Origin of the sequence: Nonomuraea sp. ZG12, from assembly GCF_052068115.1 — a bacterium.
In the GTDB taxonomy this organism is placed as follows: Bacteria; Actinomycetota; Actinomycetes; order Streptosporangiales; family Streptosporangiaceae; genus Nonomuraea.
This window is the reverse complement of the sequence record NZ_JBQHCW010000001.1, coordinates 393,417-449,592: the sequence shown is the minus strand read 5'-3', so window position 1 is coordinate 449,592 and position 56,176 is coordinate 393,417. Positions and strand designations below refer to the sequence as shown.

The window sequence follows — 56,176 nt, the reverse complement described above, 5'->3', positions numbered from 1 at the left end:
CCGGCGGTCGGCTGCTTGGGACGGTCCGGCTTGGGGCTGCGGTGGGCATCGGGGAGCGGGAGGGAGATCTTGGTCTCCGCCTCAGGGTCTTCGCGCTCGCTGGATGCCGGGGAAGGCCGCGTGCCGCCGGCCGCGGACGGCGGGCCGCCTCCCGGGCGGGTGGGCGCGGAAGCCGAGGAAGCAGCCGGTCGGCCGAACCACCCGGTCGGGCCTTCGGCTGACGCGGAGGAAGACGAGCGTCCGCCGGTCGCGGAGGTTGCCTGGGTGGCAGCCGCGGAGGAACCCGGGGTCACGGCGGCGGACGAGCCCGAAGCAGGAGCAGCAGAGGAGCCTGCGGCCGCAGACGAGCCCGAAGCGGGAGCGGCGGAGGAGCCTGAGGTGGGAGCGGCGGACGAGGCCGAAGGAGGGGCGGCGGAGGCGGCCGGAGTGGTGGTGGCTGCCGAGGAGGACGAGGTGGGGGTGGAAGCCTTGGGTTCGGGCTTCGACGCCACGGCCGGCGACTGCGGGTCCCGCGTCGGCTCGGCCCGGTGCGCGGTGGCGACGGCTGGCTCGGGGTCCGGGGCAGGTGGCAACTGCCGGCCGCCGAGCGCGGCGTCAGGCAGGCACGCGGTGCAGGGCGTGAAGCCCTCCTCGCGCGCCTCTTCGTACGTGAGCTCTTCTTGATCCCGCCCGATCAGCTGGCGGCAGCCCTGGACGTGGTAACGCTTGCGTCCTGGGATCACCAGCACGATCGCGTCCGGGGAGATCCCCTTCGCCGTCACCGGGCGGTGCGGGCCCGACGCCGGTGCGGGAGAGGGGCCCCGCGCGGGCCCGGGTGAGTGCAGGGTCGCCGCCGTCCGCTGGAACGGTTGCGGCGGCGCTTGCGCCCCCATCGGGCCGGTCCGGTTGTGCGGCACGCCAGGGGGCACGAGCCCCGCTGGAGGAGGGGTGGCCGGCACAGCGGCCTGCCCACCACCGGGAAACAACTCGTGACGCCGCAGCAGCGCCCCGATCACCAGGAAAAGCGCGGACAGCACACTGACCACGATGGACCACATGATCAGGAACGGCTTGGCCAGTACGAAGCCCGCGATCAGCAGAATGACCGCCGCGAGCACCAAACCAGCACTGATAAGGATCACTAGGGGCTCTTTCGAGTGACGGGTCTATCTGACCCGCTACCTTACCGGCGGTCGTTGTGGGGACCGTCACTGCCGGGGAAAGCGCCCTGCGGAGCCTCGCCGCCGAACGGGTTGGGACCACTGGGCAGAGGCTGCTGGCCACCCTGGGGGACGGCGTGCTGCATGCCGGGGCCTGCGGCGCTGGGCGCACCCGACGACATGACGGGGAACCCGCCGCTGCCCTCGGCGGAGACGTTCAGCTCGGCGAGCTGGTTCTCCAGGTAGAGCTTGAGGCGGCTGCGGTATTCGCGCTCGAAGCTGCGCAGCTCCTCGACCTTGCGCTCGAGCTCGTCACGGGTCTGAACGAGGGAGCCCATGGCCTGACGGTGACGCTCCTGCGCGTCGCGCTCGAGCGTCTCCGCGCGGGCGCGGGCGTCGCCGATGACCTGCTCGGCCTGACGGCGAGCCTTGGTCAGGATCTCGTCGGCCTCGCGGCGGGCGCGGGTCACCGTCTCGTCCGCCTCCCGGCGGGCGTCGGAGATCGCCTGGTCGGCGGTCTGCTGCGCGAGCGCGAGCACGCGAGCGGCGGTGTCCATGTTGTCCTCGGCGGGAGGCATGTTCATCGCCATGGGCACCGGCTGCTGCTGCGGCTCGGGCGCCCGCATGGGCTCCGGCTGCTGCTGGTGCTGCTGCTGGGGCGGCGGGCCCATCATCTCAGGCTTGGGCTGCTCCTGGACGGGCGCGGACGCCATGGGCATGTTCATGCCACCGGGCACCTTGCCGCGCAGGCACTCGGCCAGCTTCGCGCGGAGCTCTTCGTTCTCTTGGATCAGGCGGTCAAGCTCAGCCTCGACTTCGTCGAGGAAGGCATCGACCTCTTCCTCGTCGTAGCCCGGCCTCAGCCGGGTCGTACTGAACTGCTTGTTCCGCACATCAGCGGGCGTCAGCGGCATCTTTGGTCTCCTTGGCGCGCTTTGGAGTCTGTCCGGAGGGACGGTCAACCCGATCACTTCAGCGCGTACACGAGTTGGATCATGACCGGTGCTCTGCGGCCCCCATCACCTACCGCCGAGCGATCCTGCGATGTTGATCAAGAGCAGAACGATGATGAAGAGGACTGTGAAGCTTAGGTCAAAGGCCACCGTACCCAACCGGAGCGGGGGAATGAAACGGCGGAGGAATTTGAGTGGAGGGTCGGTTGCGGTGTATGTGGCTTCGGCGATCACCAGCACGACCCCGGAGGGTCGCCACTGTCGTGCGAACGCCTGGACGGTCTCGAAGATCATCCTGCCGATGAGCAACACCAGGTAGAGGGACAGGACAACGACCAAGATCTGGCTTACGATCCCCACGGTCTGGCCGCGCCTCCACTTCTGATGTGCCCGTCCGGTCTCGGCGAGACCTGGTTGGGTCCGGTAGACATACAGAGACTCTAACTCTGGTTGAAGAACCCGCGTTCCGCGATTCGCGCCTTGTCTTCGGCGGTCACCTCGACATTGGCGGGGGACAACAGGAACACCTTGTTCGTAACACGTTCAATGCTGCCATGTAGGCCGAAGACCAGACCTGCCGCGAAATCCACCAGCCGCTTGGCGTCGCTGTCGACCATCTCGGTGAGATTCATGATCACGGGGGTGCCGTCACGGAAGTGCTCGCCGATGGTCCGGGCCTCGTTGTAGGTCCGCGGGTGCAGGGTGGTGATGCGCGCCAGATCGGTCGTGCGGCGCTCCAGGACGGTCGTGGCGGGCCGGGGCGCGGGCACTCCCGCATCGGTCTCTTCCTCGCGGTCCTGGACCGCTACAGACCGTTCCTCGCCGGTGCGCTGGACGTCGTCGTCGTAGGCGTACTCATCCGTGTAGGTCTCGTACCTCTCGTAGCGGTCGTCCTCCACGAGACCGAGGTAGACCGCCATCTTGCGCATCGCGCCGGCCATCGCTACGTCGTCCTCCTGCTCATGGTCGCACTCGCTCGGACTCGTCAGCCGGGTCCGAGGCGGTAGCCGTACCCCCTTGGAGCTCACCGCTGATCGACCTCTACCAGACCGTGGACCTGAAGACCCACTTGAGGGGACATTACCTGACGAAGAGCTTTCGACGGCCGAGCAACGCCGTACCGACGCGCACATGTGTGGCACCGTGCGCGACGGCCTCGGCCAGATCCTCGCTCATCCCGGCGGAAATCATCGTGGCACGTGGATGGCGCTCCTGTACGCCCAGCGCCACATCACGCAGCCTCGCGAACGCCTTGGCCGGGTCCTCCCCCAGCGGCGCCACCGCCATGACCCCGCCCAGCCACAGTCCGGGGGCGGCGTCGATGGCCGCGGCCAGCGCCGGCACGTCCGCCGGTCCGACGCCGCCCCTGCCGGGATCGTCGTCCAGCGCCACCTGCACCAGGCACCCGATCTCCCTGCCCTGCCTGACCGCCTCCCGGCTGATCACCTCCACCAGCCTGCCCCGGTCGACGGAGTGGATCAGATCCGCGTAGCCCACCACGGAGCGCACCTTGTTGGTCTGCAGCTGACCGACGAAGTGCCAGGTCAGCGGCAGGTCAGCGCATTCGGCCGCCTTCTGGGCGGCCTCCTGGTCGCGGTTCTCGCCCACGTCGCGCACCCCGAGCCCGGCCAGCAGCCGCACGTCGGAGGCCGGGTAGGTCTTGGTCACGGCGATCAGCGTCACCTCACCCCGGTCGCGGCCCGCCGCCAGGCACGCCTCGCCGATCCGCTCCTCGACCCCGGCCAGGCCGGAGGCGATCTCATCCGTTCGCACGCCTGTCCCTCCTGTGCACACCATTGTCCTGTACCCCCGCCGCCGCGAGCCACCGCCCCGCGGACCCGGCGTACGTGGAACGCTCCCGGCCGGGACGCGGCGGGCGAGCCGGCCCGAGGACCCCCGCGACGCCGTACGCGCACCGCGTCGGCCCGGTGACACAGCGGCGCCGCTCCCCATTTCTGTTGGAAGGAGCGGCGGGGGCCGGTCGGGCTACTTGAGGAAGTCGGGGACGTCCAATTCCTCCTCCTGCTCCTCGAAGACCACCGGGCGACGTTTGGCGGGCTCCGACATGCGGGAGGTGATGGGCGTGGGCGGATTGGTGGGCTCGGGTGTGGGCCGGGGGATCGAGACGGGGGCCGAGGGCTCGTCGTGCTCGTCCTCGGCGGCCGGCTCGCGCTCCGCCCTGTCCGGCTGGCGCACCGGCTCCGGACGTGGCTCGGGACGCGGCTCCGGCCGGGCCTCAAGCCTGGCCTCGGGGCGCGGCTCGGGCCTGAACTCGGTGCGTGGCTCCGGCCTGAACTCCGTACGCGGCTCGGGTCTGAAGTCCGTACGCGGCTCCGTACGGGGCTCTGGGCGCGGCTCGGGCCTGAACTCGACGCGAGGCTCAGGACGGGGGTCGGGGCGCGGCTCCGGACGCGAGGCGGGCTCGGACCGGACGCCAGCCGAGGGCGCGCTGGACCGGGGCGGGGCCGCCAGCGGCGGCGCCTGGGCCGCGGTGGGACGGCTCTGCGGGCGGGGCAGCTGCTTGTCGGGGGGCGCGATGTCGTCGAAGCCGGCGGCGATCACGGTGACCCGCACCTCGTCGCCGAGCGCGTCGTCGATGACCGTGCCGAAGATGATGTTGGCGTCGGGCGCCGCCGCCATCGACACGAGCTGGGCGGCCTCGTTGATCTCGAACAGGCCGAGGTCGGAGCCGCCGGCGATCGACAGCAGCACGCCGTGCGCGCCGTCGATGCTGGCCTCCAGCAGCGGGCTGGAGACCGCCATCTCCGCCGCGGCCACCGAACGGTCGTCGCCGCGCGCGTGGCCGATGCCCATCAGCGCCGAACCGGCGCCGGACATGACCGACTTGACGTCGGCGAAGTCCAGGTTGATCAGACCCGGCGTGGTGATCAGATCGGTGATGCCCTGCACACCGGAGAGCAGCACCTGGTCGGCGGCCTTGAACGCGTCGAGCACGCTCACCTGCCGGTCGGAGATCGACAGCAGCCGGTCGTTGGGGATCACGATGAGGGTGTCGACCTCGTCGCGCAGCGTCTCGATGCCGGCTTCGGCCTGCGAGGCCCTGCGGCGGCCCTCGAAGCTGAACGGCCGGGTGACGACTCCTATCGTGAGCGCCCCCAGCGAGCGAGCGATGTTGGCCACCACGGGCGCGCCGCCCGTACCGGTGCCGCCACCCTCGCCCGCCGTGACGAAGACCATGTCGGCCCCCTTGAGGACCTCCTCGATCTCCTCACGATGGTCCTCGGCCGCCTTGCGCCCCACATCGGGGTTGGCGCCCGCTCCGAGTCCGCGCGTGAGCTCGCGGCCCACGTCCAGTTTGACGTCGGCGTCACTCATCAGCAGCGCCTGGGCGTCGGTGTTTATCGCGATGAACTCGACGCCCTTGAGTCCCTCCTCGATCATCCGGTTGACGGCGTTCACTCCGCCGCCGCCGATGCCGACGACCTTGATGACCGCGAGGTAGTTCTGCGGTGCTGCCACGACGAGGGGCCTTTCCGCTCGTTGACTTGCCATTTCGGTGCGGATCGTCTCCGCGTCTTTTCAGTTCGGGTAACTCTCAACCTCAAGTTGAGATTTAGATTTATGTCAACCTGAGGATTGATACGGACAGTAGGAGTTACGCTCCGCGCGGGTCAACTAACCGCGCCGCAAGCACGTCCGGCGTGTCGCGGGCTGTCCGATTCGCTCCGTCGTCACGCCTGGTCGGGGCACTCCTGTGCCGCAAGCCCGATCTACAGGTTCTCACGCCGGGACGCGCGCCTTCGACAGGCGCGAGCCTGTTCCCGGTCTGGAGTTGCCGCGCCGGAGGCCAAAGATCGATCTTTCGCGGCCCACATATCCCCGCCGCCACAGCACTTCCCGCCGACGAGCACCCGACTGAGGCGGCAGGAATGGCGATCATGACGCGGTAAGTAAAATCGATCACTTGAGCGTGATCACGTCCGGCGAGCTCACGTCGTAGACCTCCGCCTTGCGCCGCAGCATGCTCGTCAGGATGCGTGCCTTGTCCTCGGGCCTGTCCACGCCACCCCAGATGATCGTCCGGCCGTCGGACAGCGTCAGCGTCACGTCCTCGGCCGTCGTGGCGCTCACCTGCCGCACCCGCCCGCCGATCTCGCCGGGCAGCGACCCGATCACCCGCAGCGCCGCCATCGTCGCCGGGTCTCCCGCCCCGGGCCGGGCCACCTTGAGCACCGGCACCAGAGGCGGCACCACGTCCACCACCTCGATCACGACCCCGAGCTTGTCCAGCAGCGCCGCCTTGCCGCCCGCGGCCACCTGCGCGACGGGCTCACGCTCGACGATCTCGATCTTCAGTGTCCCCGGCCACACCCGGTCGACCTTCACGCTGGCCACCTGCCGGATGGCCTGGACCCTGGCCTGCACGTCGGTCAGGTTGACGGTCGCCAGCGGATGCAGCTCCGCGACCCCGGCGGTCTCCCTGATCTTCTCAGCGGGCAATGTGACATTTCCCACGATCTCCACAGATCGTACGCCCAGCACCGGCGAGAAGAACACCAGCCAGGCCGCCGTCCCCACCACGCCCGCGGTCAGCAGCACCAGGAAAACCGTCCGAGCTTTCATCATCCTCCAGCATCGCCGTGCCCACAGAACCTACGCCGCCGCCCGCACGAAGACCGCACGCCACGCCAGACAGCCCTTCCCGGACGACCGGAGAACCACCCCGGACGCCACGGGGACCGGGCCGGTCAGTGGGACAGCCGGGCCACGATCTGCGGGCCCAGCTCGGTCACGTCGCCCGCGCCCATGGTGAGCACGATGTCGCCCGCGCGGACCCGGGAGGCCACCAGCTCCGGCACCGCGGCCCGGTCCGGCGCGTAGGCCACCTGCCCGGCGGGCAGCGGCACCCGGCTCGCCACCAACGCGCCCGAGACGCCCGGCTCCGGGTCCTCGCGGGCGCCGTAGACGTCCAGCACGATCGCCTCGTCCGCCAGCCCCAGCGCGGCGCCGAACTCCTCGGCGAAGAACCGGGTGCGTGAGTAGAGGTGCGGCTGGAAGACCGCGACGACCCGCCCGTGGCCGGAGTAGGAGGCGACCACGTCACGCGCGGCCCTGAGGTCGGCCGCCAGCTCGGTCGGGTGGTGGGCGTAGCTGTCGAACACCGCCACGCCGCCCGCCTCGCCCTTGGCCTCGAAGCGCCGCTTGGCCCCGGTGAAGGCCGACAGCCCGTCCCTGATCTCCTCGAACGGCAGCCCCAGCTCATCGGCCACGGCGATGACCGAGGTGGCGTTGAGCGCGTTGTGCGCCCCGGGCACCGACAGCCGCACCTCCCCCGCGCAGGCGCCGGGGCCCTCGACGGTGAAGACGGTGCCGAACCCGTCGGGCCGTACGCCGCTGATCCGGTAGTCGCCTTCGGCGCCGTACGTCAGGACGCGCAGCCCGCGCTCGCGCGCGACGGCGGCCAGCTCGGCCGAGCCCGGGTCGTCGGAGCAGGCGATGAGCAGCGAGCCGACCCGCTCGGCGAAACGGGCGAAGCTGTCGTGCACGGCTCGCGGGTCGCCGTAGTTGTCCAGGTGGTCGGCCTCGACGTTGGTCACCACGGCGATGTCGGGCGCCAGCATCAGGAACGAGCCGTCGCTCTCGTCGGCCTCGGCGACGAACACCCGGCCGGAGCCCTCGTCGGCGCCGAGCCCGGTGGTGACGAGCTGGCCGCCCACGCAGTAGGAGGGGTCGGACCCGCACTTCTGCAGGGCGACGGTCAGCATCGAGGTGACGGTGGTCTTGCCGTGGGTGCCGGCGATGGCGACCGCGGTGCGCCCGGCCATGACGGAGGCGAGCGCGGCGGCCCTCGGGATGACCCGCAGCCGCTGCTTGAGCGCCTCGCCCAGCTCGGGGTTGGAGTCACGGATGGCGGTGGAGACCACCACGGTGTCGACGTCGCGGATGTGGGAGGCGGCGTGGCCGATGTGCACGGTGGCGCCCAGCTCGCGCAGCTCCCCGACGAGGTCGCTGCTGCGGGCGTCACTGCCGGACACGCGCACGCCGCGCTTGAGCAGGATGCGCGCGATGCCCGACATCCCCGCGCCCCCGATGCCGATGAAGTGCACCCGCCCCAGGTCTTCGGCGGCGACGGGATCGACCAGCTTGACGAGGCTCATCGGGCTATCTCCAACACTTTCCTGGCGAGTATGAGGTCGGCGTCCTTCCTCCCCAGTCTGGAGGCGGCCTCCGACATCGCGGCGACTCTTTCCGGGTCATGGAGGATGGGCAGCACGTTGTGGATGATCCAATCAGATGACAGGTGCGCGTCGTCCACCAGGAGGCCGCCGTGGCCCGCGGCCACCCGCTCGGCGTTGACGCGCTGCTCGCCGTTGCCGTGCGGGAGCGGCACGTACGCGGCGGGCAGGCCGACGGCGGTGAGCTCGGCGCAGGTGAGCGCGCCGCTGCGGCACAGCGCGAGGTCGGCGGCGGCGTAGGCGAGATCCATCCGGTCCACGTACGGCAGCAGGACGTACTGCGGGTCGCCGGGCGGCGGCTCGCGCTCGACGGTGTTCTTCGGGCCGATCACGTGCAGCACCTGGACGCCGGCGGAGCGCAGCGCGTGGGCGGCGGCGAGGGCCGCCTCGTTGATCGACCTGGCCCCCTGGGAGCCGCCGAACACCAGCAGCGTGGGCCTGTCGGTCTGCAGCCCGAACCAGGAGCGGGCCTTGTCGCCCATGGACAGCCGGTCGAGCTCGACGATCTCGCGGCGCAGCGGGGTACCGATGTACTCGGCCCTGCCCGCGGCGTCGGGGAAGCCGGTGAAGACGTGCTCGGTGAGCCTGGAGCCCAGCCGGTTGGCCAGGCCGGGGCGCGGGTTGGCCTCGTGCACCACGATCGGCAGGCCGCGCCGCTTGGCCGCGAGGTAGGCGGGCGTGGCGACGTAGCCGCCGAAGCCGACGAGGACGTCGGCCCGCACCCGGTCGAAGATCGCCGCCATGGCGTTGACCGCCCCGGCCAGCCGGCCGGGCACGGTCAGCAGCTGCGGGGTGATCGCCCTGGGCAGCGGCACGGCGGGGACCAGCTCCAGCTCGTAACCCCTGGCGGGGACGAGCCGCGTCTCCAGGCCGCGCTCGGTGCCCACGCAGGTGATGCCGATGCGTGGGTCGAGGCGGCGCAGCGCGTCGGCCAGGGCGAGGGCGGGCTCGATATGCCCGGCCGTCCCGCCACCAGCGAGGACCACCCTCATGTCGGTCACTCCCTAACGTCTGTCTCGGCCTCTGGTCATGCCCCCCAGGCCAAGCCAGCTTAGAGCCCGGACGGCGGGTCCGGGGCCACGCGCGGCCAGAGCCTCGCGCGCGCCTGGCTCGCGCTTGGCGAACGACAGCAACATGCCCAGCGCGGCGAGCGTCGGCAGCAGCGCCGAGCCGCCGTAGGAGACCAGCGGCAGCGGGATCCCGGTGATCGGCAGAATGCTGAGCACCGCGCCCATGTTGACGATGCCCTGACCGGCGATCCAGGCCACGGTCGCGGTCGCCACCAGCCGGATGAACGCGTCGTTGACCCGGGAGGCGACCCGCAGCCCGGCGTACCCGAGCAGGCCGAACAGCGCCACCACCATCAGCGTGCCCATCAGTCCCAGCTCCTCGCCGAGGATGGCGAAGATGAAGTCGCTCTCCCCGTGCGGCAGCCAGTCCCATTTCTGCCTGCTGCTGCCGAGGCCGAGCCCGAACCAGCCGCCGGAGCCCATCGCGATCTGCCCCTGCACCGCCTGGTAGCCGGCTCCCTGCGCGTCGGCCCACGGGTCGAGGAAGACGCTGACGCGGGCCATCCGGTACGGCTCGACCCGGATCATGATGATCGCGGCGAGCACGGCCAGCGACAGGATGCCGCCGAACAGCTTCACCGGCGCCCCCACCACCCACAGCAGCGACAGGAAGATCATGAGCAGCACCAGCGTGGTGCCCAGGTCGCGGCCGAGCATGACCAGGACGGCCAGGATCACGGTGCCAGGCATCAGCGGGATGAGCATGTGCCGCCACTCGATCCGCCCGGCGCGGGCCCGGCGGGCCAGCAGGTCGGCCCCCCACAGGGCCAGCCCCAGCTTGGCCGGCTCCGACGGCTGGAAGGTGAACGGCCCCACGTAGATCCACCGCTGCGCGCCCAGCTCCGACGAGCCGACGAACAGCACCAGGACCAGGGCGATGATCGACAACGCCATGAGCGGGTAGCCGGCCCAGCGGAAGAACTTGTACGGCAGCCGCGTGCACGCCCACATGATCGGCAGGCTGACCGCCGCCGACAGCGACTGCTTGATGAACCAGTAGAACGGGTTGCCGGTCTCCTGCATCGCCTCGATGCTGGAGGCCGACAGCACCATCATCAGCCCGAGCGCCAGCAGCAGCGCGCTGCACCCGAGGATCAGGTAGTAGGTGGTCAGCGGCTTGTCGAGCAGCTCCTTCAGCGCGGCGAGCCGCTCCCGGGCCCAGCTCGACGGCGCTTCGGACGCGGTGGGCCGGGCGCGCGGCTCCTCGGTCGTCGCGCTCACGTCGCCGCCTTTAGGGCGTGGACGGCACGCGCGAAGGCCTCCCCTCGCGCGGGGTAGTTGGCGAACATGTCCAGCGACGCGCCGGCCGGAGAGAGCAGCACGGTGTCTCCGGGGGAGGCGAGCCGGGAGGCTTCGGTGACGACACGGTCCATCACCCCAGTGTCTTGCCCACTGATGTCCACCACGGGGACATTCGGCGCGTGTCGCGCCAAAGCTTCGGCGATCCGGCCGCGGTCCACGCCGAGCAGCACCGCCCCGCGCAGCCGGCCGGCCGCCGCCTTGACGACCTCGTCCACGTCCGCGCCCTTGAGCTGCCCGCCGGCCACCCACACGATCGACGGGTAGGACGACAGAGCCGCCGCGGCGGCGTGCGGGTTGGTGGCCTTGGAGTCGTCGACGTAGTCGACCTCGCCCACCCGGTCCACGTGCGCCATCCGGTGCGGGTCCGGCACGAAGTCCCGCAGACCCTGCCGTACGGCCTCGGCCGGGACATCGAGCGAGCGGGCCAGCGCGGCGGCGGCGAGCGCGTTGGCGACGTTGTGCGGCGCGAGCGGGCGCACGTCGGCCAGCGTGGCGAGCTCCTCGGCCGCCTCGGCGGGATCGGCCACGAAGGCCCGGTCGACGAGCAGGTCCTCCACCACGCCCACCTGACCCGCCCTGGGCGTGGCCAGCGTGAAGCCGACCGCGCGCGGGTACGGCGCCGCCAGGCGGACGGCCTCGGGGTCGTCGGCGTTGTGGATGACGGTCCCGGCGCGCTCGAAGATGCGCCCCTTGGCCGCGGCGTACTCCTCCATCGACCCGTGCCAGTCGAGATGGTCCGGCGCCACGTTCAGGACGGCCGCGGCGTGCGGGGCGAGCGTGCTGGACCAGTGGAGCTGGAAACTCGACAGCTCGACGGCGAGCACGTCGTACGGCTCGCGCACGGCCTCGATGACCGGTACCCCCACGTTGCCGACGGCCAGCGCCTTGCGCCCGGCGGCCAGCAGGATGGCGGTGAGCATGCGTACCACGGTCGTCTTGCCGTTGGTGCCGGTCAGGGCGAGCCAGGGGGCCGCCTGGGCGGGCCGCAGCCGCCAGGCCAGCTCCACCTCGCCCATCACCTCCACGCCCGCCGCGCCGGCGGCGGCGATCAGCGGGTGGTGCGGGGCCCAGCCGGTGCTGACCAGCCGGGTGGCGCCGTCGGGCAGCTCCAGCGGGCCGAAGCGGACCTCGACGCCACGCCCGGACAGGTCGGCAGCCGCGGCGAGCTGCCGCTCGCCCGGCGTGGACTCCACGACCACGACCCGCTCGCCCCGCTCGGCCAGCACCCTGGCCACCGCCCTGCCGGAGACGCCGAGCCCGGCGACGCAGGTGAGGGTCATGGCCTTGGCATCCATTCGACGTAGAACAGGCCGAGCCCGAGGGCCGCGCAGAGCATGGCGACGAGCCAGAAGCGGACCACGATCGTGGTCTCCGCCCAGCCCTTGAGCTCGAAGTGGTGCTGCAGCGGCGCCATCCTGAACACCCGTTTGCCGGTCATCTTGAAGAACCCGACCTGGATGATCACCGAGAGCGTGATGATCACGCACAGGCCGGCGAGGAGGATGAGCAGCAACTGGGTGCGGGTGGCGATGGCCAGACCGGCCAGCACGCCGCCGAGGGCGAGCGACCCGGTGTCGCCCATGAAGATCTTGGCCGGAGGCGCGTTCCACCACAGGAAGCCGATCAGCGCGCCGAGGACGGCGGCGGCCACCACGGCCAGGTCGAGCGGGTCGCGTACCCAGTAGCAGTTGGGGCCGAGCTGGTCGATGCAGTTGTTGCGCAGCTGCCAGTTGCCGATCAGCACGTAGGCGCCGAGCACCACGCCGGTGGCGCCGCTGGCCAGGCCGTCGAGGCCGTCGGTGAGGTTCACCGCGTTGGAGAAGCCGACGATCATGATGAGCACCCAGATGGTGAACCCCACGATGCCGATCGACGGGCCGAAGTCGCGCAGGAAGGACAGCCGGGGCTCGGCGGGCGTGATGTCGTAGATGTTCGGCTGCTGGGTGACCAGCACCGCGAAGATCGCGCCCACGATGAGCTGGCCGAGCGCCTTGGCGCCGCTGCGCAGGCCGAGGCTGCGCTGCTTGTAGATCTTGATGAAGTCGTCGAGGAAGCCGACCGCGCCGAGGCCGGTCATCAGGAACAGCACCAGCAGCCCGGAGACGGTCGGCGCGTCGAGCAGGATCAGGTGGGAGGCGCCGTAGGCCAGCAGGGAGGCCAGCACGATCACGGTGCCGCCCATGGTGGGCGTGCCCCGCTTGCCGTGGTGGCCCGACGGGCCCTCCTCCCGGATCTCCTGGCCGTAGCCGCGTCTGGAGAACAGCCGGATGGCCAGCGGGGTCCCCAGCATCGACAGGATCAACCCCACCGCGCCGGCGATGATGATGTTGGTCACTGCGCGGCCCCCCCGAGCAGCAGCTCGGCCGTCCGCTCCAGGCCCATGGCCCGCGGTCCCTTGATCAGCACGACGTCGCCCGGCCGGAGCCACGGGCCCATCTCGGCGGCCGCCGCCTGGGCGTCGGGCACGTGCACGATGTGCGTGGTGGGCGGGGGATGGCCGGGCTGTGCGGCCCGCTGCGCCGCCTGCTGGGCCGCCGCGTGGGCGCCTTCGAGCATCGGGCCGGCGTCGGGGCCGGCGACGATGAGGCCCGCCAGGCCGCTGCCGCCCGCCAGGCGGCCGACCTCCGCGTTGAGCGCGGGGCTGTCCTCGCCGAGCTCGCGCAGCGCCGCGATGACCGCGAAACGGCGGCGGCCCCGGCCGAGCATGCCCAGCGCCTCGAACGCGGCCCGCATCGAGTCGGGGTTGGCGTTGTAGGCGTCGTTGACGATCGTGACGCCGTCGACCCGGTCGGTGACCTCCATCCGCCACCGGCTGCGCGGCTCGGCCTGCGACAGCTCCGCGGCGATGGTGGCGACCGGCAGGCCGAGTTCGTAGCCCGCGGCGGCCGCGGCCAGCGCGTTGTCCACCGCGTGCGCGCCGTACAGCTTGAGCCGCACGGGCGCGGCGCCCGAGGGGGTGCGCAGCGTGAACGAGGCGCGCCCGCGCTCGTCCATGACGAGCTCCTCGGCGCGGATGACGGCCTCCTCGGCGCGGCCGAAGTAGGTGACGCGGGCGTCGGTGCGCGAGGCCATCGCGCGCACCAGCGGGTCGTCATAGTTGAGTACGGCGACGCCGGTGCGCGGCAGTGCCTCGACGAGCTCGCCCTTGGCCTTGGCGATGGCCTCCTTGCCGCCGAACACGCCGATGTGCGCGGTGCCGACGTTGAGCACCACGCCGATCTCGGGCGGCGCGATGCGGGCCAGGTCGGCGATGTTGCCGATGGTTCGGGCGCTCAGCTCCAGCACCAGGTAGCGGGTGTCGGCGTCGGCCCTGAGCACCGTCAGCGGGTGGCCGATCTCGTTGTTGTAGTTGCCGGCGGGGGCGATGGTCGGCCCGATCCGGGCGGTCAGCCGCGCCAGGAGGTCCTTGGTGGTCGTCTTGCCCGCCGAGCCCGTCACGCCGATCACGGTCGCCCTCGGCAGCGCGGCGGCCTGCGAGGTCGCCAGCTCGGCCAGCGCGGCCGCGGTGTCGGGCACGATGATCGTGGGGGCCTCGACCGGCCTGCTGGCCAGCACCGCGACGGCGCCCGCGCGGACGGCCTGCGCCGCGAAGTCGTGCCCGTCGGACCGCGCGCCCTTGAAGGCGACGAACAGGGATCCCGGTTCGGCGTCCCGTGAGTCGATCACGACGGGACCCCGCACCACCGCGCGGGGGTCTGCCATGCCCGACAGGGCGCCCGAGGTTATCTCGGCGATCCTGGCCAGAGGCAACGGGATCATTCGTGCTTCCTGCTTTCCTTGCGTGCGTCGATCGCGGCGGCGACCACCTCCCTGTCGTCGAAGGGGATCACCTCGCCTGAAACGTACTGGCCCTGCTCGTGGCCCTTGCCTGCCACGACTATCACGTCACCGCGCCCGGCCCGGCCGACCGCCAGGTCGATGGCCGCGGCGCGGTCGGGCTCAATGATCACATGAGCGCGGGCATGCCGGGGAACGCGGAGCGCCCCCTCCATCATGGCGGCCAGGATGTCCAGCGGATCCTCGGAGCGAGGATTGTCACTCGTGAAGACCGCGACGTCCGCCAGCCGGGCCGCGGCCTCGCCCATGAGCGGCCGCTTGCCCCGGTCGCGGTCGCCGCCGCAGCCCAGCACCACGGTGAGCGTGCCCGCGGTGACCTGGCGCAGCGAGCGCAGCACCGACTCGACGGCGGCGGGTTTGTGGGAGTAGTCGACGACGGCCTGGAAGTCGTCGCCGGCGCCGGTCACCCGCTCCATGCGGCCCGGCACCCCGGTGAGGGTGCCGACGCCGTGCACGGCGCTCTGCAGCGGCACGCCGGCCTCGACCAGCGTGACGATCGCGCCGAGCGCGTTGGCGACGTTGAACGGGCCGGGCAGCGAGATCTGCGCGTCCGCCTCCACCCCGCCGGGCCCGACCACCCTGAAGGCGCTGCCGTCTGCGCCCAGCCGCACGTCCAGCGCGCGCCACTCCGCCTCCGGCGAGCCGAGCGCGGAGAAGGTGGTCATCGGCACCTTGGCCAGGCGCAGCAGCTCCCGGCCGTACGGGTCGTCGAGGTTGGTCACGCCCACCCGGCTCAGCTCGGGCTGGAACAACCGCGCCTTCGTCGTGAAGTAGTCGTCGAGGTCGCGATGGAAGTCGAGATGGTCCTGCGACAGGTTGGTGAACAACGCCACGTCGTAGAAGACGCCGTCCACCCGGCCCTGCGCGAGCGCGTGGCTGGAGACCTCCATGGCGGCCGCGGTGACGCCCCGCTCGCGCATGAGGGCGAACAGGCCGTGCAGCTCCGGCGCCTCGGGCGTGGTGAGCCGGGGCTCGAAGCACAGCTCGGCGGCGTGGATCTCGACGCCGCCGACCAGGCCGGTCGTGTGACCGCCCGCCCGCAGCCCGGCCTCCAGCAGGAACGTCGTGGTGGACTTGCCGCTGGTGCCCGTGACACCGGCGATCATGATGTCGGCGGTCGGCCGGCCGTACACCCAGGAGGCGACCTGGCCGAGCACGGCGCGCGGATCGGGCACGATGAGCACCGGCAGCCCGGTGGCGGCGGCCGCCTCCCGGCCCGCCGGGTCGGTCAGCACCGCCACGGCACCGCCCGCCATGGCCTCGGCCGAGAAGTCCGCGCCGTGGGCGCTGGCGCCGCGCACGGCGACGTAGAGGTCTCCGCGCCGCACCTGGCGGGAGTCGATGGCGACCCCGGTCAGCGCGGCATGAGGCGAGCGCTCGGTGCCGGAATCGGCATCGAGCATGCTCGCCAGCCCGGTCAGCGGGCGGGGCGGATTGGTCGTTGGACGCATAGACGACGGGGGACGCACGGCGGCAGCGTACCCTCCCTGGTCACTGTCCCGCGCGCGTCCGCACCGCGGACTCGGGCGAGCCTGTGGGAGGAATCTTCCTGCTCTTGATGGCGAACGTCATCACATCCTTGAACACCGGGGCGGCGAGCTGCCCCCCGAAGTGGCCGTTCTTGGGATTCTGCAGCACCGACAGCACGACCAGCGCGGGCGCGTCGGCGGGCGTGAAGCCCACGAACGAGGCGGTGTAGCCGTCGTAGCGGCCGAGTTCGGCATCGTAGCGGTTCGCGGTGCCGGTCTTGCCGGCCACGCGGTAGCCGGGGATGGCCGCCAGCTCACCGGTGCCCTCCGCGCCGACCGCCTCCTCCAGCATCGCGGTGATCTCCTTGGCCGTCTTGTCGCTGATCACCCGGGTCTGCGCCCCGGGCTTGGCGGGGACGAACCGGCCGGAGCCGTCGGTGCTGCCCGCCACGATCTGCGGCTCGATCTTCACGCCGCCGTTGGCGATGGTCTGGTAGACGCTGGCCATCTGCAGCGCGGTCACCGACACGCCCTGCCCGTAGGCGATCGTGCAGCTCTGGCTGCCCGACCACTTCTTGTAGTCGGGCAGCAGGCCGGCCTCGGCGCCCGGCACGCCGCCTCCGGGCCTGGCGCCGAAGCCGAAGTCCTTGAGCATCTCGTACAGGCCCTGGCTGCCGACCTTGCGCGCGGCCATGACGGTGGCGACGTTGCTGGACTGGGCCACCGCCTGGCGGAAGGTCATGTCCTCCGGCGGGTGCGGGTGAGCGTCACGCAGCACCCGGTCGGCGCACTGGATGTGGTCCTTCACGTGGAACACCGAGTCCGACTCGACCACCCCGGCCTCCAGCGCGGCGGCGGCGGTGATCACCTTGTTGGTGCTGCCGGGCTCGAAGACCTCGGCGGCCGCCCGGTTGACGTAGTGGGACTCGGGGGCCTTGCGCCAGTTGTTCAGGTCGAGCTCGGGAGCGTTGGCCATCGCGAGGACCTGCGCCGTGCGCACGTCCATGACGATGACGGTGCCCCTGCTCGCGCCCGACTCGCGCGTCTGCTCGGCGATCACCCGCTGGGCGGCCCACTGGATGTCGCGGTCGATCGTCAGCCGCACGTCGCGGCCGTCGACCGGCGGGGTGCGCTGGGTGGCGGTCATCGGGATCCGCTGCCCGTCACGGCCCGTCTCCATGCGCAACTCGCCGTCCTGCCCGGCCAGCACCGAGTTACGCACCAGCTCCATGCCGACCAGGCCGTCCTTCTCGTCGCCGACGAACCCGATCAGGCTGCCCGCCAGGTCGCCCGCCGGATAGGCGCGGCGGTAGGTCCTGGTCTCGGTGAGCGAGGGGATGGGCTCCTTGAGCAGCGCGTCCGCCACGGTCGGCACCACGCCCCTGGCCAGGAGCTGGTAGCGGGTGTCGACGCGGGCCAGCTTGGCCACCATCTCCTGCTCGGTCCTGCCGAGATGGCGGGCCAGCAGCGCGGCCACCTTGCCCCGCGCGGCCGCCGGGACCTTCGTCGGGTCGATGGCGATGTCGCGCGCCTCCACGGTGACGGCCAGGGCGTGGCCGTTGACGTCGGTGATCGCGCCGCGCTTGGCCGGCACCTTCTCCGTGTGCTGACGCTGGCCGACGGCCGCGGCCTCGTAGACCTTGGAGTCCAGGCCCTGCATCTGGATCAGCCTGCCGGCGAAGATCGACAGGATGAAGGTCATGCCGATGAGGCCGAGGTTGATCCGCCTGCGCGGGTTGCCCAGCCGCAGGATGAGCGGCGGCCTCGGCGGTGCCGGCGGCCTGCGGGGCCTCCTCGGCGGCGGCCCGTCGCCGCCGCCCGGTGGACGCGCCCGTCCCCCGTCCTGGCGCGCCGAAGGGCTACGGCGAGGCGGCCCGTCGTCGTCACGCCCACGGCCGCGCGGCCCCTCGGCCCTGTCGCGCGCACCTGCGCCGGCACCCGCGCGAGCACTTGTCCCGGCACCACCGCTTGCCCTGGCGCCGCCGCTTGTCCCGGCGGCCCCGCTTGTCCCCGCGCGGGAACCGGGGCGGGCACTCGCCGGACCGTCCGGGCGGATGCCGCCGGAGCCTCGGCCACGGGTGGCGTCGGTGGGGTCGGTGGCGGCGCGCCCGCCGCCGGCGGCCGTCCGCCGGGGGGCGCCGTCCTGCCCGCCGCCCCGCACGCCCGGCCGCTCATCGTCCTGCGGTCCCCGGCCACGGGCCCGCGCCGCGTCTCCGCCGGCACGGCCACGCGGAACGTCCCCGCCATCCTGCCGAAACCGCCCACGGGAACGGTCCTCATCCCTGCCCGCGACCCGGCCGCGGGAACGGTCGTCCTCATCCCTGCCCGCAGCCCGGCCACGCAGGCGGTCGTCGTCGTGCCGTACCCGGCCGCGCGACGCGTCGTGGTCGTCGCGGCCCGTTCGTCCGCGTGCGGGGTCGTGGTCGTCGCGGTCGGGCCGTCCCGGCGCGGCCTCGCGGCCACGGCCGGTTCGGGCACGCGGGGTGTCGTCCGCGTCGGGGCCGACGCCGCCGCGCGGCGTCTTGCCCCCCTTGCGCGGCGCATCGCCCTCATCCGGTCCCGACCTGCCCCGCGAGGGCTCGCCGTCCCGGCGACCCCGGCCAGGCGAAGGCTCGTCGTCCCGGCGGGCTCGGCCCCGGGAAGGCTCGTCGTCGCGGCGACCCCGGCCAGGCGGAGGCTCGTCGTCGCGGCGGGCTCGGGGGCGGGAGGGCTCGCCGCCCTTGCCGGGGCGGCCGCGCGTGGGGTCGGCGTCGTCCTCGGCGCGATCCCGGCGGGAGCGGCCGCGAGAGCCGTCGGCGGGGTCCTGCGGGGGACGGTTGCGAGGGCTGTCGTCTCGTCCGAAGGGCAGGTCGAACGGGTCCGGCTGCTTGCGCGGCTCGTCCGCCGGGCCGTCCGCCGCCGGGCGGCCCGCCCCCTCCGAACGGGCGGAGCCGCCTTGGCGCCCCGCCCGTCCCGGGCCGCCCGGCGTACGACGAGCGGCGCCAGGCCCTCCCTGAGAGCCGGCGCCGCCACGACCGGGACCTTGACCCCTGCCGCTCGAGTTGCTCACTGCCCCTGGACCGCCTGGCCGGTCTCGGTGGAACCGGAGGTGTAGGGGTTGACCTTGTCCAGGGACTGCTTCATGCCGAGGTCCTCGGCCTGCTTGGCGATCACCTCGGGCAGCTTGCGCTCCTCGATCTCACGCTTGAGCTGCTCGTTCTGCAGGCGCGCGGCGGAGATCTCGTCCACCAGCTTGGAGGCGGCGATGGAGTCGCGGGCCAGCACGGTGTTGAGCAGCAGCAGGCTCACCAGGCCACCGCACAGCAGCCCCACGACCAGCAGCACGAACGGGGCACGCTGCCGCCGCGCCGGGCGCCGCATGGCGGCGGGGCGCGGGCGCTCGGCCGCCGCCCGCCCGCCCGCCGGCGGCCTGCCGCGCGACGGGCCGGACTCGGGCCGCGGGCGCCGCCTGTCGGTCTCGGGGCGGGGCTGGGGCACGGGTTTGGCCGGGTGCGGGGCTTCGGGCCTGCGCTGGCCGGTCTTGGGCACGGCGCCGCGGGCGGGCGTCTTCGGCGCCTGCCCGCTCTCCTGCTCAGTCCTGGTCGTCAACACGGATCCTCTCTGCGGCCCTGAGCCGGGCCGAAGCCGCCCGCGGGTTGCGGGCCAGCTCTTCTTCACTCGGGAGCTCCGCTCCCCTCGTCAGGAGGCGGAACCGCGGCTGGTGAGCCGGCAGTGGGACGGGCAGCCCGGGCGGGCTGGTGTCCTTGGTTCGCGCCGTGAGGATCTGCTTGGTCAGCCGATCCTCCAGGGAGTGGTAGGAGAGCACGACGACTCGCCCACCGAGCGCCAGCGCGTCGAGTGCCGCGGGCAGTGCCGCCTCCAGGGCGGACAGCTCGGCGTTCACTTCGATGCGCAGCGCCTGAAACGTTCGTTTGGCGGGGTTTCCCCCGGTGCGCCGGGTCGCGGCTGGAATCGCTTGCCTGACGATGTCAGCGAGCCGCTTCGTCGACGTTATGGGGTCCTTCGCCCGTTCCTTGATGATCAGGCTCGCGACACGCGGGGCGAAGCGCTCCTCGCCGTAGTCGCGCAGGATGCGCACCAGCCGGGCGGCGGAGTAGGTGTTGACCACCACCTCGGCGGTGAGCTCCTGGTCGGTGTCCATCCGCATGTCGAGCGGGGCGTCGTAGGAGTAGGCGAATCCTCGCTCACCCTCGTCGAGCTGGGGCGAGGAGACCCCGAGGTCGAACAGCACCCCGTCGATCGTCTCGCGGCCCGCGCGGGCGAGCACGTCGTCCAGCTCGTCGGAGGAGGCGTGGACCAGCGTGGTCCGCTCGGCGTAGGGGGCGAGCCTGCGCGTGGAGAACTCGATCGCGAAAGGGTCGCGGTCGATGCCGATCAGGTGCAGCGCCGGATGCGCGGCGAGCAGGGCCTCCGAGTGACCGCCGAGGCCGAGGTTGGCGTCGACGACGACGGGGTCGTCCCCGGTCAGCGCCGGTGCCAGCAGCTCCAGAACGCGCTCGAGCATGACCGGAACGTGACCGCTCATACCGATGTCGTCGTGCATCTCCAAACCCCCCTCTCGCGTCCTGGCTCGCGGTTGACGCGGCCGGTCGACCGTCGGTCCTGCTGGGTCCCCACCCGGTGCCGTCCGGCCAGGTCCCCATCCGCACCCTCTTCGTGGATGCCCGTCATCTGACACCGGGGAAGGTGCATCAGTTGACCGGCAGTGGTTGCGGGTGGAGACCTCGCCGAACGACGACTCCGACGGCTCGACCGTGAACTTCACAGAATCCCTGGCAGCACCTCCTCCGACAGATCGGCGAAAGCCTGCTCCTGTGCGTTGAGGTAGGTGTCCCAGGCTTGCGCGTCCCAGATCTCCAGCCGGGTGTTGGCCCCTATGACGGCGCAGTCACGCTGCAGTCCCGCATATTGCCGCAGGCCCTGCGGGATCGTGATGCGCCCTTGCTTGTCCGGTTTTTCGTCGGATGCGCTGGCGAAGAAGACACGGCTGTAGTCGCGCACCGCCTTGGCGGTGACCGGGGCGGTGCTGAGAGCCTCGGTAATGCGCTGGAACTCCTCCACTGGAAAGACGTAGAGGCATCGCTCCTGGCCTTTGGTGATCACAAGACCCTCCGCCAGCTCCTCACGGTACTTAGCCGGCAGGAACAGCCGTCCCTTGTCGTCCAGACGCGGTTGATGGGTGCCGAGGAACATCGGCCCCACCTCCCGTGCCTCGTGAAGCGCTCAGCGCTGGCGCACCGGGCCCTCCACTGCGCACCACCATACTCCACTTCTCCCCACCGTCAACTGATTCACACCTTCTTGATCGCCATTTCGGCGCGCGTTGTCGCAGGTCAGAGCGCTGACCTCGGTGGGGGTGCGGTGGGGGCGCACACCCGCTCGCGGGCGTGTCGAAGGCGGAGAACTCCCCCTATTAAGGGAGCGGCAGTGCCGCACGGGGCCTCGGTGGAGGAAAGTGGGGCGGCTCAGGGGGCGGAGTGTCACGGGATTCGCACCCGTATGCGACAAGAACGTGAACAGCACCGGGCTTCTGTGGATTATCCGCAAAAGTCGCTCTAGAACGCCCAGAGTCGTAGGGTCATGCAGATAATGGAAAACAATGGCTTGGCACCCGCAAAGGCACCCTTGCGTCGCGGGTCGCCCGAAGCACTTCTCATGGAGGCCTGGTGGCAGTAACCCATGACGTCCCTCCCCAGCTCGGCGAGCTGGTCTCCACCGCCCACCGGATCCAGCAGGCCATCGAGTCGGTGATCGAGGGCAAGAGCGACGCCGTCCGCCTCACGGTCACCGTCCTGCTCGCCGAGGGTCACCTGCTGATCGAGGACGTCCCCGGGGTTGGCAAGACCATGCTGGCCAAGGCGCTGGCGCGGTCCATCGACTGTCCCGTGCGCCGTGTGCAGTTCACCCCCGACCTGTTGCCCAGTGACATCACCGGAGTGAGCGCCTACAACCAGCAGACCCGCGAGTTCGAGTTCAAAGCGGGACCGGTGTTCGCCAACATCGTGGTGGGCGACGAGATCAACCGTGCCTCCCCCAAGACCCAGTCGGCGTTGCTGGAGTGCATGGAGGAGCGTCAGGTCACCGTCGACGGCATGACGTACCAGCTGGACTCGCCGTTCATGGTGATCGCGACGCAGAACCCGATCGAGATGGAGGGCACCTATCCCCTGCCGGAGGCGCAGCGGGACCGGTTCACCGCCAGGATCGCGATGGGCTACCCCGAGCCGACCGCCGAGCTGGAGATGCTCGACGTGCACGGCGGCACCTCGCCGCTGGACAAGCTGGAGCCGGTGGCGACCACGGCGGAGGTGCGCGCGCTGATCGACGCCGTGCGCGGCGTGTACGTCTCACAGCCGGTCAAGAAGTACGCCATCGACCTGGCGGTGGCCACCCGCCACTCCCCCGACCTTCGCCTGGGCGCCTCCCCCCGCTCGACGTTGCAGCTCGTCCGGGCGGCCAGGGCGCACGCGGCGCTGGCGGGCCGGGACTACGTCATCCCCGACGACCTGCAGGAGCTGGCGATCCCCGTGCTCGCGCACCGGCTGCTGCCGAGCATCGAGGCCCAGGGGCAGCGACGCCTGCCCGAGCAGGTCGTGACAGAGCTGGTCAGGCGCGTACCAGTGCCGGAGACCCGGTCGTCGTGAGAGCCGGAATGCGAGCGCTCACCTCCCGGGGGCGCTCGTTCCTCGCCTCCGGGATGGCCGCGCTGCTGATGGCGATCCTGCTGGGCGAGAACGATTTGTTCAGGATCGGGGTGCTGGTGACGGCGCTGCCGTTGCTGGCCGCGATGGTGGTGGCACGCACCCGCTACCGGCTGAGCTGTGCCCGGCGCCTGGACCCGGCCAGGGCCGAGGTGGGCGGCGAGGCGACCGTGACGCTGCGCCTGGAGAACGTGACCAGGCTGCCGACCGGGCTGCTGCTGATCGAGGACACGGTCCCGTACGCGCTGGGCGTGCGGCCCAGGTTCGTGCTGGACAGGGTGGAGGCGCGCGGCGTCCGGGAGATCGACTACCGGGTGCGCTCCGACCTGCGCGGGCGCTACACGATCGGCCCGCTGTCGGTGCGCATCGCCGACCCGTTCGGCCTGGTGGAGCTGACCCGCGCGTTCACGATCAGCGACACGCTCGTGGTGACCCCGCAGGTGGTGGCGCTGCCGCACGTACGGCTGTCCGGCGAGTGGACCGGCGGCGGCGACAGCCGCACCAGGAGCGTGGCGGCCGCGGGCGACGACGACGTGGCGCCGCGCGAGTACCGGCAGGGCGACGACCTGCGCCGGGTGCACTGGCGCTCCACCGCGCGCCACGGCGAGCTGATGGTACGGCGCGAGGAGCAGCAGTGGCAGAGCCGCGGCGCGCTCCTGCTCGACACCCGCAGGTACGCCCACCGCGGCGACGGCCCGCGCTCCTCCTTCGAGGTGGCGGTCTCGGCCGCGGCCTCGATCGGCGTGCACCTCGCGCATGAGGGCCTGGGCCTGCGGCTGGTGACGGACCAGGGCGCCGAGCACCTGACGGACACCGGGCTGAGCTGGTCGCTGCTCGACACCCTGTCCATGGTGCGCAGCAGCTCGGCCCGCTCGCTGGAGATGGGCGTTTCCGCGCTTCGGCAGGGCGGCGGTGACGGCCTGATCGTGGCCGTGGTCGGCGCGCTCGACCCGGAGGAGGCGCGGGAGCTGGCCCGGCTCAGGCACAGCGGCATCACCGGTGTGGCGGTGCTGCTCGACGTGGACACGTGGGACGGCGGCGCCCCGGGCTCGGCGGAGAACCTCCAGGCCGTGGAGACCGTGCTGGCCGGCTACGGATGGCGGATCGTCCGCCTGTCCGCCGGCGTCTCGATCGCCTCGGTCTGGCCGGATGCCGCCAGCCGTGGCAGGTACTCCCTCACCGGAGGTTCGGCATGAGGCTTTCGATAGCGGCCGCGGTGGCGACGTTCACCTCGGCCATCCTGCTCCATCCGCTCTTCGAGGGCGGGCAGTGGTTCTGGAGCTCGCTCGGCGTGGTGCTGGCCGTGCTGGCCGCCAGCGTGCTGAGTACCCGGCTGTCGCTGCCAGCCTGGGCCGCGCCCCTGGTCAGCGTGGCGGCGTTGTGGATCTTCCTGACGGTGTCCTTCGCCGCCGAGGAGGCCTGGGCGTGGGTGGTGCCGACCAAGGCGTCGGTGCTGGAGCTGGCCGGGCTGCTGGGCACCGGCTGGACCGACATCCAGCGGTTCGCCGCGCCGGTGCCGGCCAACGAGGGCATCTCCCTCCTGACCGCCGGCGGCGTCGGCCTGATCGCGATCGTCGTCGACCTGTTCGCGGCGCGGGTGCGGCGGGCGGCGCTGGCCGGGCTGCCGCTGCTCGCGCTGGCCACGGTGCCGGCCACGATCCTGATCGATCCGATCAGCTGGCCCGCGTTCATCGTCGCGGCGCTCGGGTTCACCAGCATGCTGGCGGCCGACGGGCGTGAGCGGGTGGGGCACTGGGGCCGGGCGGTGCTGGTGCGCCGCACCCGTTCGGCCCGGGCGGAACTGCCCGCGGCGGCCGGCGTGGCCGACACGCGGGGGCTGCGGCTGTCGGGCAAGCGGATCGGCTTCGCCGCCATCGCGCTGGCCGTGGTGGTGCCCGCGGCGCTGCCGGCGATGGAGCCGGTCTCGTTCTTCAGCTTCGGCGTGGGCGGCAACGGCTCCGGCCGAGGCAACTCGATCAGCATCCCGAACCCGATCGCCAACCTGAAGGGGCAGCTGGAGCTGCCCGAGAAGCGCACCGTCCTCACCTATGTCAGCAGCGACAACCAGCCCCGCTACCTGAGGATCTACGCGCTCGACACCTTCGACGGCGACCAGTTCGGGATGACGCAGCCGGAGGGCGCGCCGGAGAACCGGACGGACAACGGACCACTGCCTCCCCCGCCGGGCCTGGGGCAGAGCGTCAAGGTCAACAACATCCGCTCCACCATCACCATCAGCGACGAGATCGCCAAACTGTCGTTCCTGCCGCTGCCGTATCCGGCCACGGAGATCCGGGTCGACGGTGACTGGCGCGCCGACGTCAGCACGCTGATGGTCTTCTCCACCCGCGACGAGGCGGCCGGGCTGGAGTACGAGGTCGCCACGAGTGAGCCGGCGCCGACGGCCGACCTGCTGGACTCGCTCCCATCGGGTACGCCGGATGCCGACCCTCGCTATCTGGAGGTGCCCGACGACCTGCCGCCGGGGGTCAGGGACCTGGCGTTGCAGGAGACCCAGGGCGCGGATACCCCCTATCAGGCCGCGGTGCAGCTGCAGGAGTTCTTCACCAAGACCGGCGGCTTCGTCTACAGCCTGGAGACGCAAGGGCACAGCAACTCCGCGCTGCAGGACTTCCTGCTGCGCAGCCGGGCGGGCTACTGCGAGCAGTTCGCCGCGTCGATGGCGCTGCTGGCCAGGATCGCCGGCATCCCCTCGCGGGTGGCGATCGGCTACACGGGCGGCACCCAGATCGGCGGCCAGTGGACGGTCGGCACCAACGACTCCCACTCCTGGCCCGAGCTGTACTTCGAGGGCGTGGGCTGGCTGCCGTTCGAGCCGACCCCGGCGGGCTCGCTGGGCCAGGGCAGCGCCCGGGTGCCTGCCTACACCCAGCCGCAGCCGCGCGCCACGACCTCCAGCGCGGCCCCGACACCCGGATCCACCAGCTCCTCCGCGGACGAGCCGCAGGACCCGGGCACCCGGCAGAACCCGCGTGAGCTCGACCGTGAAGCGCTCATCGCCTCCGGCGGGCTGCCGCCGGACGACTCGATGCCGCTGATCGCCCAGATCGGCATCGGCGCGGGCGTCCTCCTGCTGATCCTGCTCATCCCGGCCTTGATCAGGGTGGTGACGAGGAACAGGCGGGTCCGCAGGCTCGGCTGGAAGGTGTCGCGGCCGGCGGACGAGATGACGGCCAGGATCGCGTCGGTGAACTACCCGTCGGTCGCGGCGGCCTGGGCGGAGCTGGACGACGCCCTGTGCGACTACGGGCTGACCCGCCAGCCGAGCGAGACGCCGCGCGCGCTGGCGCGGCGGCTGACCGAGCAGTACGAGTTCGACGCCGAGTCGGCGGCGGCGGTCATGTCGATCGCGACGACCGTGGAGCGGGTGCTGTTCGCCCGGGATCCCGGCGAGATCGGCCCGATGAGCAAGGACCTGCGCAAGGTGCGGCAGGCGCTGGCGGCGACGGTGTCGCGCGCGAGGCGGGTGCGGGCGGTGCTGCTGCCGCCGTCGACGATGCGGTGGCTGCGCGGCATGGGCGAGGGTCTGCTGGACGGCTTCGACCGGCTGGAGTACATCAGGTGGCGGCGGACGGCAGCGCAGAAGGGCGCATGACGATCTGACCGAACGTGCGTGCGGTCGCTCCCCCGGAGGGGAACGGCCGCACGTTCGTCTTATGGGTGCCGGCGCTCAGTGCTCGTCGTGACGACGGCGCCAGCGCTCTTCCATACGCTCCATGAAACTCCCCCGGTTTCCTCCCCGGCGGACCTGCTTGCCTGGGTCGCCGGCTCCTGATGCCGAAGCGGAGTCACCGAACCCATTCATTCGTTTCCAGCTGGACAGACCCCACAGACACGCGGCGAGCATGACCACGAAACCGCCGACGCCGAGCGGGATCAAGTTGATCACTACGCCGACCATCAGCAGGACGACACCGAGGACAAAGCCTATGGAGGCTTTGACCAGGCGACGCTTGTAATGGCTGCGCGGGTCACTGATCCTTACGGTGTTGGCCCACTTCGGGTCCTCGGCGTAGAGGGCCTGCTCGATCTGGTCGAGCAAGCGCTGCTCGTGCTCAGAGAGCGGCACGGCGCCTCCCAAGGACGGCCCCAGGACGGGGAATACGGCAACGGACGACACGGGGTGTCCGAACCTCGCGGTCGGTTATCCCCAGAATACGAGGCTGTAGACGTAGGCGAAAGCAAACGTCCAACGCAGACCAAACCGGAGGTGACGTCATGGCTTCATTCTGGGCCATAATTCTCCCCTCCCCCGAAGTCGTGACATCGCCTCACGCCTCCATTTCATCAAGTCTGCCCCGAACTAGCGAAGCCGGGAGCACCGCATCGGGACCGAATCTGCGCACGGCCTGGTCCATGGCCTGTTCGGCCTCGCGCCAGCCGGTCTCCCGCGCACCCAGGCTGAGCTGGCGTGACGCCGATTCGGCGGGGCGCAGGCCCTCCATCCGGACCCCCACGAGGCGCAGCCGCACACGATCGAGATCCGCCGCCTGGAAGAGCTCGCAAGCTGTGGCGTAAATCTCCTGAGCGACGTCGGTGGGCTCCTTGAGAGTCCTGGACCGACTGATCGTGGAGAAGTCGGCGCGGCGCAGCTTCACGCTTACAGTCCTGCCCACGTGTCCGGCCTTACGCATCCGAGCGGCCACTCGTTCGGACAGGCGCAGCAGCTCACGCCTGATCACCTCGGGATCGTCGACGTCGGCGGCGAAGGTCTCCTCGTTGCCGATGCTCTTGTCGGGGACGTGCGCGGTCACCGGCCGCTCGTCCCGCCCCCAGGCCAGCGCCGCCAGGTGACCGCCCACCGCCTGCCCCAGCTCGCGCTGGAGCGTGCCAGGAGGCACCCTGGCCAGGTCTCCGACGGTGCGGATGCCCAGGCGTACCAGAGACTGCTCGGTGCGCTCGCCGACGCCCCACAGCGCCGACACGGGCAGCGGATGCAGGAAGGCCACGACCTCGTCGGCGGGCACCACCAGCATGCCGTCGGGCTTGCACTGTTTCGAGGCGAGCTTGGCGATGAATTTACTGCTCGCGATGCCCACCGAGCAGGTGATGCCGAAGCGCTCCAGCACCTCGGCCCTGATCATCGCGGCGATCACGGCGGGCGGGCCCAGCCTGCGCCCGGCGCCGGCCACGTCGAGGAACGCCTCGTCGGAGGCGACGGGCTCGACCAGCGGGGTGACCGAGTGGAAGATCTCCATGACGCCCCGGGAGACCTCGGTGTACTTGCCGTGGCTGGGCGGGATGATCGTCGCCTGCGGGCACAGCCTGCGCGCCCTGCTCATGGGCATCGCCGAGTGCACGCCCCGGGCCCTGGCCTCGTAGGTGGCGCTGAGCACCACCCCCCGCCCGGCGGGCGAGCCCACGATCACCGGACGCCCCCGGAGCTCCGGGCGCTCCAGCAGCTCGACGCTGGCGAAGAACGCGTCCATGTCGACATGCAGGATGGGACAGCCGCTGTCATCGACCCCGGTCCGCGGAGCGGGGCCCATGCCTGTGATCTGCTTACGAGACACGCCGCCTATTCTATCCGAACAAGTGTTCTATGCCGATGGCCCTGGTCATGGTCACTGCAGATGGCCCAGCAGGTGGAGCTGGGTCGCGATGTCCCGCAGCACCGGATGAGTCGAGGCGGCCTGCTCCAGCGCCACCAGCGCCTCGGCGGCGCCCGGCTCGCCGTCGAGCAGGCGGCTCGGCACCAGGTCGGCGAAGATCCGCACGCCGTGCACCGCGCCCGGCACGAACCCCGCCGTGCTCAGCAGCCCGGTGAGGGCGTCGGCCGTGAAGCGCCGCGGCGTGGGGTCGCGGTCGCCCCAGCTCCCCGCCGGGTCCGTCAGCACGGACCTGGCCTCGTCGAACTGCCCCGCCAGCGCGCGGTGGATGGCGCTGGCCACCGGGTTGGCCGCCAGCACGCTCACCGCGCCGCCCGCGCGCACGAGCTGGGCCATGGCGGTCAGCGCGCCGATCGGATCCTCGACGTACTCCAGCACGCTGTGACACAGGACCAGGTCGGCGCTGTCGCGGCTGAGCAGGTCTCCGAGGTCGGCGGCGTCGCCCTGGAGCCCGCGCACCTCCACGCCCTTCTCCTTGGCCCTGCGCTCCAGCGCGGCCAGCGAGTCGGGGCTGGGGTCGACCACGGTCACCGAGTGACCCAGCACGGCCAGCGGCACGGCGAACCCACCGGTGCCGCCGCCGGCGTCGACGATGTCGAGCGCGTCCCGCCCGGTGGCGGCGGCCAGCTCGGCCAGCACCCCCCGCAGCGCGTCCCAGACGACGGCGGTGCGCACCGCCGGGGTCCTCGTGGCGCCTTCAGCTCGCAACGTCGGCTCGCCTCCCTCTCCTTCACGGACGCGCCCAGCCTACGCCGTGCACGCGATCGTCCGCTCCCCCACATCGGGGGCAAAATCCCCCATCCGGAAAACCAAGGAGAGATGAAGACGCGGGGACGGACCAAGAACCCTCAGGGATGAAGGTGACGGGCGGTCAGAGGTGGCGGGTGAGGACCAGAGGTGAAGGTGACGGACCGTTACAGGTGGCGGGCCAGCTCCCAGGGGTCGTGGGCGGAGATCACCGTCACGTCCTCCGGGAGCTCCCGGAGCCGTGCCTGGTTGGCGATCCGGAGCTCGGCGTCCACCTGGGAGTCGAGCTGCACGATGTCGAGCAGCGGATGCGGCCGCGGGTCGGTGCGGGAGAGCTCCCGGTGGTAGAAGTACGCGTCGCCCGCGTGCAGCAGCCACCCGTCGCCCCGCTTGACGGCCACCCCGGCGTGCCCTCTGGTGTGCCCGCCGAGCGGGATCAGCAGAATCTCCGCCCGCACCCCGTCCAGCTGGAGCGCCCCCTCGAACCCGTACCACTCGCTCCCGGACGCGGCCGGATAGGTGACCCAGGAGGGCCCGTGCGCCCAGTGCCCGGGCCGGTAGCGGCGGCTCGGGCCCTCGTCCAGGGCGGCCTTCAGCTCGGCCTCCATGACGTGCACACTGGCGTGCGGGAAGTCGGGCAGCCCGCCGCTGTGGTCGACGTCCAGGTGGGTGAGCACGATGTGCCGTACGTCAGCGGGGTCGTGGCCGAGCGCGGCGACCTGCTCGACGGCGGTCTCGGCGGGCATGAGCGCCGGCTCGACCAGCGCCGCCCACTCCGGGTCGAGCAGCTCGCCGGGCCTCGCCACGTCGTCCGCGCCGAGCCCGCTCTCCACGAGCACCAGCCCGGAGCCGGGGGTCTCGATGAGCAGGGCGTGGCAGACGGCAGGGGCGGGGGCGAGCCCGTGGGTCGATTCGAGCTCGCGCATCGAACCGAGATTCAAGTGATGGATTCTCATGGGCACTAGACTGCGACTTGAAGCGCGGTTCAAGTCAAGGAGATGGGCGCATGCTGCTCGACATCGCGGAGGTGTCCCAGCGGGCCGGCCTGGCCCCCTCGGCCCTGCGCTTCTACGAACGCAAGGGCCTCATCACCGCCGACGGCCGCAACGGCCTGCGCCGCGCCTACCATCCGGAGACGCTGAGCCGGCTCGCCCTGATCGCCTGCGCCCGCGACGCCGGGTTCACCCTGGCGGAGATCGCCGCCTTCCTGCACGCGGGCCCGTCGGACACGGTGCTGCGCGAGCGGATGGCGGCCAAGGAGCGCGAGGTCAGCGAGCGTGTCGACCAGCTCACCCGGCTGCGTGACAGCCTGCGCCACGCCGCCGTCTGCGCGCACGATCCGCTGGTGGAGTGCCCGGAGTTCAAGCAGGCGATACGGCGCGCGCGGTGAGTGGCCGCGCGCCCGCCGCCGTCAGAGGGTCAGACTGGGCTTGAGCTGTTTGAAACGGGCCAGCAGTCCGTTGACGAACTGCGGCGACTCGTCCGTCGACAGCTCCGCCGCCAGGTGCACCCACTCGCTGATGACGACGCCCTCGGGCACGTCGGGCATCCACAGCAGCTCGTACGTGCCGCCACGCAGCAGGTTGCGGTCGACGGCGGGCATACGGTCGAGAGTCCACCCCTCGGAGTAGGTGGTGATCAGCTCGTCGATGCGGGCGTGGTGCCTGGCGACGCCCTCGACGATGGCCGAGGTGTACTCGTTCACCGGGGGATCCTTGCGCTCCACCCGCTCACCGAGGATCTTGAGCGGGTCCTCGGTGCGCGCCTCGGCCTCGAAGAGGATGTCAAGTGCTCGCCTGCGTGCTTTGCCGCGTGCGGACACCTCAGGCCCGGCCGAGGTATTCGCCGCTGCGGGTGTCGACCTTGACCCGCTCGCCCGGGGTGATGAAGAGCGGCACCTTGATCTCGGCGCCGGTCTCCAGGGTGGCGGGCTTGGTGCCGCCGGTGGACCGGTCGCCCTGCAGGCCCGGCTCGGTGTTCTCGATGGTCAGCTCGACCGCGGCGGGCAGGTCCACGTACAGCGCGGAGCCCTCGTTGAACGCCACGGTGGCGAGGGTGTTCTCGAGCATGTAGTTGGCGGCGTCGCCGACCGTGAGGGCGGGCACGTTGACCATGTCGTAGGTCTCGGTGTCCATGAACACGAAGTCGTCGCCGTCCTTGTAGGAGTACTGCATCTCGCGCTTGTCGACGTTGGCCACGTCGACTTTCACTCCGGCGTTGAAGGTCTTGTCGACGACCTTGCCGGAGAGCACGTTCTTGAGCTTGGTGCGCACGAACGCGCCACCCTTGCCCGGCTTGACGTGCTGGAACTCCACAACGGCCCAGAGCTCACCACCGTCGAGCTTCAGCACCATGCCGTTCTTGAGGTCGTTGGTCGTCGCCACTCGTTCTCTCCCGCGTGTGGCCGCTCAAAGGACGAGCAGCTCCTTGGTCGTCTTGGTGAAAAGTTCCGCCCCGCTCCCACGTGTCACGAGAGTGTCCTCGATGCGAACGCCGCCCCGGCCCGGAAGATAGACCCCCGGCTCGACGGTGATCGGAACTCGATCCTCAAGTCTACCGGTACGTGACGGGCCCAGGAACGGGTCCTCGTGGATCTCCAGCCCCACTCCGTGGCCGAGGCCGTGCCGGAAACGGTCGCCGTGGCCGGCGGCCGTGATGATGGAGCGGGAGGCGAGATCCACCTGCTGGGCCTGCGCGCCGGGCAGGACGGCCTGGGAGCCCGCCCGCTGGGCCTCGGCGACCAGATCGTAGATCTCCCGCTGCCAGTCCGCGGGCCGGCCCAGGCAGACGGTGCGCGTCATGTCGGCGTGATAGCCCTGGTAGAGGGCGCCGAAGTCCATGGTGACCAGGTCGCCGGAGCGCAGTTCCCTGTCGGTGGGGGCGTGGTGCGGGATGGCGCCGTTCTCCCCGGCGGCGACGATCGTCTCGAAGCCGGGCTTGTCGGCGCCGAGCTCGATCATGCGGGCGTCGAGCAGGCGGGCGAGGTCCCGTTCCGTGACGCCCGGCCGGATGTTCCGCGAGATGTCGGCGAACGCCTGGTCGGTGATCGCGCAGGCGGTGCGGACCAGCTCCAGCTCGTCGTCGTCCTTGACCATCCTGAGCCGCTCGACCAGGGGCTCCAGCGGCACCAGTCCGCCGCCCAGCCGGTTGAAGGTGGCCACGCTCATGCTCGCCGCCTCGATGCCGACGCCGGGCACGGCCAGTTTGCGCGCCACGTCGGACGCCTCCACCGCCTCGACGTCCAGGCCGCGCGTCTTGTCGATGTAACGGTTGTCGGTCACCAGCAGTGCCGACCCGTCGGCACCGACCAGGACGGCGGCGTTGGAGCTGGCCAGCCCGGTGAGATAGCGCACGTTGACGCCCGAGGTGACCAGCATCGCGTCGACCTCGTACGCGGGCAGCATGGCCGCGAGGCGCGCCCGCCGTTCCTGGTAATTGACCGTCATTTCGCCAATGTACGTGTATCGCCCAGCCTGCCACTATGGGCGACTGACGCCACTAATCCAGCGGCCACTCGCGCAGCCACTCGGCCAGCGGGCCTTCCTGGGCCACCTGTCCCCTGTCCTGCGCTCTGACGAGGTCACGCGTGATGCCCCTGAGCTGGTCGCGTCCCGCCTCCTCCTTGCCCTCGGCGAACTTCTCCCCGGCCTTCCTGATCTTCTCCTGGGCCTTGCCCGCCACGCGGGGATCGATGCCGTTCAGGGTCACCTGGTGCCTGATGGTCTCGCTGAGGTTCCGCATGTAACCGTTCCACCCGCCGGGCGGCTGGCCGACGCCGACGATGCCCTTGGGATCCGCCGCGCCCGTCTCCTGGAGGCTGGTGGGCTCGCTGGTCGGCAGGGGCGAGAAGGACGGCTCCTGGGTCGGGGTGGGGGTCGGCGTCGGCGTGGGGGCCGGGGCGCTGGTCGAGGGCGTCGCGCTCGGGGTGGTGTCGGCGACGGGCGTCTCCTGCCCCATTCCGCCCCACACCACCATCGCGACGGTGACGGCCACGATCGCCGCCAGCGCCGCCCCGAACTGGATGAACAGCCGTCTGTTGGCGGCGTCCGGTGCGGGCGGCGGCGCGAGCTCGGCCGCGTCGAAGATCGCGGTGTCCCCGGCGCGCGGCGCGGGCGCCTGGAACTCGGGGGCGGGGCTCGCCACCACCTTGGCCCGCGGCCTGGCGATGCCGGCCAGCGTCCGCCGCAGCGACTCCCCGCTGCCGGGCCGCTGGGCGGGATCCTCGGCCAGCAGGGCGACGACCAGGCGGTCCAGCTCCTCCGGCACATCGGGGCGCAGCGAGCGCGGCCCCTGCCCGGCGGGCGGCTGCCCGGTGAGCAACTCGTACATGATCACGCCGAGCGCGTAGAGATCGGCCTGCGCCTCACCGCCACGCCCGTCGAGCTGCTCGGGGGCCCGGTAGCGGCGGTCCTCCGGCGCGGCCTCCTGCTCGGCCAGCCCGAATCCGACGACCTTCAGCACGCCGCTGCCGGCCAGCCGGAGGCTGCCGGGCTTCAGCTGCCCGTGCACCACTCCCGCCCGGTGGGCCGCGTCCAGTCCCGCCGCGGCCTGCCCGACCAGGTCGCACACCTCGACGATCTTCATCGGCCCGCGCCCGGCCAGCTCCTCGGCCAGGCTGGGCCCGGTGAGGAACTCCATCACCAGGAACGGCGCGCCGTCGTTGTCACCGACGTCGAGCACCATGGCCACGTTCGGATGGATCACCCGGGCGACGGCCTGGGCGTGCTGGCGCAGGACCTGCCGGGTGCCCGCGCCCACCGCCTTGGCGCCCAGCATTCTCACGGCCACGGTCCAGTCGGCGCGGGTGTCGTAACCCCGCCACACCTCTCCCATCGGCGAGCTGCCGATGAGCTCATCGAGCCGATACCGGCCGGCCACCAGTGACGGGGTCTCGTCGGACATATCTCCGCCAATACTCAAACAATCATCAGTTTTCGACCCACCATAGAGGCACCAGCCCTCCCACCGCCCCGGGACGGGGACACCGGACACGCCGAACGCCCGCCCTCCCTGAGGAGAACGGGCGCTCAGACGTGTGCGTACCGGTGTGCAGGTCGCCTAACGGCGAAAGGCACAACGCGGCTCCAGCCGAACGGTATTCCGCGAAGGCGATAGGTGAGGCCCTGGGACACTGGTCACACCGGTCACGGGAGATGTAACCAAGGCACGCCGCCGAACATTCCCGCGAGCCGGGCCCGGCTTTCAGGCCGCGATCTCCTTGATGGTCTCGATCAGCCGGACCCGCTCCTCGTGCGTCTTGCCGAACGGGCTGACGTTGAGCGTGGTGACGCCCGACTCCTTCATCGCCGCGACGCGGTCGCGGACGAACCCCTCGCTGCCGATCAGCGACATCCTCTCCAGCAGCTCGGCCGGCACCAGCGCCGCCGCCTCGTCCTTCTTGCCGTCGAGGTAGAGCTCCTGGATCCGCTCGGCCTCCTTCTCGTAGCCGTAGCGCCTGGCCAGATCGTTGTAGAAGTTCTTGCCCTTGGCGCCCATGCCGCCGATGTAGAGCGCCGCCATCGGCCGGCCGAACTCCAGCAGCTCGCTCACGTCGTCGCCGATCGCCAGGGCGGCCTGCGCGATCACGTCGAGCTCGCCCAGCTCCGGGTCCCGCTTGGCCTTGCCCGCGGCCAGCGACGCCCCCCACACGTCGACGGCCTTCTCCGGCATGTAGAAGATCGGCTCCCAGCCTTCGGCCAGCTCCGCGGTCAGCTCGACGTTCTTCGGGCCGATGGCCGCGACCACGATCGGGATGCGGGACCGTACCGGGTGGTTGATGAGCTTGAGCGGCTTGCCGAGGCCGGTGCCCTGCCCCTCGGGCAGCGGCAGGGTGTAGTGCTTGCCGTCGTAGCGCAGGCGCTCGCGCCGCCACACCTGGCGGCAGATCTCGATGACCTCTCTGGTACGGCCCAGCGGCGCGTTGTAGGGGACGCCGTGGAAGCCCTCGATCACCTGCGGGCCCGATGCGCCGAGTCCCAGCGTGAAGCGGCCGTCGGAGACGTAGTCCAGGCCGGCGGCGGTCATCGCGAGCAAGGTCGGCGTGCGCGAGTAGATCGGCAGGATGCCGGAGGCGATCTGCAGCCGCTCGGTCCTGGCCGCGATGTAGCCCATCTGGCTGACGGCGTCGAAGCTGTACGCCTCGGCCACGAAGACGATGTCGAGCCCGGCCTTCTCGTAGTCGGCCAGTTCGGCGACCGTCTCCTTGAAGCCGCCCGCGTAGTTGAGTGCCATCCCGATGCGCATACCGGACTCCCCTGACCGAATGTTGTTCCGTTGCAATGCAGAGAGGTTAGCGTGTCCGCAAGTCGGCCAGCGAGCCACTAGCTTGGTCAGGTGCTGAGAGGGATCGTCGTCGTGGTGTCCGCCGTGGTGGCCGTGGCGCTGGCCGGGCACCGGCTCATTCCCGTCCTGGGCGGCTTCACGACGATCATGGAGAGCGTGCTGCCGTGGCTCGGTTGGATCGTTCCGCCCCTGCTGGTCGCCGCCGTCCTGGCCCGCTCCGCGGCGGCCACCGCCGCCGCGCTGGTGCCCGGGGTGGTGTGGGCGGCGATGTTCGGCTCCACGCTGCTGCGCTCGCCGCCCGGGGGACCCAGCGACCTGGCGGTCGGCACCGTGAACGTGGGCGTGCGCAACAACGCCTCCGGCGAGGCGGTGCGGGCCATCGCCGACGACCTGGACCTGCTGGCCGCCCAGGAGCTCACCCCCGGCGGCCCGGCGGCCAAGCAGCTGAACCGGACCTTCAAGCACCGCTACGCCGTCAGCACGGTCGGGCTGTGGAGCCGCTACCCCATCTCCGCGCGCAAGCCGCTGGACGTCGGCATGGGCTGGGTGCGGGCGCTGCGCGCGGTGGTCTCCACGCCGAAGGGCAAGGTGACCGTCTACGTGATGCACCTGGCCTCGGCGCGCCCCGGGCACACCGCCTCCCGTGACACCTCGCTGGCCCAGGCGCGCAAGCTCATCGACGCCGACACCAGCGAGCGCGTCCTGCTGCTCGGCGACCTCAACACCGCCACCACCGACCGCGGGATGCGCGGGCTGACGCCGCCGCTGACCGACGCGCAGGAGGCGGCCGGCGACGGGTTCGGCTTCACCTGGCCGGCGGAGTTCCCCATCACCAGGCCCGACCACATCCTGTTCCGCGGGATGACGGCGACCGAGGCGGGGGTGGCCCCGGCCACGGGCAGCGACCACCGGGCCGCCATCGCCTCACTCCGCCTGTAGCAGGCGCAGGTCCTCCGGCGTGTCGATGTCGGCCGGGTCGCCGGGGCACGCCACCTCGGTGACCAGCTCGGGATGGGCGGCGAGGAACGGCCGCGCCCCCACGTCGCCGCGCGCCAGCGCCGTCACCTCGGCGAAGTGCCCGCGCTCGATCAGCACCGGGTTCCTGCGCCGGCCGCCGTAGGTCGCCACCGCCACCCCGGCGCCGGAGTCGATCAGCGCGCGCACCGCCTCCGGCCGCACGAACGGCTGGTCCACCAGCGCGATCACCACCGCCTCCGCCTCGGCGGGCACCGCGGCCAGCCCGACCCGCAGGGACGAGCCCATACCGGACGCCCAGTCAGGATTCTGTACGGTCACCGCGCGGCGCACCTGCGGCGTGGCGGCCCCCAGCACGACCACCACGGGATGGCAGCCGCCCTCCTCCAACAGCCGCACGCCACGATCGACCAGCCGCTCACCCTGATGCTCCAGCAGCGCCTTGGGCCTGCCCAGCCGGGCGCCCTGCCCGGCCGCGAGCAGCAACCCGGCGACCCGTGACCGTCTCATGGCCCCTCGTGGTGGATGCGGCCCTCGGTGTCGGTCAGCGGCCGCCCCGAGCCGCCCCAGCGGAGCTGGATGAGCTCGGCTGCGATCGCCACGGCGGTCTCCTCCGGGGTGCGGGCCCCGAGGTCGAGGCCGATGGGCGAGCGCAGCCGCGCCAGCTCCTCCTCCGTCAGCCCCGCCTCACGCAGCCGGGCCAGCCGGTCGTCGTGGGTGCGGCGCGAGCCCATCGCGCCCACATAGCCCGCGTCGGTGCGCAGCGCCACCTCCAGCAGCGGCACATCGAACTTCGGATCATGGGTCAGCACGCAGATCACCGTACGCTCGTCCACCGGCACCGTGGCCAGATAGTCGTGCGGCCACTTCACCACCACCTCGTCGGCCTCGGGGAAGCGCTTGGGGGTGGCGAAGACGGGCCGGGCGTCACAGACGGTGACGTGGTAGCCGAGGAACTTGCCCACCCTCGCCACCGCCGCCGCGAAGTCGATCGCGCCGAACACCAGCATCCGGGGCGTCGGCGCGAACGACTGCACGAACACCGCCAGGTCGTCCAGCCGCCGCTCGCCCTCCGCGCCGTAACGCCGGATGCCGGTCAAGCCCTGGGCCAGCATGCCGCGCACATCATCGTCGACGGCGTCGTCCAGCCGCCGCGGGCCGAGCGTGCCGGAGGCGCGGCCGGGCCAGATGACACGGCGGGCGCCCACCCGACCGGGCCCGGACAGCACGGTGGCGACGGCGACCGGCTCGCGCGCGTCGATCGAGGCCGCGATCTCCTCCATCTCCGGGAAGGTCTCCTGGGAGATCCGCTCCACGAAGATGTCGATGATGCCGCCGCAGGTGAGCCCGACGGCGAAGGCGTCGTCGTCGCTGACGCCGTACCTCTGCAGGACGGGCGTGTCGATGCCGGTGGCGAGCTCGAACACCGCGCCCTCCACGCACCCGCCGGACACGCTGCCGACGACCTCGTCGCCGTGCACCGCCATGGCCGCACCCGGCTGCCGGGGCGCGCTGCTGAACGTGCTCACCACCGTGGCGAGCCCGAACGGGACCCCCGACCTCCACCAGCGCATGATCTCTGGCAGTACGTCACGCATGGGCGAGCCTTTCGCTGAGTTCCTCGTAGGCGGCCAGGCTGTGCCCGGCCACCAGATCGTCAAGATATGGCAGGGCGGCGCGCATGCCCCCCGTGAGCGGCTGGTAGTCCTCGTACCCCTTGTGCGGGTTGGCCCAGATCATCCGGTGCGCCTGCCTGGCCAGCCTGGCCAGCTGCGCGCCGAGCAGCGCCGGATCCCCTCGCTCCCAGCCGTCGGAGGCGATCACCACGATCGCGCCTCGCGCGCTGTGCCGGACGAGGAACTCCCTGAGCTCCTCCCCCAGTCTGGTGCCGCCGCTCCAGTCCGGGATCGCCCGCGACGCCTCGTCGAGCGCGGTGCCGGGGTCGCGGTGGCGCAGCTCGCCGGTGATCGAGGTGAGCCGGGTGCCGACCGAGAATACCTCGGTGGCCTGCGGCTCGCTCCTGACCAGGGCGTGCGCGAAGCGCAGCAGCGTCTCCGCGTACGCCGACATCGAGCCGCTGACGTCCACGAACAGCACCACCCGGCGCGGCCTGGTGGTGTGCCGCCGGTGCAGCAGCCTGGCCACCTCGCCCTTCCTGAGCGCCTCGCGGATGGTGCGCCGCGGGTCCAGCGCCCCCCGGTGCGCGCTCCGGTGGCGTCGCGACCGCCTGGTGGCGCGTCCGCCGCTGAGCATCGACAGCATCCGGTGCACCTCGGCCCGCTCGGCCTCGGTCAGCCTGGCCACGTCCCGGTGCCGCAGGACCTCGGCCCGGCTGGCGGTCGCGGGCACCGCCTCGCCCTCCTCGCGCCGCTCGCCGTCCGCCGCCGCGGCGGTGTGCCGGGTCACGGTCGTCGTCGCGGTACGGCTCAGGGCCGCCTTGGCGCCGCCGAAGTACGCGGCGAAGCACCGGTCGTAGCGGGGTAGGTCATCGGGGCCCGAGCAGAGGGTCAGCCTGCCGGCCCAGTACACCTCGTCCGGCACGGTCACGTCGAGATGGTCGAGCGCCAGCAGCAGGTTCCGGGCCCTGGCGTGGTCGGCCGCCACCCCGGCGGCCCGCAGCGTCCTGACGAACCCGGTGACGGTCGCGGCCAGCTCACGCATGGTGCAGCAGCCCACCCGCCAGGACGCGCTCGACGTCCTCGCGGTACTTCAGCGCGGCGCCCAGTGAGGCTGCCGCCAGGTCCGGGTCCAGCTCCTTCGCGCCGAGCGTGAGCAGCGCCTCGGTCCAGTCGAGCGTCTCGGCCACGCCGGGCGGCTTCACCAGCTCGGCCCGGCGCAGCCGCTCGGCCGCCCTGGCCACCTGCGCCGCCAGCGTCTCGGTGCACTCGGGCAGGCGGCGCAGCAGGATCGCCACCTCGCGGTCGAAGCCCGGATGCTCCAGCCAGTGGTAGAGGCAGCGCCGCTTGAGCGCGTCGTGCACCTCCCGCGTCCGGTTGGACGTCACCACGACCACCGGCGGCGTGACGGCCCTGATCGTCCCCAGCTCGGGGATGGAGATGCTGAAGTCGGACAGCACCTCCAGCAGGAACGCCTCGAACTCGTCGTCGGCCCGGTCGATCTCGTCCACCAGCAGCACGCTCGGCTGCGTCTCCAGGGCTTTCAGCAGCGGCCGCGCGATCAGGAACCTGCGCCCGTAGATCTCCCCTTCGAGCCGGCCCAGGTCGGCGACCCCCGCCGCCTCGGCCGCCTTCAGATGCAGCAACTGCCGGGCGAAGTCCCAGTCGTAGAGCGCCTGGGCGGCGTCGAGCCCCTCATAGCACTGCAACCGGATCAGCGGCGCCCCGAGCAGCGCGGCCAGCGTCTTGGCCAGCTCGGTCTTGCCGACCCCCGCCTCCCCTTCGAGGAACAACGGCCGCCGCATCCGCAGCGCCAGGAACGCGGCGGTGGCGAGCCCTTCGTCGGCCAGATAGGCATGCCGGTCGAGCAACTCGATGAGCTTGGCCGGCGACTCAATGTCCATTGCCCTGATTGTCCGCCGCCGCACGCTTTCAGGCAACGCAACACCAGGCTCGACGAGTCCGTCACCCATAGTAATGTCTCAGTCACAGAATAGGAAGGGAGGGGTCATGGCCCCTAGCCTGCTACACGAGATGCCCCTCGAGATGATCTCCCGCCGCCCCGGCTTCGCGCTGGAGTTGCTCGCCTGGGGTTTGCGCGGGCACGCCGACGATTACCACGACGCCTGTCTGGAATCGGTCGACCTGAACGAACGCATCCCCACCGAATACCGGGCCGACTCGGTCATCTCGGTGAAGGGCCCCGACGGCCGCAAGCGCTTCGTGATCGTCGAGGTGCAGCGCACCTACAAGGAGGAGAAGGTCTGGGCCTGGGCGGCGTACGTCGGTGCCCTGATGGGCCGGCACAAGTGCGGCGTCATGCTGGTCGTGGTCTGCCTCGACCGGAAGACCGCCGCCAGATACCGCAAGCCGATCACGCCAGAGGAAAGCTCGCTGATCATCTGCCCCGTGGTCGTCGGCCCTGACGAGCTTCCCGTCCTGAGGAAAGCGGCGGATGTCCTGGCCTCTCCGGAGATCGCCACCCTCAGCGCGATCACCCGTCCCGACGACGTCGAAACGGTCGTCGCGGTGGCCACGACGCTGGCCACTTTCGAGGACGAGCGGGGCCTCATTTACTACGATTACCTGCGAGGACAGCTTCCTGAGGCGGTCCGGACACGACTGGAGGAATTCATGATCGACACTGCCCCACGCCTCCCCGACCGCTTCACCGAGCCCATCGAGCGCGCGGCCGAGGCCCGTGGAGAGGTCAAAGGTCTTCTCACGGTACTTGAAGCGCGCCGGCTGCCCCTGCCCGCGGACCAGCGCGAGATCATCGAGTCCTGCGTCGACACCGACAAGCTGCTGAGCTGGACGAGAAAGGCCGTCACCGCCTCCAGCGTCGACGAGATCTTCGCCGACTAGCCGGCGGTCACTGCTCGCGGGCCTCGCCGCGCTCGCGGATCAGTGCCGACAGCTCGGCCGTCGCGCGGCCGGCCAGGGCCTTCTCCGATCCCTGGATGCCCATGGCGCCGATCGTACGCCCGTCGGAGAAGTCGATCTTGGGCCACGGGTCTCCGACGAGGAGGGTCACGTCGAGCACCTCGGGCCAGGTGTAGCGGTAGGTGCGCACGGCGTTGACGAGCGTGATGCCCTCCTCGTCGGCCTCCACCCGGACCCGGCCGAGCAGATGGAGCACGTACGCCACCGCGCAGCCGAAGGCCACGATCGCCAGCCGGTCGGGGAGCTGGAAGGTGGAGGCGATGAGGACGGCCATCACCACCGCCCCGAGCACGATCAGCACGGCGAATCCGTAGGCGACGATCCGCCCCCGGCGGGGGCGCCAGACGACGGGCAGGGGCGGAGGCTGGACGGGCTCAGGCACGGACGAAATTTACCGCAGGTCAGTGGAGGGTCCGCAGGAGGATGGCGGTCTCCAGCGCGGCGATCGCCGATTCGTACCCCTTGTCCTCCTTGCTTCCCGGCGCCCCCGAGCGCTCGATCGCCTGGTCGAGCGTCTCGCAGGTGAGCACGCCGTTGCCGACGGGGGTCCGCTCGTCGAGGGAGATCCGGGTCAGCCCGGCCGTGACCGAGTCGCAGACGTAGTCGAAGTGGGCCGTGTCGCCGCGGATGACCGCGCCGAGCGCCACCACCGCGTCGCAGCGGCGGGCCAGCGCCTGTGCGACCACGGGGATCTCCAGTGAGCCGGGCACCCGGACGACGGTGGCGGTGGCGCCCGCGTCGTCGCACGCCTGGACGGCCCGTTCCACCAGCCGGTCGGTGATGTCGGCGTGCCAGCTGGCCGCCACCACCCCGACCGTCAGCCCTTTCGCGTCCGGCACGGCCGTCACGTCCGGTCGTCCGTCCCCGCTCATGATGCCTCCGAGATGTCGTGGCCGAGACGGTCGCGCTTGGCCTTGAGATAGCGCTCGTTGTAGGGGTTCATGGCGACCGGCATGGGCTCGCGGCCGAGGACCTTGATGCCGTAGCCGTCCATGCCCTTGAGCTTGGCCGGGTTGTTGGTGAGCAGCCGCACCGACTTGACGCCGAGATCGGCGAGGATCTGCCCGGCGTTGGAGAACTCCCGGGCGTCGATCGGCAGCCCCAGCTCGACGTTGGCGTCGACGGTGTCGATGCCGCCGTCCTGCAGGCCGTAGGCCCGGAGCTTGGCGAGCAGGCCGATGCCACGGCCCTCGTGCCCGCGCAGGTAGACGATCACGCCGCGGCCCTCCTCGGCGATGACGGACATGGCGTGGTCGAGCTGCACGCCGCAGTCACAGCGCAGCGAGCCGAACACGTCGCCGGTCAGGCACTCGGAGTGGGCGCGGACCAGCACGTTCTCGCCGTCGTCGAGGTCGCCGTAGACGAGCGCGAGGTGCTCGCCGCCGTCGAGCGCGCTGGCGTAGCCGTACGCCCGCCACACGCCGTAGGCGTTGGGCACCATCGTCTCGGCGACCCTGGTGACCATGCTCTCGGTCCGGCGCCGGTGGTCGACGAGCTGCTCGATGGAGACGAGCGCCAGATCGTGCTCGTCGGCGAAGGCGCGCAACCGCGGGAGCCTGGCCATGGTGCCGTCGTCGTTGACGACCTCGGCGAGCACGCCCGCGGGGGTCAGGCCGGCGAGCCTGGCCAGGTCCACCGCCGCCTCGGTGTGGCCGCGCCGGGCCAGGACGCCGCCGTCGTGGTAGCGCAGCGGGAAGATGTGGCCGGGGCGGACGAGCTCGTTCGGCTCGGTGGCGGAGTCTGTGAGGGCGCGGATGGTCCGCGCGCGGTCCGCGGCGGAGATGCCGGTGGTGACGCCGTCGCGGGCGTCCACACTGATCGTGTACGCGGTCCGCAGCCGCTCCCTGTTGTGGAAGACCATCAGGGGCAGGCCGAGCCGGTCCAGCTCCGGACCCTCCATGGGCACGCAGATCACGCCGCTGGTGTGCCTGATCGTGAACGCCAGCAGCTCGGGGGTGGCCTTGGAGGCGGCGAAGATGATGTCGCCCTCGTTCTCCCGGTTCTCGTCGTCGACGACCACGACCGCCTTGCCCGCGCGGATGTCGTCGATGGCCCGCTCGACCGGGTCGAAGATGATGTCGTTCATGAAGCCACCGCCACTTGTCCGTGACCGGCGGCACCCTGGTACTCGCGCAGCCATTTGACGAACCCGACCAGGACGAGCACGAAGAACAACCCGTAGACGGCGCCGGAGACGACCAGCCCGGAGCTGAACGCGAGCGGCACCCCGACGAGGTCGACGGCCACCCAGACGATCCAGAAGTCGACCAGCGCCCTGCCCTGCGCCCAGGTGGCGACGGCGCTGCCGACGAAGATGTAGGCGTCGGCGGCCACCAGGAACGCGCCCTTGGGCAGCGGCTCGTGCGCCCCCCAGGACAGGCCGGTGGCGTAGAAGAACAGCCCGACCAGGACCGTTCCGACGAGCATGACCGAGACGAGCAGCAGCCGCTCCCGCCCGGTGGCGGGCCTGACGGAGAGCTCCCTGCCGCCCTGGGTGCCGCGGCGCCAGGCCCAGAAGCCGTAGATGGCCAGGCCCGCGAACAGCGCCTGCTTGAGCGCGTTGCCGGTGATGGCGGCGTTGACCGAGGCGACGAACAGCAGCACCGAGGCCAGGAACTGCACCGGCCAGGTCCACATCGACTTGCGCATGGCGAACAGGACCGTGGCCAGAGCGGCGATGTTGCCGATCAGGTCCGTCCAGAGCACGTGTGTGCCGAACACCTCGAATCCGGCGTTGGCCCAGTTCACTGCCTGACCACCAGCCTTTCCACATACTTCGCGATCACGTCGACCTCGATGTTCACCAGGTCGTCCACCTGGCGCTCGCCCATGGTGGTCAGTTTCAGCGTGGTGGGGATGAGGCTCACGCCGAAGCTTCCATCGTCAACAGTCGTCACGGTGAGGCTGATTCCGTCGATGGCGATCGAACCCTTCTCGGCCACGTAGCGGCTCAGCTCCGCCGGCAGGGAGAAGCGCAGGTTGTCCCAGTTGTCGCCGGGTTCCCTGGACAGCAGCACGGCGGTGCCGTCCACGTGGCCCTGCACGATGTGGCCGCCGAGGCGCTGGTCCGCCCGTACGGCACGTTCCAGGTTGACGGCGGAGCCCTCGGCCAGGGCGCCGAGCGAGCTGCGGTCCAGCGACTCCTTGATCACGTCGACGGTGAACACGTCGCCGCGCACCTCCACGACCGTGAGGCAGACGCCGTTGACGGCGATCGAGTCGCCGTGCCGCGCGTCGGAGGTGACGATCGGGCCGCGCACGGACAGCCTGGCCGAGTCGCCTGCCGGCTCGACGGCGACGACCTCGCCCTTCTCCTCGATGATTCCGGTGAACATCACTTCTCCCTGCTGTGTGGTGGGGTCGCGGGCCGGGCGGTGAGCCTCACATCCGGCCCGATGAGGGAAACCTCGTCGAAGATCAGTCGGTGGGCCTGGCCGATGCCGCGCACCCCGGCCTCGCCCAGCGCGGCGGGCCCGGCGCCGAGGAGGGCCGGCGCGACGTAGGCGACGACGCGGTCGACGAGCCCGTGCCGGACGAAGGAGCCCGCGAGCGTGGGGCCTCCCTCCAGGAACACGCTGACGACCTGGCGCGCGGCCAGCTCCTTGAGCAGGGCGCGCAGGTCCAGGCCGCCGTCGTGGCGCGGCAGCCGCACCAGGTCGGCGCCGGCGCCCTCGATGCCCGTGCCTTCGAGGACGGTGTCCTCGGCGATGGCGACCAGCGTGGGGGCCTCGCCGTCCAGCACCCTGGCGTGCGGCGGGGTCCTCGCGTCGGTGTCGACCACGACCCGGAGCGGGCGGCCGGGGGTGCGGGCGGGGCGGGCGGTCAGGCGGGGGTCGTCGGCCAGGACGGTGCCGACCCCGGCCACGATCGCGTCGCAGCGGGCGCGCAGCCGGTGAACGTCGGCCCTGGCCTCGGCGGACGTGATCCACCGGCTGGTGCCGTCGGCGGCGGCGGACCTGCCGTCGATGGTGGCGGCGAGCTTCCAGGTGACGTGCGGCCGGCCGAGGCGGGCGTAGGTGAGCCATTCGGCGTTGACCCGCTCGGCCTCCTCGGCGAGCAGTCCGGACGTCACCGCGACGCCGCCCGCCCGCAGCCGCGCGGCTCCTCCGGCGGCCTGGGGCGTGGGGTCCGGCACCGCGATGACCACCCGCGCGACGCCCGCGTCGAGCAGCGCCCGGCTGCAGGGACCGGTCCTGCCGGTGTGGTCGCAGGGCTCCAGGGTCACGTACGCGGTCCCGCCACGGGCGCGCTCGCCCGCTTCGCGCAGGGCGACGACCTCGGCGTGCGGGCCGCCCGCGTAAGCGTGGAAGCCCTCGCCGGCGACCTGGCCGGCGGCGTCGAGCACCACGCAGCCGACGACCGGATTGGGGCTGGTGCCGCCGTGTCCGCGCGCGGCGAGCTCGACGGCGCGCGCCATGTGCGTGGTGTCCTGCACCCCGGGCCTCCTACGCCAGTAGCTCTTCAGCCATGGCGGGCCCCGGGGGGATGTGGTGCGCGAACGCATCACAGTGGCGCCCGGCCTGAAGCCGGACACCCGCGCGCTTCCTCCCATCCGGACTTTAACCGTCGGTCCCGGAATTTCACCGAGTCAACCGGCCGATGGCATCGGCCGGGTCGCGGACTGTCACCGCCGGTTCGGACTTTCACCGACCCCGGAGCACGCTAGCTCTTTCGTTCTCACAGTGTGCCATGCGCATGCAAGCGCATGCGACCGCCCTCACTTTATCAACCAAGCGCCCGATAAGACAGTCGCTCAGGCGGCCATGAGCCGGCGGGCGCGGCGGGCGTCCGGGGCGTAGCGGACGTTGGCGGGGACGAAGTGCAGGCCGGTGTGCAGGGTGCGGAGCGTGGCGGTCGCCCACAGGTCGCCGACGGGGGTGGCGGGCAGGCCGTACATCCTTCTCGCCCAGCGCGGCAGCGTGGCGAAGGCCAGCAGGGTCACGGCGGGGAGCGCCGGCTTGAGCGGGGTGAGCAGGCGCGGCAGCGGCGCCTTGAGAGACAGCAGCAGCGGATGAGCAGCCTCCGGCACGAACCCGAGCCCGGGACGCTCCGCCTCGATGTAGTCGCGCATCTCGGCGACCGTGCCGGGCACGTCGGCCGGGTCCAGGCCCACCACCTCGGCGGCGCGCCGCCACTCGCCGACGAAGGTGTCGGCGTCGTCGTCGCTGAGCCGGACGCCCGCCCTGCGGGCCACCGTGAGGTACGAGTCGACCTCGCCCACGTGGACCCAGCGCAGGCCGTCGGGCTCGTCCAGCCGGTAGCGCTCGCCGGTGTCGGGGTCGAGGCCGGTCAGCTTGGCGTGGATCCTGCGGACCCGCCGTCCCGCCTTCTCCACCTCGGGCAGGGTGCCGTACGTGCGCACCCGGACGAACTCGGTGGTCCGCATGAAACGGGACCAGGCCTCGGCGGGGTCCATGAGGGCGGAGTTCTGCAGGACGCCGCGCATCGTCCTCGGGTGCAGGCCCTGCATGAGGAGCGCCCGGAACCCTCCGACCAGCAGGATCGGCTCCCCCATCACCCGCCACGTGACGGAGTCCGGCCCGAACAGTCCAAGGTCCTCCATAAGTAACTGGTTACCCAGGAAGGCGGGGCTCTATGTCAGGATTTGTCGGACTCGCACGCCGTCAACCCGGGCCGCGCCTTCGTCCGGGCCGCGCCGTCGGCTCACGCCACGCCCTCGGCTCACGCCACGCCCTCGGCTCAGACCGCGCCTTCGGCCAGTGACCGCAGTGAGGCGACGGCCGCCTCCCGGTCGTCGGCGCCGTACACCGCGCTGCCCGCCACGAACACGTCGGCCCCCGCCTCGGCGCAGCGCTCGATGGTGTCGGCGGACACGCCGCCGTCCACCTGCAGCCACACCTCGCCGCCGTGCCGTTCGATGAGCCCGCGAGCCCGCCGGATCTTGGGCAGCACCATGTCCAGGAACTTCTGCCCGCCGAACCCCGGCTCGACCGTCATGAGCAGCAGCATGTCGATCTCACCGATCAGATCGTCGTACGGCTCCACGGCGGTCGCCGGGTTGAGCGCGAGCCCGGCCCTGGAGCCGAGCGAGCGGATCTCGCGCAGCGTGCGCACCGGCGCCGAGGACGCCTCGGCGTGGATGGTGACGCTGCCCGCGCCCGCCTCGGCGTAGGCGGGGGCCCAGCGGTCGGGATCTGTGATCATGAGGTGGCAGTCGATCGGCAGCGTGGCCGCCTTGATCAGCGCCTCCACCACGGGCAGCCCCAGGGTCAGGTTGGGCACGAAGTGGTTGTCCATGACGTCCACGTGGAGCCAGTCGGCGTTCGGCACCGCGGCGACCTCGTCGGCGAGCCGGGCGAAGTCGGCGGACAGGATACTGGGCGAGATCTGTACGGCCATGATTCTGAGAGTCTATTGAACGGCTCGGTCCCCTCCGCACGGGCCCCGCGCGGGCCGGTCAGCGCGCGGCGAGCCGGGCTTCGAGACCGTCGAGGATGGCCCGCAGCCCGAACTCGAAGCTGTCGTCGGGCGCCGCGCCGTAGTCGGCGACCGGTGCGGCCTCAAGCCTGGCGCGCAGCCGGGGGAACTCCATCGCGATCTCGGTCGCCCGCGCCATGGTCTCGCGGACCGCTTCCTCCGCGTCGCCGCCGTCCCGGCTCAGCCGCCTGGTCAGCGCGGCCGTGGCCGACTCCCCCAGGGCGTTGCCGAGGACGAACATGAAGACGGCCGCCGCCGCCTGGTCCGCCTCCGCCCCGGCGAATCCGGCCGCTTCGTAGACGGCGAGACTGTGGTCGTCATGGCGGGATTTGCCAGGGCCGTGGAACAGGTGGGAGGCCAGCGCCTGCACCAGCCAGGGGTGCCGGGTCAGCATCGCGTACAGGTCGGCGGCCATCGACGCGGCCGCGGCCCGCCAGCCGACCGCTGCGGGGTCGGGCAGCTTGATCTCGTCCCACACCTGGTCGCCGGCGAGCACGACGAGGTTGTCCTTGCTCTTGACGTGCCAGTAGACGGCCGTCGCGGCGGAGTCGAGCCGTTTGCCCAGGCTGCGCATGTTGAGGCCTTCCAGACCGTCGGCGTCGAGCAGCTCGATGGCGGTCTGGACGATCTGGTCCCGGGTCAGCGTGTCACGCGGCATGCGCTCACGATAGGGCACCCGAGCCGACTTGCACAAAGTTCAAGAGATGACTTGCACAATGTTCAAGTCCTGGTCTACGTTTCCACTTGAACAAAGTGCAAGTCGCCCTCCTGAGGAGAACCCCATGATCGTCCTGGCCGCTGTCATGCAAGTGCTCATCGCCCTGGCCTTCGTCAGCATCCCGCTGGTGCGCCACCGCTACGGCACCGGCGCGAAGCAGAACGCGGAGGCGGAGCTCACCCGCCAGGGCGTGCCGGTCACCGTCCTGGAGGAGAACAAGCTGAGCTTCGACGCCGGCGGCCACGAGACGGCGGCCCCCGTCACGGTCGCTGTGATCATGGTGATCCTGGCCACGCTCAACCTGCTCGGCGAGCCCTGGGGTCAGACCCTGACCTGGATCTTCCAGCCGCTCGTCCTGCTCGGCAACGCGCTGATCCTCTACAGCCAGCTCACCGCCGTGCGGTCGGTGGAGTCGGCCTTCGCCCGCAAGGGCGACCCGATGCTCCGGCGCATCGACGTGACGGCCCTGCTCAAAGCGGCCGAGAGCGGCTTCCCCCGGTGGGTGCTGCCGACCCTGCAGAACATCCGGCACACCGTGGTGTTCGCCGGCTCGGCCCTCGCCCTGATCGCGGCGATCATCGCCTGACGAGACCGCGCGGACGGCACGACTCGGACCGGCTCCCCACGAGCCGGTCCACACGTGTTCAGCGGGACGTCACGCCTTGCGCAGCAGCGCCAGGAACATCGCGTCGGTGCCGTGCCGGTGCGGCCAGAACTGCGCGTGCGGCCCTTCTCCCAGCCCGTCCACCTCCGGCAGGTAGTGACGCGCGTCGAGCTGCTCCACGTCCTGCCTGCGCCCGGCCACGTCGCCCACCACGACCCGGGTCTCGGCCAGGTGCGGCGAGCAGGTGACGTACGCGACCACCCCACCGGGACGCACGGCGTCGAGCGCCCCCGCGAGCAGCCGGCGCTGCAGCCTGCCCAGCTCCGCGATGCTCGACGGATCCCGCCGCCAGCGCGCCTCGGGCCGCCGGCGCAGGGCCCCGAGCCCGGTGCAGGGCGCGTCGAGCATCACCCGGTCGAACACCCCGGGCCGCCACGCGGGCTCCGTGCCGTCAGCGGTGATCACCGCGGCCTCCCTGGTCGTCTGCCAGACGAGCCGCGCCCGGCGATACTGCACGTCACTGGCGAGCAGCCGAGCGCCACCGGGAAACGCCTCAGGGCCCACCTCGCGCCCCCGCGCCTCGGAGTCCTTCAGCCCTTCGACGTCGCCGTAGGCGGCGATGGCGTCCAGCAGCCCCGCCTTGCCGCCCGGCCCCGCGCACAGGTCCAGCCAGAGCTCGTCCCGCCCGTCGAGCGGCACCCTGGTCAGCGCGAGCGCGACGAGCTGGCTGGCCTCGTCCTGCACGGCGGCGCGCGTCTCGGCGACCGCCCTGATCCGCCCAGGGTCGCCCTCCTGCAGATAGGCGGCGTACGGCGAGTAACGGCCCGGCTCCGCGCCGGTCTCCGCGAGCTCCTCCACCGAACTGCGCCCCGGCCGCGCCACCAGCGTCACCAGCGGCCGCTCGTTGTCCGCCGCCAGCAGGTCGGCCGTCTCATCGGCGGCGCCGCCGAGCGCGTCACGGAAGGCGCTGACGATCCACCGGGGATGGCTGTGCGCCACGGCCAGATGACCCGCGGGGTCGTGGGCGGGGTCGGGCGCCACGATCGGCACCCACTCGTCGATCGTCCTGAAAGCGATCTTGCGCAGCACGGCGTTGACGAACTTGGCCGCCCCCGCGCCGATGCGCAGCCGTACCAGGTCCACGGTGGTGCCGACCGCCGCGTGCGGCGGGACGCGCATCTTGAGGAGCTGATGGGCGCCCAGCCGCAGCGCGTCGAGGACGGCGGGGTCGGGCGCCCGGTCGCTGCACATCTCGATGATCGCGTCATAGGTGCCGAGCCCGCGCAATGTCCCGTAGGCCAGCTCGGTCGCGAGCGCCGCGTCCCGCCCCTTGATGCCGCGCTCGCGCAGGATGCCCGGCATGAGCAGGTTGGCGTACGCGTCACGCTCGTCGACGGCGCGCATGACGTCGAAGGCCGCGTTACGCGGCTGGTCACGCGCGGGCCTGCGCGGCCTTACCGTACGACTCGCGCCCCCGCCTCCGGACGCCCGATCCCCCCGTGCCTTCATTGCCTCCGACTTTCCTCACGCTCATCGACCACACCCACCGAGCACGCTCGCCCAGCATCGACCCTGTCCCGCTCCGAGAACCCGTACGCCCGTCTCGGGCGCGGCTCACCCGAACGTCTCGACGCTCCCCGCACGGATGCCCCGGGCCCACTCGACGGCGCTCATCAGCCGCTTGCCCTGCGGCTGGACCTCGCCCAGCTCCACAGGCTCGGTGGCCGTGCCGACCAGCACGCCGTGCTTGCCGGCCGCGATCTCGCCGGGCGCCAGCCGCTCCTGCCCGGCCGCGATCCGCACCGGCCCGAGCTTCAACCGCTGCCCCCGGAACTCGCTCCAGGCGCCCGGGTTGGGGGTGCAGGCCCGGACGAGCCGGTCGACGCGCAGGGCGGGACCGGTCCAGTCGACGCGGGCGTCCGCGACGTTGATCTTGGGCGCGACGCTCACCCCGTCGGCCGGCTGCGGCCGCGCCTCCAGCGTGCCGTCCTCGACGCCGTCGAGCGTGGCGGCGAGCAGCCCCGCGCCGGAGATCGACAGTCGTTCGAGCAGCGAGCCGCTGGTGTCGCCGGAGCGCACCTCCTCGGTGACCACACCGTAGACGGGCCCCGCGTCGAGCTCCTTGACGATCCGGAACGTCGTGGCGCCGGTGATCTCGTCCCCGTGCAGGACGGCGTGCTGCACGGGAGCGGCCCCGCGCCAGGCGGGCAGGATCGAGAAGTGCAGGTTGATCCACCCGTGGCGGGGCACGTCGAGCGCCGACTGGGGCAGCAGCGCGCCGTAGGCGACGACGGGACAGCAGTCGGGCTCCAGGGCGCGCAGCCGCTCCAGGAACTCCGGATCGCCGGCCTTGGCCGGGCGGAGCACCTCGATGCCCGTCTCCTCGGCCAGCTCCGCCACCGGCGACGGGTGCACCTTGCGCCCCCGGCCGGACTGGGCGTCGGGCCGGGTGACGACCGCGACCACCTCGTGCCGCGGCGAGTCGATCAGGGTGCGGAGCGACGGCAGCGCCGTCTCGGGCGTGCCCGCGAAGACCAGGCGCATCTCATAGGGCCTTTCCGCCGGTGCTGTGCGGGGAGAACCTGACCTGCGGAGCCTCCATGCCGCTCCACTCGGCCTCACGGATGGCCTTCATCGCGAGCTTGCGCTGCTTGATGTCCATCCGGTCGATGAACAGGATGCCGTCGAGATGATCGGTCTCGTGCTGGAAGCAGCGCGCCATCAGGTCGGTGCCCTCCAGCGTGACGGGCTCGCCGTACATGTTGAGGCCCTTGGCGACGGCGCGGATGGCGCGCGGGGTCGGGAACGACAGCCCGGGGAACGACAGGCAGCCCTCCTCACCCTCCTCGTCGAGGTCCTCGGACAGGTCGAGATCGGGGTTGATGAGGTGGCCGAGCTGGTCGTCGACGTAGTAGGTGAACACGCGCAGGCCGACCCCGATCTGCGGGGCCGCCAGGCCGGCGCCGGGGGCGTCCATCATCGTGTCGGTGAGGTCTTTGACCAGCTTGCGGAGCTCCTTGTCGAAGTCGACCACCGGAGCCGCCGGGGTGCGCAACACCGGGTCTCCGAACAGCCGGATCGCCTGGATCGCCAAGGGGGTCACTCCGTTCGTAGGTGGATCAATCCAGTTTAGTGTGCGCAAGGGAGCGAACTTTCATCGCCGCTTTGCGCGCGGCCTTCACGACGGCCTGGTCGTCGTGGGCTCCGGCGATCATGTCGAGCACGGCGATCGTGTCGGGGTGGCCGACCGCCGGCATCTCGGCGATGAGCTTGATGAGCTCCTCGCCGGGCTCGGGGGTGTCGAGCCGGCCCGCTGCGTGCCCCGACAGGTGCATCAGCGCCGCGAGCGAGTCGACGGCGATCCAGGTGTGGTCCTGGGGGCTGAGCGTGGGGGCGTCGAGGTCGCGGATGTGCAGCCAGGAGGCGGCGTAACGGCGCATGAGCGGCCGGTCGAGCGCCTCGCGCACTGGCGCCTCGGCCTCGGGGCCGAGCTCCTCCAAGATGGCGCCCACGGCGCCGCGCCGGCCCGCCGTGCCGTCGGCGGCGATGGCGATCAGGTCGCGCGCGGCCTCCTCCGGCGGACGACGCTCCAGCCATCCGGCGACCGCGCTCTGCGTGGCCGAGCCCTTCACCAGGGCATCGACGAGCTCGATCGCGGACAGGTCGGCGAAGACCTCGACCTCGGCGGCGGTGGGCGCGTCGTGGCCCTCGCGCAGCAGGTCCCGCCTGATGGCCCAGACGCCGAGCGGGGTGAGCGCGGTGCGCCCGGCGGCGGTCTGCTCCACCAGGCCGCAGTAGGCGAGCAGCGCCAGCGCCTCCAGCAGCTCGGCGGGCAGCGCGGCGGCGAGCCTGCGCATCTCCACCTGGCCGGGAGCGCAGGCCACCTCGTGGGACTGCAGGATGCCCCGGGCCAGGTTGGCGATCGCGACGCCCGACCGTACGGAATAGATCGTCGCGAGCATCTCGGCCAGGTGCCCGTCGACGACGACCGAGCCGGTCAGCCCCTCGTCGGCCCGGTCGAGCACGTCCATCACCACGCCGTCCCAGAACTCCAGGGTGGCCTCGACCGTGAGCTGGGGAGGCAGCGGTCCCTGGGAGACCTGGCCGGCGAGGATCTGGAGCAGGCCGGTGTTGACGGCCACGATCCAGATGAGGCGCAGCCGCGAGGCGTCCAGGCCGAGCTCGCTCACCGCGGCTCGCGCGGCGGCCTCCGGGAGCATCCCCTCGGGCGTCACCTGGCGGGTGCCGGTCCAGGCGGCGAGCCGGACGGCGTCGGCGACCAGCGGCACCATGGGGATCGTCCGGGCCAGCTCCGCGTCCTCGGCGAGCGTGACGGGCGGGAAGGTGAGCGCCTCGTGCTCGACGGGGGTCTCCTCAGGCGGCCGGGGAGGCACGACGGCCTGCTCATCGATCAGCTTGCGCAGCTCGGCGAGGTCGAAGACGTTGTTTGCCACCCACGAAACTTACTGCACAGGAGTCACAGAGGCGTACTCATCGGATGCCTCGGGAGCGTGCTTTGAAGGCCGCCTTGCGGGCCGCCTTGGCCGCCGTGCCGTCAGGCAGCGAGCGTCCGAGCAGTTCCAGGACCTCGACGAGGTCGGGGTGGTCGACCCGCCACATCTCCTCGATCAGGTGGGCGGGCGGGCCGGAGGCGGACATGTTCTCGGCGAACACGTCGGGGTCGTCCTCGGCGGCCGGCATCGCCAGCGCGAGCATGTCCACGCTGACCCACATCAGCTCCTTCTCGCTGAGCGGCGGGGCGGGCAGGCTCCTGGCGGCGAGCCAGTGGATGGCGTGCGGGCGCAGCTCCTCGTCGTCCAGGCAGGCCCGCACCTCGGCCTCGGCCTCGGCGCCCAGCCGGTCGACGATGGTGACGGCGATGCCGCGCGCCACGGCGGGCGCGCCCGAGGCCGCGGCCAGCAGCTCCCCCGCGGCCTCTCCGGCGGTCCTGGCGGCGAGCCAGCGGCTGATGTCGTCCTCGGCCAGCTCGGTCGGGACACCGTCGAGCAGCCCTTCGATGAGCCCGCGCGCGTCGGTCTCGGCCAGGTCGGGGGCCTGCGGCGCGTCGAGGCCGAGCGCGAGGTAGTGCTCGCGCAGCGCCCACGCGGCCGCCGGCGTCAGTCCGGCCGTGTCGCCGGTGACCCGGACCAGGCCGCACCAGGCCAGCCGGTCCAGCACGGCCTCCACGTCGATGTCGCCGTCGTCCACGAGCTGGGCCAGGTAATCGCCGATCACGCCGATCGACACCGGCACCTGGAGGCGGTAGAGCATGTCGAACAGGTCGTAGAGCTCCTCGTCCACCTCGGCCGAGCCGGTGACCTCGCCGCCGGTGTCACGCTCCACCAGGTGCGCGACGATCGCCGCCCACCTGCGCAGCGGCTCACCGCCGCCGAGCAGCCGCAGCTCGCTCAGGTACGGCAGGCCGCCACGGTCGAGCTCGGCCAGCAGCGGCACGTCGGCCAGCCCCGCGACCAGCTCCTCCGGCGGGGCCAGCCGCACGGCGGGGCGCGGCGTGCAGCCGGGGCAGTCGCAGGGCGCGTCCTCCAGATCGGGCACCTCGCCCGAGGGGATCGCGATCGACTGCTCCAGCGACTCCGGCCCGATCGAGCTGAACAGGCTCTTGGCCATGCCGAAGTTGGCGGTGTCGGCGAGCGCCTCGGGCATCCGCGTCGCGATGTCGGCGAGCCTGTCGCGCATCCGCGAGGCCATGCCCAGGGCGACCGTGCCGGAGTCCTGCAGGTAGTCGACCAGCGTGTGCGCCGCCGCCACCGTCTCCTGGGCGCTCTCCGGCGGCGCGATGACCTTGCGCGGGTAGAGCGAGAGCAGCAGCTCGTCGAAGGTGGCGGGGGTGAAGTCGCCGAGTTCGTTGACGTTCAGGTAGTCGCTGGCGTAGTCACAGAGCAGGCGGACCTCGTCGGCGTCCACCTCGACGTCCCGCGCGCGCCCCCACGCACGCAGGTCGTCGATGACCAGGTTTACCCATTCGATCGACACAGGGGCACGCTAACGGCTCCCTACCAGATGAGCGAATCGGGGATAAGGTCTAAATCAGGTCGAGCGGGTCGACACATACCTTGACGACATCAGGCGACTTTCTGGCCGCACGCACCCCACTGGCCCCCTTGAGCGCGGCCGCCAGCGCCGCCCCTCCTCCTCGCGGAGTCCGGATCATGGCCCGCTCCTGCCCCGAGTCGTCCACCGGCACCGGCCCGAGAACCTGCGCCTCCGCCGGCAACCGCGTCTCCCCCAGCATCTGCCGCACCGCCGCCGCCGACCCGGTCAGCGTGGCCATCCGCACCGCGGGCGGGAACCCCAGCTCCGCCCGATCGGCCAGCTCACGCTCGGCGTGCGTGACGGGATCCCACCGCAGCAGAGCCTGTACGGCCGGCAACCCGGCATCGGCGAGCACCACCAGCTCCCCTCCCGGCCTGAGCAGGGCGGCGGCGTTCATCCAGCGGCGCACCGCCTCCTCGCCGGACCTGAGGTCGGCCCGCCCGAGCAGCGCCCAGCCGTCGAGCAGCACCGCCGCCGCGTACCCGCCTTCGACCACGGGCTCGGCCCCCGGCGTGGCGACCACGAGCGACCTGCCGGCGGGCACCGTGGCCAGCACCCCGTCCCGCCCCGACGTGCGCACCTGCACGGAGGGGAAGGCCCGGCCGAGCTCCTCGGCGGTACGGCGGGCGCCCACCACCACGGCCCGCAGCCGGGGGCTGCCGCAGTGCCGGCACTTCCAGGCGGCGTCCACCCGGCCGCACCACCGGCAGTAGGGCGCGGCGTGCCCGCCCCGGAGCGCCAGCGGGCCGTGACACAGCAGCTCCGGCCGATGAGGGACGTCATCGGCCGGCCGCTGACGCCCGGCCTGGTCGGGCGCGTCGTCCGCCCCGCTGGACGCCCCGCCGTAGGCCGGACCCCCCGCACCATGGGACACCCCGCTCGCACCGTAGGAGATCTCGCTCGCGCCGCCCAGGCCGAAGGCCAGCTCACCCTCCCGATCGGGTGTCGCGTCCGGCGTGCCGGGGCTCGTGCGGGTGGGGGGCTGCGCGCAGCGGGCGGGGGTACGGCAGTGCTGGCACGCCAGGGCGGGCAGGTAGCCCCGCCTGGGCACCTGGACCAGCACCGGGCCCTCGTCCAGCCCCTGGCGCAGCGCCCGCCACGCCAGGCTGGGCAGCCTCGCCGCACGCGCCGCCTGGTCCTTGGCCAGCTCCGCGTCCTCGCCGGCGGGCCGTACACGCGGCGCGCGGCTCCTGATCGTCTGCCGGGCCGCCACGATGGGCCTGGCCCAGCGGGAGGCGATGAGCTGGGTGGCCTCCGCGGTCCGCGCGTACCCGCCGATCAGCATGGCCGCACCCGACCGATGCGCCCTGATGCCGAGCACCTCGCGAGCGTGCGGGTAGGGGGCCAGCCGTTCGGCATGGAGGTCGTCCCCGTCGTCCCAGATGGCCACCAGCCCGAGTTCCGCCACCGGTGCGAACATCGCCGCCCGCGTGCCGGCGACGGCCCGCACCTGACCTCTCAGGACGCTCAGCCACCGCCGGTAGCGCTCGGCCGGACCGAG

General features: G+C 71.8%; 53 protein-coding genes and 1 riboswitch (1 of these 54 running past the window's edge). Of the genes, 8 read left to right on the top strand and 45 right to left on the bottom strand.

Features of this window, described 5'->3' with window-relative positions; translation table 11 throughout:
• The first annotated feature begins 264 nt into the window (after positions 1-264).
• Positions 265-663, top strand: coding sequence for a hypothetical protein (locus ACTMTF_RS02055; RefSeq protein ID WP_441108943.1), 399 nt, complete (start codon positions 265-267; stop codon positions 661-663).
• 499 nt (positions 664-1,162) lie between these two features.
• Here ACTMTF_RS02055 and ACTMTF_RS02050 read toward each other — a convergent pair whose 3' ends face one another.
• From ACTMTF_RS02050 to mraZ, 17 genes are all read right to left on the bottom strand, one after another.
• Positions 1,163-2,053: a DivIVA domain-containing protein gene (locus ACTMTF_RS02050; RefSeq protein ID WP_441108942.1), complete on the bottom strand. Its 891-nt coding sequence runs from the start codon at positions 2,051-2,053 to the stop codon at positions 1,163-1,165.
• Positions 2,054-2,158: 105 nt separating this feature from the next.
• Complete coding sequence (locus ACTMTF_RS02045; protein WP_397000863.1) at positions 2,159-2,452, bottom strand: YggT family protein; 294 nt, start codon at positions 2,450-2,452, stop codon at positions 2,159-2,161.
• A gap of 80 nt (positions 2,453-2,532) precedes the next feature.
• Entirely contained in the window at positions 2,533-3,033 is a 501-nt protein-coding gene (locus ACTMTF_RS02040) for a cell division protein SepF (RefSeq protein WP_397000865.1), read from the bottom strand.
• A 139-nt stretch (positions 3,034-3,172) separates the two neighbouring features.
• Entirely contained in the window at positions 3,173-3,889 is a 717-nt protein-coding gene (locus ACTMTF_RS02035; protein WP_441108941.1) for a YggS family pyridoxal phosphate-dependent enzyme, read from the bottom strand.
• 189 nt (positions 3,890-4,078) lie between these two features.
• Complete coding sequence (ftsZ, locus tag ACTMTF_RS02030) at positions 4,079-5,572, bottom strand: cell division protein FtsZ (RefSeq protein ID WP_441108940.1); 1,494 nt, start codon at positions 5,570-5,572, stop codon at positions 4,079-4,081.
• 441 nt (positions 5,573-6,013) lie between these two features.
• Positions 6,014-6,679, bottom strand: coding sequence for a cell division protein FtsQ/DivIB (locus ACTMTF_RS02025; RefSeq protein ID WP_441108939.1), 666 nt, complete (start codon positions 6,677-6,679; stop codon positions 6,014-6,016).
• A gap of 122 nt (positions 6,680-6,801) precedes the next feature.
• Positions 6,802-8,211, bottom strand: a complete 1,410-nt coding sequence (murC, locus tag ACTMTF_RS02020) for a UDP-N-acetylmuramate--L-alanine ligase (protein WP_441108938.1) — start codon at positions 8,209-8,211, stop codon at positions 6,802-6,804.
• Positions 8,208-9,281 (bottom strand): undecaprenyldiphospho-muramoylpentapeptide beta-N-acetylglucosaminyltransferase, encoded by a 1,074-nt coding sequence (gene murG / locus ACTMTF_RS02015; protein ID WP_397000875.1) that lies wholly within the window; start codon positions 9,279-9,281, stop codon positions 8,208-8,210. The genes murC and murG overlap by 4 nt, the downstream gene beginning before the upstream one ends.
• 12 nt (positions 9,282-9,293) lie before the next feature.
• Positions 9,294-10,580: a putative lipid II flippase FtsW gene (ftsW, locus tag ACTMTF_RS02010; protein WP_397000877.1), complete on the bottom strand. Its 1,287-nt coding sequence runs from the start codon at positions 10,578-10,580 to the stop codon at positions 9,294-9,296.
• Positions 10,577-11,941 carry a UDP-N-acetylmuramoyl-L-alanine--D-glutamate ligase gene (murD, locus tag ACTMTF_RS02005; protein ID WP_441108937.1) on the bottom strand — a complete coding sequence of 455 codons (1,365 nt, stop codon included), beginning with the start codon at positions 11,939-11,941 and terminating at the stop codon, positions 10,577-10,579. The genes ftsW and murD overlap by 4 nt, the downstream gene beginning before the upstream one ends.
• Positions 11,938-12,996, bottom strand: a complete 1,059-nt coding sequence (gene mraY, locus ACTMTF_RS02000) for a phospho-N-acetylmuramoyl-pentapeptide-transferase (protein ID WP_397000881.1) — start codon at positions 12,994-12,996, stop codon at positions 11,938-11,940. The genes murD and mraY overlap by 4 nt, the downstream gene beginning before the upstream one ends.
• Positions 12,993-14,420, bottom strand: coding sequence for a UDP-N-acetylmuramoyl-tripeptide--D-alanyl-D-alanine ligase (locus ACTMTF_RS01995; RefSeq protein ID WP_441108936.1), 1,428 nt, complete (start codon positions 14,418-14,420; stop codon positions 12,993-12,995). Before ACTMTF_RS01995 ends, mraY begins: the two co-directional genes overlap by 4 nt.
• Positions 14,417-15,949, bottom strand: a complete 1,533-nt coding sequence (locus tag ACTMTF_RS01990; protein WP_441108935.1) for a UDP-N-acetylmuramoyl-L-alanyl-D-glutamate--2,6-diaminopimelate ligase — start codon at positions 15,947-15,949, stop codon at positions 14,417-14,419. Before ACTMTF_RS01990 ends, ACTMTF_RS01995 begins: the two co-directional genes overlap by 4 nt.
• A 40-nt stretch (positions 15,950-15,989) precedes the next feature.
• On the bottom strand, positions 15,990-19,016 hold the full coding sequence (locus ACTMTF_RS01985; RefSeq protein ID WP_441108934.1) for a penicillin-binding transpeptidase domain-containing protein: 3,027 nt from the start codon (positions 19,014-19,016) through the stop codon (positions 15,990-15,992).
• Positions 19,013-19,555: a hypothetical protein gene (locus tag ACTMTF_RS01980; protein WP_441108933.1), complete on the bottom strand. Its 543-nt coding sequence runs from the start codon at positions 19,553-19,555 to the stop codon at positions 19,013-19,015. Before ACTMTF_RS01980 ends, ACTMTF_RS01985 begins: the two co-directional genes overlap by 4 nt.
• Positions 19,539-20,510 carry a 16S rRNA (cytosine(1402)-N(4))-methyltransferase RsmH gene (gene rsmH / locus ACTMTF_RS01975; protein WP_441108932.1) on the bottom strand — a complete coding sequence of 324 codons (972 nt, stop codon included), beginning with the start codon at positions 20,508-20,510 and terminating at the stop codon, positions 19,539-19,541. The genes ACTMTF_RS01980 and rsmH overlap by 17 nt, the downstream gene beginning before the upstream one ends.
• Positions 20,511-20,728: 218 nt before the next feature.
• Complete coding sequence (gene mraZ / locus ACTMTF_RS01970; protein WP_397000893.1) at positions 20,729-21,160, bottom strand: division/cell wall cluster transcriptional repressor MraZ; 432 nt, start codon at positions 21,158-21,160, stop codon at positions 20,729-20,731.
• 473 nt (positions 21,161-21,633) lie between these two features.
• Between mraZ and ACTMTF_RS01965 the strand changes: the two genes are divergently transcribed.
• From ACTMTF_RS01965 to ACTMTF_RS01955, 3 genes are read left to right on the top strand one after another with little or no spacing between them, the layout of a single operon-like run.
• The gene (locus tag ACTMTF_RS01965) at positions 21,634-22,611 is read left to right on the top strand and encodes an AAA family ATPase (protein WP_397000895.1); all 978 of its coding nucleotides are present in this window, start codon (positions 21,634-21,636) and stop codon (positions 22,609-22,611) included.
• A gap of 8 nt (positions 22,612-22,619) precedes the next feature.
• A complete protein-coding gene (locus ACTMTF_RS01960) occupies positions 22,620-23,864 on the top strand; it encodes a DUF58 domain-containing protein (RefSeq protein WP_441108931.1) in 1,245 nt (414 codons plus the stop codon).
• On the top strand, positions 23,861-26,284 hold the full coding sequence (locus tag ACTMTF_RS01955) for a transglutaminase TgpA family protein (RefSeq protein WP_441108930.1): 2,424 nt from the start codon (positions 23,861-23,863) through the stop codon (positions 26,282-26,284). The genes ACTMTF_RS01960 and ACTMTF_RS01955 overlap by 4 nt, the downstream gene beginning before the upstream one ends.
• A gap of 75 nt (positions 26,285-26,359) precedes the next feature.
• Here ACTMTF_RS01955 and ACTMTF_RS01950 read toward each other — a convergent pair whose 3' ends face one another.
• From ACTMTF_RS01950 to ACTMTF_RS01935, 4 genes are all read right to left on the bottom strand, one after another.
• Positions 26,360-26,758 (bottom strand): DUF3040 domain-containing protein, encoded by a 399-nt coding sequence (locus tag ACTMTF_RS01950; RefSeq protein ID WP_397000901.1) that lies wholly within the window; start codon positions 26,756-26,758, stop codon positions 26,360-26,362.
• A 202-nt stretch (positions 26,759-26,960) separates the two neighbouring features.
• The gene (gene dinB, locus ACTMTF_RS01945) at positions 26,961-28,202 is read right to left on the bottom strand and encodes a DNA polymerase IV (protein WP_397000903.1); all 1,242 of its coding nucleotides are present in this window, start codon (positions 28,200-28,202) and stop codon (positions 26,961-26,963) included.
• Positions 28,203-28,253: 51 nt separating this feature from the next.
• Positions 28,254-28,973 (bottom strand): methyltransferase domain-containing protein, encoded by a 720-nt coding sequence (locus tag ACTMTF_RS01940; RefSeq protein WP_441108929.1) that lies wholly within the window; start codon positions 28,971-28,973, stop codon positions 28,254-28,256.
• A 239-nt stretch (positions 28,974-29,212) separates the two neighbouring features.
• Positions 29,213-29,971 (bottom strand): MBL fold metallo-hydrolase, encoded by a 759-nt coding sequence (locus ACTMTF_RS01935; RefSeq protein WP_441108928.1) that lies wholly within the window; start codon positions 29,969-29,971, stop codon positions 29,213-29,215.
• An 80-nt stretch (positions 29,972-30,051) separates the two neighbouring features.
• Here ACTMTF_RS01935 and ACTMTF_RS01930 point away from each other — a divergent pair, with 80 nt between their 5' ends.
• Complete coding sequence (locus ACTMTF_RS01930; RefSeq protein WP_397000909.1) at positions 30,052-30,435, top strand: MerR family transcriptional regulator; 384 nt, start codon at positions 30,052-30,054, stop codon at positions 30,433-30,435.
• 21 nt (positions 30,436-30,456) lie between these two features.
• Here ACTMTF_RS01930 and nusB read toward each other — a convergent pair whose 3' ends face one another.
• The 5 genes from nusB to ACTMTF_RS01905 form a co-directional block, all read right to left on the bottom strand.
• Positions 30,457-30,867 carry a transcription antitermination factor NusB gene (gene nusB, locus ACTMTF_RS01925; protein ID WP_441108927.1) on the bottom strand — a complete coding sequence of 137 codons (411 nt, stop codon included), beginning with the start codon at positions 30,865-30,867 and terminating at the stop codon, positions 30,457-30,459.
• Position 30,868: 1 nt separating this feature from the next.
• Positions 30,869-31,429, bottom strand: a complete 561-nt coding sequence (gene efp / locus ACTMTF_RS01920) for an elongation factor P (RefSeq protein ID WP_397000913.1) — start codon at positions 31,427-31,429, stop codon at positions 30,869-30,871.
• Between the two features lie 24 nt (positions 31,430-31,453).
• Complete coding sequence (locus ACTMTF_RS01915; protein WP_441108926.1) at positions 31,454-32,491, bottom strand: M24 family metallopeptidase; 1,038 nt, start codon at positions 32,489-32,491, stop codon at positions 31,454-31,456.
• Positions 32,492-32,543: 52 nt separating this feature from the next.
• Complete coding sequence (locus ACTMTF_RS01910) at positions 32,544-33,947, bottom strand: serine/threonine-protein kinase (RefSeq protein WP_441108925.1); 1,404 nt, start codon at positions 33,945-33,947, stop codon at positions 32,544-32,546.
• Between the two features lie 300 nt (positions 33,948-34,247).
• The gene (locus ACTMTF_RS01905) at positions 34,248-35,288 is read right to left on the bottom strand and encodes an LLM class F420-dependent oxidoreductase (RefSeq protein ID WP_441108924.1); all 1,041 of its coding nucleotides are present in this window, start codon (positions 35,286-35,288) and stop codon (positions 34,248-34,250) included.
• Between the two features lie 90 nt (positions 35,289-35,378).
• Here ACTMTF_RS01905 and ACTMTF_RS01900 point away from each other — a divergent pair, with 90 nt between their 5' ends.
• The gene (locus ACTMTF_RS01900) at positions 35,379-36,266 is read left to right on the top strand and encodes an endonuclease/exonuclease/phosphatase family protein (RefSeq protein WP_441108923.1); all 888 of its coding nucleotides are present in this window, start codon (positions 35,379-35,381) and stop codon (positions 36,264-36,266) included.
• Here ACTMTF_RS01900 and ACTMTF_RS01895 read toward each other — a convergent pair.
• Genes ACTMTF_RS01895 through ACTMTF_RS01880 form a run of 4 tightly spaced genes read right to left on the bottom strand, consistent with a single transcriptional unit; the run spans position 36,252 to position 39,822 of the window.
• Positions 36,252-36,812, bottom strand: a complete 561-nt coding sequence (locus tag ACTMTF_RS01895) for a nucleotidyltransferase family protein (RefSeq protein WP_397000923.1) — start codon at positions 36,810-36,812, stop codon at positions 36,252-36,254. The genes ACTMTF_RS01900 and ACTMTF_RS01895 overlap by 15 nt on opposite strands.
• A complete protein-coding gene (locus ACTMTF_RS01890; protein ID WP_441108922.1) occupies positions 36,809-37,900 on the bottom strand; it encodes an XdhC family protein in 1,092 nt (363 codons plus the stop codon). The genes ACTMTF_RS01895 and ACTMTF_RS01890 overlap by 4 nt, the downstream gene beginning before the upstream one ends.
• Complete coding sequence (locus ACTMTF_RS01885; RefSeq protein ID WP_441108921.1) at positions 37,893-38,963, bottom strand: vWA domain-containing protein; 1,071 nt, start codon at positions 38,961-38,963, stop codon at positions 37,893-37,895. The genes ACTMTF_RS01890 and ACTMTF_RS01885 overlap by 8 nt, the downstream gene beginning before the upstream one ends.
• Positions 38,956-39,822, bottom strand: a complete 867-nt coding sequence (locus ACTMTF_RS01880) for an AAA family ATPase (RefSeq protein ID WP_441108920.1) — start codon at positions 39,820-39,822, stop codon at positions 38,956-38,958. The genes ACTMTF_RS01885 and ACTMTF_RS01880 overlap by 8 nt, the downstream gene beginning before the upstream one ends.
• Positions 39,823-39,952: 130 nt before the next feature.
• On the opposite strand from ACTMTF_RS01880, the gene ACTMTF_RS01875 reads away from it, so the two are divergent.
• The gene (locus ACTMTF_RS01875; protein ID WP_441108919.1) at positions 39,953-40,783 is read left to right on the top strand and encodes a hypothetical protein; all 831 of its coding nucleotides are present in this window, start codon (positions 39,953-39,955) and stop codon (positions 40,781-40,783) included.
• A gap of 7 nt (positions 40,784-40,790) precedes the next feature.
• Here the strand turns inward: ACTMTF_RS01875 and ACTMTF_RS01870 are convergent, their stop codons facing one another.
• The 9 genes from ACTMTF_RS01870 to ACTMTF_RS01830 all read right to left on the bottom strand — a co-directional run bounded on the left by ACTMTF_RS01870 (position 40,791) and on the right by ACTMTF_RS01830 (position 47,957).
• On the bottom strand, positions 40,791-41,243 hold the full coding sequence (locus ACTMTF_RS01870) for a PH domain-containing protein (protein WP_397000933.1): 453 nt from the start codon (positions 41,241-41,243) through the stop codon (positions 40,791-40,793).
• 19 nt (positions 41,244-41,262) lie between these two features.
• Positions 41,263-41,733, bottom strand: coding sequence for a 6,7-dimethyl-8-ribityllumazine synthase (gene ribH / locus ACTMTF_RS01865; RefSeq protein ID WP_441108918.1), 471 nt, complete (start codon positions 41,731-41,733; stop codon positions 41,263-41,265).
• Complete coding sequence (locus tag ACTMTF_RS01860) at positions 41,730-42,947, bottom strand: bifunctional 3,4-dihydroxy-2-butanone-4-phosphate synthase/GTP cyclohydrolase II (RefSeq protein WP_397000937.1); 1,218 nt, start codon at positions 42,945-42,947, stop codon at positions 41,730-41,732. The genes ribH and ACTMTF_RS01860 overlap by 4 nt, the downstream gene beginning before the upstream one ends.
• Complete coding sequence (gene pnuC / locus ACTMTF_RS01855) at positions 42,944-43,609, bottom strand: nicotinamide riboside transporter PnuC (protein WP_397000939.1); 666 nt, start codon at positions 43,607-43,609, stop codon at positions 42,944-42,946. The genes ACTMTF_RS01860 and pnuC overlap by 4 nt, the downstream gene beginning before the upstream one ends.
• The gene (locus tag ACTMTF_RS01850; RefSeq protein ID WP_441108917.1) at positions 43,606-44,196 is read right to left on the bottom strand and encodes a riboflavin synthase; all 591 of its coding nucleotides are present in this window, start codon (positions 44,194-44,196) and stop codon (positions 43,606-43,608) included. The genes pnuC and ACTMTF_RS01850 overlap by 4 nt, the downstream gene beginning before the upstream one ends.
• Positions 44,196-45,296: a bifunctional diaminohydroxyphosphoribosylaminopyrimidine deaminase/5-amino-6-(5-phosphoribosylamino)uracil reductase RibD gene (ribD, locus tag ACTMTF_RS01845; protein WP_441108916.1), complete on the bottom strand. Its 1,101-nt coding sequence runs from the start codon at positions 45,294-45,296 to the stop codon at positions 44,196-44,198. The genes ACTMTF_RS01850 and ribD overlap by 1 nt, the downstream gene beginning before the upstream one ends.
• A gap of 99 nt (positions 45,297-45,395) precedes the next feature.
• Positions 45,396-45,526, bottom strand: a riboswitch (FMN riboswitch).
• 88 nt (positions 45,527-45,614) lie between these two features.
• Positions 45,615-46,424, bottom strand: a complete 810-nt coding sequence (locus tag ACTMTF_RS01840; protein ID WP_441108915.1) for an oxygenase MpaB family protein — start codon at positions 46,422-46,424, stop codon at positions 45,615-45,617.
• A gap of 137 nt (positions 46,425-46,561) precedes the next feature.
• Positions 46,562-47,221: a ribulose-phosphate 3-epimerase gene (gene rpe, locus ACTMTF_RS01835; protein WP_441108914.1), complete on the bottom strand. Its 660-nt coding sequence runs from the start codon at positions 47,219-47,221 to the stop codon at positions 46,562-46,564.
• 58 nt (positions 47,222-47,279) lie between these two features.
• Positions 47,280-47,957 carry a TetR/AcrR family transcriptional regulator gene (locus tag ACTMTF_RS01830; RefSeq protein WP_397000949.1) on the bottom strand — a complete coding sequence of 226 codons (678 nt, stop codon included), beginning with the start codon at positions 47,955-47,957 and terminating at the stop codon, positions 47,280-47,282.
• Between the two features lie 124 nt (positions 47,958-48,081).
• On the opposite strand from ACTMTF_RS01830, the gene ACTMTF_RS01825 reads away from it, so the two are divergent.
• A complete protein-coding gene (locus tag ACTMTF_RS01825) occupies positions 48,082-48,603 on the top strand; it encodes a hypothetical protein (protein WP_441108913.1) in 522 nt (173 codons plus the stop codon).
• A gap of 69 nt (positions 48,604-48,672) precedes the next feature.
• Here the strand turns inward: ACTMTF_RS01825 and ACTMTF_RS01820 are convergent, their stop codons facing one another.
• The 6 genes from ACTMTF_RS01820 to ACTMTF_RS01795 form a co-directional block, all read right to left on the bottom strand.
• On the bottom strand, positions 48,673-50,130 hold the full coding sequence (locus ACTMTF_RS01820; RefSeq protein ID WP_441108912.1) for an RsmB/NOP family class I SAM-dependent RNA methyltransferase: 1,458 nt from the start codon (positions 50,128-50,130) through the stop codon (positions 48,673-48,675).
• A 105-nt stretch (positions 50,131-50,235) separates the two neighbouring features.
• Positions 50,236-51,165: a methionyl-tRNA formyltransferase gene (gene fmt / locus ACTMTF_RS01815; RefSeq protein ID WP_397000955.1), complete on the bottom strand. Its 930-nt coding sequence runs from the start codon at positions 51,163-51,165 to the stop codon at positions 50,236-50,238.
• Between the two features lies 1 nt (position 51,166).
• Positions 51,167-51,715 carry a peptide deformylase gene (gene def / locus ACTMTF_RS01810; protein WP_397000957.1) on the bottom strand — a complete coding sequence of 183 codons (549 nt, stop codon included), beginning with the start codon at positions 51,713-51,715 and terminating at the stop codon, positions 51,167-51,169.
• Between the two features lie 25 nt (positions 51,716-51,740).
• Positions 51,741-53,075 carry a hypothetical protein gene (locus ACTMTF_RS01805; RefSeq protein WP_441108911.1) on the bottom strand — a complete coding sequence of 445 codons (1,335 nt, stop codon included), beginning with the start codon at positions 53,073-53,075 and terminating at the stop codon, positions 51,741-51,743.
• Between the two features lie 37 nt (positions 53,076-53,112).
• Positions 53,113-54,615: a hypothetical protein gene (locus ACTMTF_RS01800; RefSeq protein ID WP_441108910.1), complete on the bottom strand. Its 1,503-nt coding sequence runs from the start codon at positions 54,613-54,615 to the stop codon at positions 53,113-53,115.
• Between the two features lie 49 nt (positions 54,616-54,664).
• On the bottom strand, positions 54,665-56,176 hold the 3' portion of the coding sequence (locus ACTMTF_RS01795; protein WP_441108909.1) for a primosomal protein N'. The gene runs 1,026 nt beyond the window's last position; the window shows 1,512 of its 2,538 coding nt (coding positions 1,027-2,538); the start codon falls outside the window, past its right edge; it ends in the stop codon at positions 54,665-54,667.

Bases quoted from the DNA above. Each gene is read 5' to 3' on its own strand.
- ACTMTF_RS02050 (WP_441108942.1), bottom strand. From the start codon at position 2,053: ATGCCGCTGACGCCCGCTGATGTGCGGAACAAGCAGTTCAGTACGACC.
- ACTMTF_RS02040 (WP_397000865.1), bottom strand. From the start codon at position 3,033: ATGGCCGGCGCGATGCGCAAGATGGCGGTCTACCTCGGTCTCGTGGAG.
- ACTMTF_RS02035 (WP_441108941.1), bottom strand. From the start codon at position 3,889: ATGGTGTGCACAGGAGGGACAGGCGTGCGAACGGATGAGATCGCCTCC.
- ACTMTF_RS02025 (WP_441108939.1), bottom strand. From the start codon at position 6,679: ATGATGAAAGCTCGGACGGTTTTCCTGGTGCTGCTGACCGCGGGCGTG.
- murC (WP_441108938.1), bottom strand. From the start codon at position 8,211: ATGAGCCTCGTCAAGCTGGTCGATCCCGTCGCCGCCGAAGACCTGGGG.
- murG (WP_397000875.1), bottom strand. From the start codon at position 9,281: ATGAGGGTGGTCCTCGCTGGTGGCGGGACGGCCGGGCATATCGAGCCC.
- murD (WP_441108937.1), bottom strand. From the start codon at position 11,941: ATGACCCTCACCTGCGTCGCCGGGCTCGGCGTCTCCGGCAGGGCGGTG.
- ACTMTF_RS01995 (WP_441108936.1), bottom strand. From the start codon at position 14,420: ATGATCCCGTTGCCTCTGGCCAGGATCGCCGAGATAACCTCGGGCGCC.
- ACTMTF_RS01990 (WP_441108935.1), bottom strand. From the start codon at position 15,949: ATGCGTCCAACGACCAATCCGCCCCGCCCGCTGACCGGGCTGGCGAGC.
- rsmH (WP_441108932.1), bottom strand. From the start codon at position 20,510: ATGCACGACGACATCGGTATGAGCGGTCACGTTCCGGTCATGCTCGAG.
- mraZ (WP_397000893.1), bottom strand. From the start codon at position 21,160: ATGTTCCTCGGCACCCATCAACCGCGTCTGGACGACAAGGGACGGCTG.
- ACTMTF_RS01960 (WP_441108931.1), top strand. From the start codon at position 22,620: ATGCGAGCGCTCACCTCCCGGGGGCGCTCGTTCCTCGCCTCCGGGATG.
- ACTMTF_RS01955 (WP_441108930.1), top strand. From the start codon at position 23,861: ATGAGGCTTTCGATAGCGGCCGCGGTGGCGACGTTCACCTCGGCCATC.
- ACTMTF_RS01935 (WP_441108928.1), bottom strand. From the start codon at position 29,971: ATGCGCGAGCTCGAATCGACCCACGGGCTCGCCCCCGCCCCTGCCGTC.
- ACTMTF_RS01930 (WP_397000909.1), top strand. From the start codon at position 30,052: ATGCTGCTCGACATCGCGGAGGTGTCCCAGCGGGCCGGCCTGGCCCCC.
- ACTMTF_RS01915 (WP_441108926.1), bottom strand. From the start codon at position 32,491: ATGACGGTCAATTACCAGGAACGGCGGGCGCGCCTCGCGGCCATGCTG.
- ACTMTF_RS01910 (WP_441108925.1), bottom strand. From the start codon at position 33,947: ATGTCCGACGAGACCCCGTCACTGGTGGCCGGCCGGTATCGGCTCGAT.
- ACTMTF_RS01905 (WP_441108924.1), bottom strand. From the start codon at position 35,288: ATGCGCATCGGGATGGCACTCAACTACGCGGGCGGCTTCAAGGAGACG.
- ACTMTF_RS01895 (WP_397000923.1), bottom strand. From the start codon at position 36,812: ATGAGACGGTCACGGGTCGCCGGGTTGCTGCTCGCGGCCGGGCAGGGC.
- ACTMTF_RS01890 (WP_441108922.1), bottom strand. From the start codon at position 37,900: ATGCGTGACGTACTGCCAGAGATCATGCGCTGGTGGAGGTCGGGGGTC.
- ACTMTF_RS01885 (WP_441108921.1), bottom strand. From the start codon at position 38,963: ATGCGTGAGCTGGCCGCGACCGTCACCGGGTTCGTCAGGACGCTGCGG.
- ACTMTF_RS01880 (WP_441108920.1), bottom strand. From the start codon at position 39,822: ATGGACATTGAGTCGCCGGCCAAGCTCATCGAGTTGCTCGACCGGCAT.
- ACTMTF_RS01875 (WP_441108919.1), top strand. From the start codon at position 39,953: ATGCCCCTCGAGATGATCTCCCGCCGCCCCGGCTTCGCGCTGGAGTTG.
- ribH (WP_441108918.1), bottom strand. From the start codon at position 41,733: ATGAGCGGGGACGGACGACCGGACGTGACGGCCGTGCCGGACGCGAAA.
- ACTMTF_RS01860 (WP_397000937.1), bottom strand. From the start codon at position 42,947: ATGAACGACATCATCTTCGACCCGGTCGAGCGGGCCATCGACGACATC.
- ACTMTF_RS01850 (WP_441108917.1), bottom strand. From the start codon at position 44,196: ATGTTCACCGGAATCATCGAGGAGAAGGGCGAGGTCGTCGCCGTCGAG.
- ACTMTF_RS01840 (WP_441108915.1), bottom strand. From the start codon at position 46,424: ATGGAGGACCTTGGACTGTTCGGGCCGGACTCCGTCACGTGGCGGGTG.
- rpe (WP_441108914.1), bottom strand. From the start codon at position 47,221: ATGGCCGTACAGATCTCGCCCAGTATCCTGTCCGCCGACTTCGCCCGG.
- ACTMTF_RS01830 (WP_397000949.1), bottom strand. From the start codon at position 47,957: ATGCCGCGTGACACGCTGACCCGGGACCAGATCGTCCAGACCGCCATC.
- ACTMTF_RS01825 (WP_441108913.1), top strand. From the start codon at position 48,082: ATGATCGTCCTGGCCGCTGTCATGCAAGTGCTCATCGCCCTGGCCTTC.
- ACTMTF_RS01820 (WP_441108912.1), bottom strand. From the start codon at position 50,130: ATGAAGGCACGGGGGGATCGGGCGTCCGGAGGCGGGGGCGCGAGTCGT.
- fmt (WP_397000955.1), bottom strand. From the start codon at position 51,165: ATGCGCCTGGTCTTCGCGGGCACGCCCGAGACGGCGCTGCCGTCGCTC.